Consider the following 56708-nt stretch of genomic DNA (forward strand, 5'->3'; position numbering starts at 1 on the left):
TTCCGCCGCGTGGTGACGGCGCGTCAGGCCCGGTACGGCTGCGCGTGGGGCTCGGTGGCGGTGGACGCGTCGTCGGTGAGCGCGTCGCCGGCGGGCGTGGGGATGCCCTGCGGCGCGGCGGTGTTCGGTCGGCCGCGTTCGCCGGCGCCGAAGGCCGCGAGGGCGGCGAGCAGCACGATCAGGGCCAGCGCGGTCGCGGTCGGGATGTACCAGCCCGCGTCCGACGCGGGTTCGGTGCGGGCGGCCAGGATCGCCACCGCGCTCGCGTACAGCAGGGTCGCGCCGAACGCCGGGATCCGGCGGCGCGCGACCCCGGACACGACCGCGGCGGCGATCAGGCCGAGGAGCAGCACCAGGCCCGCCAGACCGATCAGGGACGGACCGAAGTCGTCGCCGGTGCAGCCGCGTTGCCCGAAGTCGTCGCACGAGCCCTGCGCGGCCGCGCGGACCGCGTAGGTGCCGATCAACCACCCGGCCGCGGTCACGCCGACGAATGGCATGAGCCACCCGAGTGGGGTGGCCGGAAAGCGGGGGGACGCCGGTGCGTCGGTGCTCATGCCCGGAGGCTATGCGCCGGTGTGGTCGTTTCGATGAACGGCCGGGAAGCTCCCGATGAAGGGTGGGCGGACGCGCACCGCGACCGGGTCAGGGCTGGACGGTGGCTCCGTGCTCGGCGGCCAGCGCCGTGATGCGTTCGGCCATGTCCACGTCCTTGGCGGTGATCGCGCCACCGGCGTCGTGGGTGTTGAGGGCGAAGGAGAGCGTGCCGTACAGGATGGTGATCCGGGCGTGGTGGTCCGCGGCGTCCTCGGCGGCGGCGACCGCGGTGTAGAAGGCGACGACGTTCGGGCGGGGCGACTTGTACGTCGCGGCCAGGTCGCCGTCGGCGACCTGCCAGCCGGGGAGGTCGGCGAGGGCCTTGGTCAGCTCGGCGTCGGTGAGCGGCTGGGATGCCATGGTGGGTCCTTTCGCGGGGCGGGCGGTACGTCCGGCCAGTATGGCCTCGCCGACTCGCCGGGCGTGGTATTGAACGACGTTCTAACATGGGGCGAGGCGAGGTCCGCCGTCGAACGAACCAGGGGTGTTGAGCATGGCGGGGACACGGCGCAAGCGGCTGGAACAGCCCAGGGAAGTGGTCTTGCAGGCCGCGATGGAAGCGATAGCCGAGCACGGCCTCGCCCGGCTCACGATGGCCGGCCTCGGCAAGCGGATCGGGATCAGCGGCGGGCATGTCGCGTACTACTTCGGCTCCAAGGAACAACTGCTCGTCGAGACGCTCCGGTGGAGCGAACAGCGCCTGGGGGAGCGGCGGCGGGCGCTGCTGGCCGAGTCGGCCGGGCCGATCGCGGAGCGGCTGGCCGGGTACATCGACCTGTACCTGCCGGACGGGCGCGGGGACTCCCGCTGGACGCTGTGGCTGGAGGTCTGGACGCGCGCGCTCGGCGACCCGGAGGTGCTCGCGGCGAGCGCGGAGATCGAGGGGCCGTGGATCGAGGACCTGCGGGCGGTGATCGCGCCGCATCCGGATCCGGACGGGTACGTGCTGCGCCTGCACTCGCTCCTGGACGGGTTGGCGACGCGGATCGTGACGGGGGTGCCGGGGCCCGCGCGGGCGGAGATGGTGCGGCAGGCAACCGAGTTCGCGGTGCGGGAGGCGGCTCGGGAGGTGCGGCCGGACGCGTTTCCGGAATCGGGCGCAGACCACACGAAGAGGTGATCGGAGTGCCGATCGCTCCCGTTTCGGGGCCGGTGGACGCATCGTTGAGGGATGAAGTGGTGGCATGAACCGCAGCAACGACTCGGGGTGATCTGTGCGGCCGTCGCCGTTCTCGTGATCGTGGGGCTCATCAACAAGGCGAGCGGGGACGACACGAAGTCGGCGGCGGCCGAGGGCACTCCGACCGCCCAGCCCAACCCGCCGGCGGTGCCGTCGGCCCCGGCCGCAAAGGTGGGCGGGGCGACGACCACCCCGCCGGCGAAGCCCTCGCAGGTGCCCAAGAACGTGCTGCCGGACGTGGTCGGCGCCGACCTGCAGAAGGCGTGGGACGGCGCCCGCGCGGCCGGCTATCGGTTCGTCACCTCGCACGACGCGAGTGGGCGTGGGCGGCGGCAGTTCCTCTACAGCAGTTGGAAGGTGTGCGACCAGAAGCCCGCGGCGGGGCCGCTGGCCAAGGAGCTCCCGGTCGAACTGGGTGTGGTCCGGCACGACGAGAAGTGCCCGGGCGCGGTCCCGACCACCGAGCCCAAGGTCGTCGGCGGCCGGATGCCCGCCGTGGTGGGCCGCAGCGTCAACATCGTCCGCGCGGCGCTGCGCGGCGACGCGCACGTCAAGGCGACGGACCTGGGCGGGAATCGGGCCGTGTTCATCGAGACGCACTGGATGGTGTGCACCCAGCAACCGGCCGCGGGTGAGCCGCTGTCCGCCACGGTGGAGGTGGGTGTCGTGAAGTACGGCGAGCCCTGTCCGTAGGGCCCGGGGCGGGGTTTCGGCTCGAAGTTGGGCAGCTCGAAGTTGGGCGGCTCGAAGTTGGGCGGCTCGAAGTTGGGCGGCTCGGGGTTTGGCGGCTCGGGTTCGATGGCTCAGAGACCGAGGGCCTCGCGGGCCGGGTCCACGAGCTTGCGCACCGTGCGGCCGTCGGCGAAGCGGCCCAGGGCGGTCATCGTCCAGATCGGGCCCTCGCGGACCAGCTTGCACATCAACACGGCTGTCCGCGGCTCGGTGTTCGACAACTCGAAATGGACCAGCTCGGCGTCGGTGGTGTCGTCGACCAGGCGGCAGAAGGCACGGGAGACCTCGGTGAACTTCTGCCCGAGGAACGAGTTGACGGTGAAGACGAGGCCCGTGACGTTGTGCGGGAGCCTGTCGAGGCGGACCACGATCGACTCGTCGTCGCCGTCCCCCGCGCCGGTGAGGTTGTCGCCGGAGTGCTCGATCGCGCCGTCCAGGCCGGACAACTTCATGAACCACACGGTCGCGACCTTCTTGCCCTGCGCGTCGAACGCGATGCAGGACGCGTCGAGGTCGATGCTGCCGCCGGTCTTGGCCGGATCCCAGCCCAGGCCCATCCTGACCCGGGTCAGTGGAGCGGCGCCGGTCTTGACCAGGGACACCGACTGGTCCTTGCGGAGGCTGACCCGGCCCTTGTCGAGGTTGACGGGGGCGGTGCCGGTGTCGGCTCCGGCCGCGTTGAAGGCGGGCGTTGCCGCGACGGGGGTCGGTGGCGGAGTCGGGGTCGGGGCCGGCTGCGGGAGGGGTTGAGGGGTCACCGGGCGGCGGGGGACCGGCGGCGGGATCGAGGTGGTGGGCGGGGTCGGGGCCGGCGGCGGCTGCGGGGCGGCCGGGGTCGGCGGCGTGGGCGGCGGGCCGGCGTGGGTCGGGGCCGGTTGCGGGCGGGTCGGGGCGGGCGTGGGCGCGGGGTCGTCGTCGACCGAGACGCCGAAGTCGGTCGCTATGCCGGCGAGGCCGTTGGCGTAGCCCTGCCCGACCGCGCGCACCTTCCACGCGCCCCCGCGCCGGTACAGCTCGAGCAGTACGAGCGCGGTCTCGCGGCCGAGCCCGTGCGGCGTGAAGATCACCAGCGCCTCGCCGGACGCGTCGCGCACGGTCGCGGTGGGCGGTGTGGTGCCGCCGAACGTGGCCGGCGCTGCCGGGCCGTCGAGGCTCACGGCCACCACCACGGTCTGCACGTCGGCCGGCACCGCCGCGGTGTCCACGAGGACCGCCGCCGCACGGCCCGGGCCACCCGCCTGGAACCGGACGCCGGGGCCGGTCGGCTGGTTGTAGAACACGAAGTCGGCGTCCGAGCGCACCTTTCCGGACGCGGCGAGCAACAGCGCCGAAACGTCCACGGGCGCCGCGGAGGCCACCTCCACCACCACGGAAGCCACCGCCAAGGGGCAGTTGCCCCCCTTCGTGAGCGTCACCGACATCGATACTCCTCCGCTTCACGGATCCCCCGGGACCCCGGCCCAACCCGTTCCGAGGTTACCGAGCACAAGCCCCCACCGCGCCCCTTCACCCCCGCCACCCTGCACCGGCCCCACCCCAAACCCCACCCAACCAGCAACCGACCCCACCCACACCGCCCAACCCACGAGCCCAAACAGCCCGGCCGGCGCCTGAGCCCAAGCAGCCCGGGCGGCGTTTGAGCCCAAGTAGCCCGGGCGGCGCTTGAGCCCAAACAGCCCGGCCGGCGCTTGAGGCCAACAGAGCCCGCCCGGCGTTTGAGGGCAAACAGGCCGCGCCCCTGGACCCGGCGCCGCGGGGCCATCCTCACCCTTCCGACGCCAGTCGAGCCAGCACCAGCCCGCCCACGATCAGCACGAGCGCCGCGATCCGCCCCACGCTCACCGCATCATTCTGGACCGTGATCCCCAGCGTGATCGCCCCGACCGTGCCGATCCCGGTGAACGCCGCATATGCGGTGCCCACCGGCAGATCGCGCATCGCCACCGACAGCAGATACACAGCCGTGGCGCCGAGTACGAAGCAGATCACGGTCGGCAGCGGCCGGGTGAACCCCTCCGTCGGTTTGATGCTCTGGGACCACACGACCTCCACGAGGCCCGCCCCGAGCAGGATCAGCCAGGCCATCAGTACCCCTCCACAAGTGAGCGCCCCAGCTCCGCGGCGCGCGCGAGCGCCTCCGCGTGTGAGGTCCGGTGCAGGTCCAGGCGCTCGGCGAGCCCCGGATCCACGAGCGAATTGGTCAGTTCGGTACCGAGCACGATCGCGTCCGAGATCGCGTAGTGACCGGTGAAGAAGTCCACGAGGTAGCGCGTCTGGTGGTCGAAGGGCGCCCGCGGCGTGCCCGGCAGATACGAGCCGCCGCGCGCCGACGCGACCACGAACCGGCGCGGCGCGAGCGACATCTTCGGGAACGTGACCTGGTCGATCCAGCTCTTGAGCTGGGCCGGAACCCCGAAGTTGTACATCGGCGCGCCGATCAACACGACGTCGGCCGCGACCAGTTCGGCCAGCAGCGGCTCGACCACGTCCCACGCCTTGCGCTGCGCCGGCGTGCGCACCGCGCTCGGGTAGTCCTCGATCGCGGTGATGCCCTCGCGCAGCATCGTGTCGCAGATCTCCGTCCAGGCCTGGTCGATCGGCGGCACGGGGCGCGCGGTGAGGTCGCGGTGGGTGTACTCGGCGTCCGGCCGCGCGCGCCACGCGTCGGCGAAGCGGGCGCCGAGCGTGCGCGAGAACGAGTCGGCGCGGGCGCTGGAGTCGAGGTGCAGAAGGTGGGGCATGGCAACTCCCAACGATTAAGTGGACGGACTGTCCACTTGTTGGGCTCGAACGTAACAGCAAAGTGGACGCGGCGTCCACTTACTGGTTAGGGTAGGGATCATGACGAAACGCACCGACTTGATCACCGGTCTCCCGGTCGCCGAGGACGGTGCGGCGCCCCCGCGCGAACGTGCGGACGCCGCCCGCAATCGCGCCCGGGTCCTGGCCGCCGCCGAGGAGCTGTTCGCGGCCGGCGATCCGGCCGCGGTCACGATGGAGGACATCGCGAAGGCCGCCGGCATCGGCCGCGGCACGCTGTACCGCCGCTATCCCGACCGGGCATCCATCGCGCGGGCGCTACTGGACGAGCACGAACGCGCGCTGCAACACGAAATCCTGCGCGGCGCACCCCCGCTGGGCCCGGACGAGGTCGATCCGGCGGAGCGCCTCGCGGCGTTCTACGCGGCGATGGTCGACCTCCTCGAGCGGCACGTGCACCTGCTCCTGGGGGCCGAGACCGGCAGTGCCCGCTACGAGACCGGGGCGTACGCGTTCTGGCACGCCCACGTCCGGCTGCTGGCGAAGGCCACTCCCGACCCCGAGACGCTCGCCGACGTCCTGCTCGCCCCACTGGCCCCGGAGCTGTACCGCCGACAACGCGAACAGGGCATCCCACCCACCCGCATCAAGGCCGCCCTGGCCCACTTGGCCCGCACGACCCTGCCCGCCATCGCCTGACCCCGCCGCACCCGAAAACCCAGCGAACCCCGACCCGCCCCGCGGTTACGCTCCCGACCGTGACCGAACCCGGCGCACTGGCCGCCCTGTTCCGCCCCGACGAACTCGCCGCCGCACTGACCGAGGGCCTGGTCGCCCGCAGGCGACATCCCGAACTCCCGCTGTCCATCTACACATACACGCGAAGATGCGCCTTCGAGAACCTGTGGACGCCGGTGACCACGCGCTGTCGCGGTCTGATCGTGGACGACGCCACCGGCCGGATCGTCGCGCACTGCCTACCCAAGTTCTTCGCGGCGCCGCCCGGGGTCGCGGTACCGATCGCCGAGGCGCATGTGGGGTATCAGCGGGGGTTGTGTTTGTTGGTGGGGTGATGGGTGGGGTTACTTGTCTGTGGGGGTGCCGATTCTGAGGCGGTTGCCGTCGGGGTCGGTGAGGTGGAGTTCTCGGGCCCAGGGGGGATCTTGCACGGGGGTGGCGAATTCCTGGGCCACCTCGTCGACGTTGTGGACGCGGAGGTAGATCAGGGTGTTCGGGGTGGCGTCGCCGGTGTGTTCCGAGAGGAAGAGCCGGACGTCGCCTCGGGCCACCTCGACGAAGGCCGGGAAGTCGGGTTCGAAGCGGTGTTCCCACTGCTTCTCGAAGCCCAGGCGCTCGTACCACGTGACGGCCTTCGCGGCGTCGGCCACGCGCAGGATCGGGATGGCTTGTTCGTTCATTTCGGCATGATTACAGGTCGCTGTGTCATCCGGCGTGGGGTGGGTAACGGGTCGGCGTAGGACCCGCCGATCGATTTCGTCACCCTGGTTATCTGGAGGGCCCATGGCCATCGCGTCCGTCAATCCGGCGACCGGTGAGACGCTCAAGGAGTTCACGGAGCTCACCGAGCGTGAGATCGACGCGTGCGTCACTCGGTCCGCCGAGGTGTTCCGAGCGCACCGGCGGGACCCGTACGACGTGCGCGCAGCGGCAATGCGGCGGGCCGCCGACCTGCTGGACGCGGAGCGGGCGGAGGTCGCGGCGGTGATGACGGCCGAGATGGGCAAGACGCTCGTCGCCGCCGAGGCCGAGGTGGCCAAGTGCGCGAGGCTGTGTCGGTTCTACGCCGATCGGGCCGCCGGGTTCCTCGCCGACGAGCCGGCCGACGCCGACGCGGTCGGGGCGCGGCGGGCGTATGTGCGGTACGAGCCGCTCGGGCCGGTGCTGGCCGTGATGCCGTGGAACTTCCCGCTGTGGCAGGCCATGCGGTTCGCCGCGCCGGCGCTCATGGCGGGCAACACCGGGCTGCTCAAGCACGCCTCGAACGTGCCGCAGACCGCGCTGTACATGGGGGAGCTGTTCACCCGGGCCGGATTCCCCGAGGGCGCGTTCCAGACGCTGCTGATCGGGGCCCGGCTGGTCGAGCACGTGCTGTCCGACCCGCGCGTGGTGGCCGCGACGCTGACCGGCAGCGAGGCCGCCGGCCGCTCGATCGCGGCGATCGCCGGGCGCGAGCTCAAGAAGACCGTCCTGGAGCTCGGCGGCTCGGACCCGTTCCTGGTGCTGCCCTCCGCCGACATCGAGGCCGCCGCCAAGACCGCGACCACGGCCCGCACCCAGAACAACGGCCAGAGCTGCATCGCGGCCAAGCGGTTCATCGTGCACACCGACGTCTACGACGCGTTCGCGCGGGCGTTCACCGCGAACATGGCCGCGCTCAAGGTCGGCGACCCCACCGTCGAGGGCACCGACGTTGGCCCGCTCGCCCAGGAGCAGGGCGTCCGCGACGTCACCGAGCAGGTCGAGGACGCCAGGGCCAAGGGAGCCCGTGTGCTGTGCGGCGGCGAGCGGCCGGCCGGGCCCGGCTGGTACTACCCGCCCACGGTGGTCACCGACCTCACCCCGGACATGCGGATGTACGCCGAGGAGGTCTTCGGCCCGGTCGCGGGGCTGTACCGGGTCGCCGACCTCGACGAGGCGATCGGGCTCGCGAACGCGACGCCGTTCGGCCTCGGCGCCAACGCCTGGACCACCGACGAGGCCGAACAGGAGCGCTGCGCCGCCGAGTTGGACGCCGGCGCGGTGTTCGTCAACGGCATGGTCACCTCGCACCCCGAGCTGCCCTTCGGCGGGATCAAGACCAGCGGCTACGGCCGCGAGCTCGCGCAGCACGGGATCCGCGAGTTCTGCAACGCCAAGACGGTCTGGGTGGGCGGCGCCTGACGGGGCAGAAGCCTCACGTGGACACCTGGGTTCTCATCCTGCTCGGCATCGCGGCCGTCGCCGTCGTCGCGATGCTCGTGGTCGTCGTGGTGCTGGTCCGCAGGCTGCTGCGGACCTGGCGCCTCGTTCGCGGCCCGGAGGCGACCAGGCGCGACAGGTTGTTGTTCTACGGCGCGCTGATCTACGCGATCAGCCCGGTCGACCTGCTGCCCGACCCGATCCTGATCGACGACATCGCCGTCCTGATGTTCGCCCTGCGCGAGCTGGGCTCCCACGGCCCCCGCCCGGCCCTGCGCGCCGGCATGGAGGCACTCACCCCGCCGAAGGCCCGCTGACCCGACGCCGGGCCCGCGGCGCGCGGACGGCCCACCCGCTCAGGGGTTCGGATCCGGCTCTGCCCGCGCCTCGCCCCGACCGATGCGCACCTCGGAACGGGCCACGGTCCACGCGAAGTACGGCAGCGCGGCCGTGAGCGCGGCCCGGCGGGCGGCTCGCTCGGCCCGGCCCAGGCCGACGCGTTCGCGGAGCACGAGGGTCCCGATCCGCCCGTCGGTCCGCACGGACATGTAGCCGGCGGGCGAAGCGCCGGGCCGGGCGCCGCGTGGATAGGCCACCAGGTCGGGGGCGATGAACTCGACGTCGGTCAGTTCGCCCCACGGCAGGTGCGCGACCTTGCCCCGCACCGAGGTCCTGGTGATGCCGGTCGTGTCGATCCGTACCTCCGGCACGGTCAAGGGGATGAACGCGAACACGACCGCCAGGAGCCCGTACAGCATCGGAAGCATCCCGTAGCTCCAGGCGACCGAGGAACCGTCGCCGGCGACCCTGGTGAGGGCGCCGACGATCGCGAGCACCGCCAGCACGGCCAGGTTGTACACGATGATCCGGACCAGGCGCACACCCCGTCGCGCCGGCAGCACGAGCCCGGCCGGATCGACCCCGGCCGGCACCCCGGCGTGCGGATCGTGCCCGGCCCGGGCGGCGGTCAAGGCCCGACTCGGCAGGGCGTCCGGCGTGTACACGAAGGCGTGCGCGGCGCCCGGCAGCGCGATCACCGCGCCGGTCTCCGGATCACCCGCGCACCACAGCCGCGACACCGGCGACTCGCGTACCAGCTGCCGGAGTTCACTCGACCACGGCGTCCGCACGTCGATCAGGGTGCTGCCGTCCGCCCGGAACAACCGCAGGCCCTCCAGCGGGTATCCGTCCGGGTGTTCGAGCTCCTCGAAGCGGAAGCGCACCTGCACCCAGGGATACGTCCGCAGCAACTCGCGCACGCGCCTGCCCTCCTGCCGGTACAGCGAGAGCCGAGCCGGGATCACCACCAGGAAGACGATCACGAAGACGATGCCGACGGCCACCGCGAATCCTGCCGCCGGCCCGTCCGGCCTGCCGTAGCCGTACCCGAGCAGTGCGCCGGAGATCACCAGGCCGTAGAGCACCCCGCGGATCCGCTTGCGTCGTTCGCCGGCCCGCGCCCGTCGAATCTCCGCCGCCACCCCCGGCGACGCGAAGGCCGGTCCGGCCGCAGGCGTCTGATCGAACATCCCGGACATGACAGCCCCCCGAGCCTTGCATCCGAATTCGGGGAGCCTAGCCGCCCACGCTCGAACTGCCGAGCCCTGAAGCGGCAATTCCGGTTCCAGGAACGGAAGTTCAGCACATGCCGGGCGAGTCCGCAGAGCCTGTCGATGCTTCCCGACACCGCTCGCCGCTCGCCGCCCGACGCGGTTCAGCGCTGCCGGATCACGGCCTCCTGCACCACCGACGCCACCAGCACGCCGTCGTGGTTGTAGAACTCGCCCATCGCCAGACCGCGCGCGTCCTGCGCCGAGGGCGACGCCTGCGCGAACAGCAGCCACTCGTCCGCGCGGAACGGCCGCAGGAACCACACCGCGTGGTCCAACGACGCCATCTGAAGCTTCGCCGGGTTCGTGATGTACGGCCTCGCCGCGGTGCCGGCCAGCGTCAGGTCGGACATGTACGTCAGGCCGCACACGTGCAGCAGCGGGTCGTCCGGGAGCTGCTTCGCGGCCCGCATCCACACCCTCTGGTGCGGGATGCCGTCGACGATGTGGGTCTCCGGCGACTTGTCCGCCGGGACGAAACGCAGGTCCATGAGCAGCCGGGTCTGCGACTCCTCGTAGTGCGCGCGCTCTTCGGGGGTCAGCTTCTCGTACGGGTCCGGCAGTTCTTCCGGCAGCGGGACGTCGGGCATCGCGCGGCGGTGCTCCGGGGTCGCCTCCGGCACCTTGAACGACGCCGAAAGCGTGAAGATCACCGCGCCGTGCTGCACGCCGGTGACCCGCCGGGTCGCGAACGAGCGCCCGTCGCGGACTCGGTCGACCTGGTACACGATCGGCGCCGTGGTGCTGCCCGGGCGCAGGAAGTAGCTGTGCAGCGAGTGCACGTGGCGGTCGGGGACCACCGTGCGGCCCGCCGCCACCAGGGCCTGCGCGGCGACCTGGCCGCCGAAGGCGCGCAGCGGGGCGCCCGCGTGGCACCAGCCCCGGAAGATGTTCTCCTCGATCTGCTCCAAGCTCAGCAGGTCGAGGAAGGTCTCGGCCCGGCCAGGGCCCTCGTCGGCAAGATCGCGTTCCGTCACGCTGCCCATGATGGACTACCGCTCGTCAGCCTGCCGCGCCCAGGAACGACTTCACGATCGGACCGGCCGATTGGCCGCCGGTGATACCGCCCTCGACCCACACGGCGACCGCGATGTCACCGCGATAGGCGACCATCCAGCCGTTGTTGGGCTTGCCGCCGCCGACCTCGGCCGTACCGGTCTTCGCGCCGACGTCGCCGCTCAGCCCGGCGAGTGCGCCGCGCGCCGTGCCCTCGGTGACGACCGCCTTCATCAGCGTGCGCAGTTGGCCGCTCACGGTGGGTGACAGGGTGCGGGGGGCTCGCCACAGCCCGGCCTGGTCGGGGGCCAGGTGCGGTTGGCGGAAGGTGCCGGACTTCGCCGTCGCGACCACCGACGCCATCGTGAGGGGGTTCATCTGGACCTCCCCCTGGCCGATCATGTCCGCGGCCTTCATCGTGTCGGTCGACGCGCTCGGCACCCGGCCGTCGAACGAGACGATGCCGGTCTTCCAGTCGCCGCCGATGCCGAAGTAGTCGTGCGCGAAGGTGGACAGGTCGCCGCCGCCGAGCTTGGCCTGCAGGTTGGCCATCGTCGTGTTGCACGACTGGGCGAACGCGAGCTTGAACGTGCCGTCGGGGAACGAGCGGCCCTCGGAGTTGGTGAACGTCATTCCGCCCGCGTTCGCCGACTCGGGGCAGCCGACCTTGTCGTCCAGCCGGACCGCGCCCTTGTCGAGCAGCGTCGCGGCCGTGACGATCTTGAACGTCGAACCCGGCTGGGTCTTGCCCTGGAACGCGGTGTTGAACCCGCCCGCGGGGTTGTTCGCGACGGCGACGATCTCGCCCGTGCTGATCCGGACCGCCGCGAGCGCGGACGTCCGGGACTCGCCCTTGATCGCGCGCTCGGCCGCCGTCTGCAGGTCGGCGTCGAGCGTGGTCCGGATCCCCCCGTCCTCGGGGGCGGCCGTCTGCACCTCGCCGATCGTCGCGATCTCCTTGACCGGGGCGCCCGTGCCGGCGCTGACGAGGGTGATCACACCGCCGTCCTTGGCCGCCTCGCCGGGCTTGGCCTTGCTCAGCAGGCCCGCCTGGATCTCGCGCAGCGCCGGGTGCTCGGTCACGGACAGCTCCGTGCCGTCCTTCGCGCGCAACACCGAGCCGTCGGCGCCGCCCTGATTGGGCGTCAGCTTCAGCCGGGTGTCCGCGGCCAGCTCCGGATGCAGCACGGAGGGGGCCCAGGTGACGAGGTAGCCCTCGGTCAACTGTGCGCCGGCCTTGCCCTTCGCGACGAGGAGCGCGCCGGCGTAGCTCCACTCACCGGCCGAGCCGACCGTCATCCGCGCCTCGAACGGCACCGGTACGCCGCCGCCGCCGGGAAGTTCGGGTCCGGGTTGGCCCACGGTGAGTGCGCGCCTCGTGATGTGCAGGCCCTCGTTGAAGCTCACCAAAGCGTCGGACGCCCGGGTCGCGTCGTCGGTGAGCCCGCCCGCGCCCTTCCAGTTGCCCGCCGCCCACTCCTCCAGGAAGCGCCGCGCGGCGTTGCGCGGGGTCTGTTCGAGGGGCGTCCCCGTCGCGGAACCGCTGGGCTTCGCGGATGCGGTGGAGGACGGATCGTCCTCGTTCAGAAAGGAGTAGGCCCCATAGCCCACACCGCCGATCAGCGACAGCACAACCACCAGGGTGATCAGCCCGATTAACCTGCGGTTGTCGCGCCCGTACTCGTCGTCGTGCATTTCGACCCCCACCCTCGCGCCGAACCCCTCGGCGGGCCGCGAGCCTACGGGGCAGCCAAAGGGTCGGTGTGCTCGGGGGCCGCTGTTCCCCGGAGGGAAAGATCATTTGTTCGAGTGATTCCGCGCGGGATGGTTCGACGCCCGAGCGTCGCCCGAGCAACGTCCGAGCAACGCCGGACCGACTCTGGGTCAGCCGGCGAGCAACGCCACCAGGCGCGTGGTCAGATCGTCGGCCCGCGCGCCCATCACCCGGTACGACTCGATCGGCTCGCCCATCGGGTCGTCGAGCTCGTCGGCGGGCCGGGCCAGCCGGTTCGCCGGCCGCGACCGGTCGACCTCGGCCAGCCACGCGGCGAGCGACAGCTCGCCGCGCGGACCGAACTTCTCGCCCAGGCGCACGAGTTCGCCGAGCAGGAAGGTGTACGGCAGGGTGTCCGCGGCGAGCGTGTCGATGGCCCACTGGTGTTCGCGCGACATGCCGATGACCAGATCGGCCGAGCGCAGCAGGTCGGCCGTGAGCTTGCGGCTCCGGTGCACGGGCGGTTCGATGCCGTACTCGATCAGCACCTGCACGCTGTTGTCCGCCATCGGTTTGGCGTTCCAGTCGATCGTGCCCGCCGAGGAAACGTCGGCCGACAGCCCGGACCCGGCGAGCCGATGGCGCAGCATTGCCCCGACCAAGGGGGAACGGCAGGTGTTGCCACTGCAGACGACCAGCACCGAAACCGAAGCAGTCATGTCAGGGATCCTAGGCCCGCCCTTTACTCGGTCCCGAACGGGGGTGACGGGCCATCAGTAGGCTGGCCCGTCTGTGGTGGGGACCCAGATCAGCGCAGCGAAAGTGGGGCGAGGGGTTGTTCGGGATCATCCGGCCGTGCCGGCATCGACTGTCGGAGAAGCTGCAGAGCGAGTGGATGGCGCACCTGTGCGGCATGTGCCTCGCGCTGCGCGACGACCACGGACAGGCGGCCCGCGCCGCCACCAACTACGACGGGCTGATCATCTCGGTCCTGGTCGAGGCGCAGTCCGCGCGGCCCACGGCCGAGGGGCGGCGCAAGGCCGGCCCCTGTCCGCTGCGCGCGATGCGCAGGGCCGAGGTCGCGATGGGCGAGGGCGCGCGGCTGGCGGGCGCGGTGTCGCTCGTGCTCGCGTCGGCCAAGATGCGCGACCACATCGACGACGGTGACGGCGTGTACAAGCGCCGGGCGGTCGCCGGGGGCGCGCGCCGGGTCGCCGAGCGCTGGGCCAGGCAGGGCGCCGGCACCGCGCTCGACGTCGGCTTCGACACCGCTGTCATGGTCGAGGCCGTGGACCGTCAGGTCGAGGTCGAGGCGCTGGCCGGCCCCGGGGTGTCCGTGCTCACCGTGACCGAGCCGACCGAGACCGCGACCGGCGCGGCGTTCGCGCACACCGCGCTGCTCGCCGAGCGGCCCGAGAACGCCGAATCGCTCGCCGAGGCGGGTCGGCTGTTTGGCCGGCTCGCGCATCTGCTCGACGCGGTCGAGGACATCCACGCCGACCGCGCGGCCGGGGCCTGGAACCCGCTGCTCGCGACCGGGACCGGGCCGGACGAGGCGCACCGGCTGTGCCGCGACGCCGCGACCGGGATCCGGCTCGCGCTCGACGAGGTGGGCTTCGAGAACGGCGTGCTCGCGCACCGGCTGCTCGTGCACGAGGTCGACGAGGCGATCGGCCGGTCGTTCCGGCACGCCGGCTTCCCGCTCGAATCCCCGTCCTGTTCGACCGGTGCCAAGCACGGCAAGGGCTGCGCCAAGCACGCCGAACCCCGGCTCGCCGCGCGGCCGGACGGGTCGTGGCCCAACCAGCAGTCGCCGTACCAGCAACCCCCGTACCAGCAGCCGCCCCACCAGCAGCCGCCCGGCAACCCCTACGACCCGAACAGCCCGTGGGGTCCGCCCGGTGGCCCGACCCCGCCGCCTCCGCCGCCCGGCGGGCACAACGTGTTCGTGGCGTGTGCGATCTGGGCGGGACTGTGCTGCACCTGCCAGTGGTGCTTCCGCGAGTCGTTCGAGGACCCGTGCACCGGTCAGCAGCGGGAGGGCTGCTGCCACAAGTGCGACTGCGACTGCGGTGGCTGTGGGGACGTCTGCGAGGGGTGTGGCAGCTGTTGTGATTGTTGCGAATGTTGCTCGTGTGACTGCTGACGGGCTCGAAGACGACCGCGGAGAAGGGCTCGAAGAAAGCCCGGAAAAGGCCCGGAAAAAGCCCTGAAAAGCGAAGAAAGTCACCGAACTGGCATTCGACCGGAAAAACGCCCAACCGTAACGTCTTGGTAAAGCATCTTCGGTCCGATTGACCCTGCTTTCGCCGCCCAACCACGATCAGCGATGACCGGGTGTCGTCCCATCGATACCTGGTGTCACCGATCTCGGGCCGGTACCCCGGCCCGATACCGCACACCCCCCGGGGATCGCGGTAGACGGGAGGGGGCCGTTCATGCACGACACGACGCACACGGCACACGCGAAGATCCCACTGCCCCGGATCGCCGGGCCGGCCGGCACCGCTTCACTGCGGGCCGGCCAGCCCGTGCCGGACGCCGCGCCGCGCGACCGGGTCACCCTGGTCGTCCCGGCTCGCAACGAGGCCCGCAACCTGCCCTGGGTGCTTCAGCAGATACCCGAAGGCATCGACGAAGTCCTGCTGATCGACGGGGACTCCACCGACGCCACGTCGCTGATCACCAGCCGCTACCTGCCGGCGGCCCGGGTCATCCCGCAGTCGGGTCCCGGCAAGGGCAGCGCGTTGCGCACCGGATTCCGACACGCGACCGGCGACATCATCGTCACGATCGACGCCGACGGCAGCATGTCGCCGCAGGAGATCCCGCACTACGTGCACTTCCTGGAGAACGGCTACGACTTCGTCAAGGGCTCGCGCTTCGTCGGCGGCGGCGGATCGCTGGACCTCACCCGCCTGCGCAGCCTCGGCAACCACGCCCTGATGCGGCTGGTCAGCGGGCTGTACGGCTACCGGCTCACCGACCTGTGCTACGGATTCTGCGCGTTCCGGCGCTGCTTCCTCGAACACCTCGACCTGCGCTCGACCGGGTTCGAGATCGAGGCCGAGATGACCGTACGCGCGCTCCGCGCCGGCCTGCGGATCGCCGAGGTACCCAGCCTCGAACTCCCGCGCCGCAGCGGCCGATCGAACCTGAACGCGCTGCGCGACGGCCACCGCGTCCTGCGCACCGTGCTGCGCGAGCACGGCGGCGTCCGCCCACCGACCCGGGGTGAGGACGCTTGAGCGCCGACCCCACCGCCCTCGTCCACGTCCGCGTCCTCGATCTGTCCGCCGGCGCCGCCGCACCGCGCCTGACCACCCCCGACGGCGCCCCGACCGAGTGCCCCACCGGCGCCGTGCTCGCGCTCGTGCGGCACGACGCCACCCCCGTGGGCCTGCTCGACGTCGAGCCGGCCGACGCCGACCTCGACCGGCTCGTCGAAGCGGCCCGAACCCGATTCGGCCCGCCTCCCACACCCGATCCCGAGCCCGAACCGCCGAAGCACCGCCCACGCGTCAGCGTCATCGTCGCCACCCGCGAACGGCCCGAACTCCTCACCGCCTGCCTGCACACGCTGCTGTGGCAGACCTACCCCGACATCGAACTGATCGTCGTCGACAACGCCCCCACCACCGCCCGCACCGCGAGCGTGGTCCGCGGCGGCTGCGCGGGCCTGGTGCGCTACGTCCGCGAACCACGACCCGGCCTGGCCGTCGCGCACAACCGCGGCATCGCCGCCGCCACCGGCGAACTGCTCGCCTTCACCGACGACGACGTGCTGGCCGACCCCGGCTGGGTGGCGTCCCTGGTCGCCGGCTTCGCCCGCGCCGATCGGCCCGCGTGCGTCACCGGGCTGATCCTGCCCGCCGAACTGCGCACACCCGCGCAGCTGATGCTGCATCACCACGGCGGCTACGCCAAGGGTTTCGAACCCGTCGTGTACGGCGCCGACGCGCCCCCCGACGACCCGCTGTTCCCGTTCACCGCCGGCCGGTTCGGCTCGGGCGCCAACATGGCCTTCCGGGCCGACGTGCTGCGCGACATGGGCGGCTTCGACCCCGCGACCGGCGTCGGCACCCCCGCGCGCGGCGGCGACGACCTGCTCGCGTTCTTCCGCACCATCGTGCGCGGGCACCGGATCGCCTACCGCCCCGACGCGCTCGTCTGGCACCGGCACCGCGCCGACCACGACGCCGTGGCCCGGCAGGTCCGCGGGTACGGCACCGGTCTGGGCGCCTATCTGACCGCCGCCGTGCTGCGCGAACCCCGCGCGCTGGGCCCGCTGGTGCGCCGCGTGCCGGGCGGGATCCGGTACGCGCTGGCCCGGACCCGGGCCCCGGGCCGGCCCGAAGTGCCCTGGCCCGCCCGGCTCGCCGGGCTCGAACGCCGCGCGATCGCCGCCGGACCGCTGGCCTACCTGCGCTCGCGTGTACGCATGCACGGCGTGCACACGCCCTGGGAGCACGCCCGGTGACGCAGGATCAGCTCCGCCGGCCGGTCGCCCGGCGCGCCGACCCGCTGCTGCGCAACGGCCATGTGCTGACCGTCGGTTCGCTGGTGACCTCGGCCCTCGGCGCGGGCTACTGGGCGTTGGCCACGCGCTGGTACGGCGACGCGACGGTCGGCCGCACCTACGCGGCCGTGTCCGCGATGATGCTGCTCTCCGGGCTCGGCCAACTCGGGCTCGCCAACGTGCTCGTGCGCTTCCTGCCGCAGCCGGGGGCGGACCGGCGCGCGCTGGTGCGGGCCGGGTACGCGGCCGCGTTCGGCGCCACGCTCGTCGCCTCGCTCGGCTTCGTCGCGCTCGTTCCGCTGCTCGCGCCCGGCCTGGGGTTCCTGTACGAACCCGCCACCGGCTGCTGCTTCGTGGCGACCACCGTCGCGTACGCGCTGTTCGCGCTCCAGGACGGCGCGCTCACCGGCCTGCGCCGACCCGGCCTGGTCGTGGCCAAGAACAGCTGCTTCGCACTCGCCAAGATCGGCTTCGTCGCGGCACTCGCCGTCGCGCTGCCCACCATCGGCATCCTGCTGTCCTGGACGCTCGCGCTGCTGCTGACCCTGGCCGGGGTCGACGGCTTTCTGTTCGCCCGCATGCTGCCCCGCCGGCCCGCACCCGCCGGCACGACCCGCAGCACGGCCCGCTCGATCGCGCGCTACGCGGGCGCCGACTACCTCGGCACGCTGTGCTGGCTGGCCGCCACCACGCTGCCGCCGATCATCGTCCTCGAGTCCGCCGGTCCCGCCGAGAGCGCCTACTTCTCGCTCGCGTGGGTGGTCGCCAACACGCTGTACCTGATCAGCCTCAACATGGGCGCGTCCCTCCTGGTCGAGGCGGCGGGGGAGAGCGCGGGGCTCGCCTCGCACTGTCGCCGCGTGCTGCTGCACACCGGCGCACTGCTCGCGCTCGCCATCGCCGTGCTCGTCGTCGGCGCGCCGCTGGTCCTACGGGTCTTCGGCCCCGACTACGCCCGCAACGGCTCGACCCTGCTGCAACTCCTGGCGCTGTCCGCGCTGCCGCACCTGGTCGTGACGACCGCGCTCAGCGCGTGCCGCGTGCTCGGCCGGATGCGCGTCGTGGTCGCGATCCAGGCCGGGCTCGCGACGGCCGTGCTGACCCTGACCACCGTTCTGCTGCCCGTCCTCGGCGTGCTCGGCGCCGGCGTCGCGTGGCTCGGCGCCCAGACCGGAGCCGCCCTCGCCCTCGTCGCGGCCCGCCGGGTCTGGCTGCCCACCACCCTCGGGAGGTCCGCGTGACGGAGACCCCACCCCGCACCAGACGCCTGGCCTGGGTCGCCCTCAAGACCGACGCGATCAACGAGGGCCGGCCGTACGGCGCCGCCGGAGCGACCCCGACCGTGCCCGCCCGACGCGCCGCCCCACCCGTCGCCCGCACCCCGCCCAGACCCACCCTCACGGTGATCGTCTGCGCCTACACGATGGACCGCTGGGACGACCTCACCGCCGCCCTCGCGTCGGTCCGCGCACAGGACGAGCCGCCCACCGAGACCATCCTGGTCGCCGACCACTGCCACGAACTCGCCGCCCGCGCGGCCCGCGAGTTCACCGGCGTCACCGTGCTGCGCAACCGCGGCCGGCGCGGGCTCTCCGGCGCCCGCAACACCGGCGTCGAGGGCGCCCGCGGCGACATCGTCGCGTTCCTGGACGACGACGCGGTCGCCGAACCCGACTGGACCATGCGCCTGCTCGACGGCTACGCCGATCCGAACGTGCTCGGTGTCGGCGGCCGGATCCGGCCGAACTGGGACACCGCGCGCCCCGCGTGGTTCCCGGCCGAGTTCGACTGGGTGGTCGGCTGCACCTACCGGGGGATGCCCGAACACGCCGCCCCGGTGCGCAACCTGATCGGCGCGAACATGTCCTTCCGACGCAGCGTGCTGGTCGAGATCGGCGGCTTCCGCACCGACCTCGGCCGGGTCGGCACCCGCCCGCTCGGCTGCGAGGAGACCGAGCTGTGCATCCGCGCGGCGGCCCGCTACCGCGGCGGCACGCTCGCCTACGAACCGGCCGCCGCGGTCGGGCACCGAGTCCCCGCCGCCCGCACCACCCGGCGCTACTTCCGGGCCCGCTGCTGGGCCGAGGGCCTGTCCAAGGCCGCGGTCAGCCGGCACGCCGGCACCGACAGCGCGCTCGCGTCCGAGCGTTCCTACCTGGCCTCGACCATCCCGCGCGCCCTCGTGCGGCCGTTCGCACCCGGTGGCACCCAACCCAAGGCCACCGTCCCCACCCTCGTCCTGGGCGTGCTCACGACCGCCCTCGGATACGCGGCCGGCCGCGCGCGCGGACTCGGCCGCGACCCGCTGCCGACGCCGCCGGCCATCGCGTTCCGCGCGTTCGGCGTGCTCGCGCTGCCGATCGCGGCCCTGCTGTGGATCCTCGCGGTCCGCATGCCGGTCGCGGTCGACCGAATGCGCGGACTCGGCCTGCTCGACGTGCTCCCCACCCTGTACTGGTGCGCGCTCGGTCTGCTCGTCGCCGGATTCGCCGCGACCCTGCTCGACCGCACCGCCCGCACGTGGCGCCACGCGCTGTACACCGTCGCACTGGTGACGATGCTGCACGCGACGCCCGCCGTGCTCTACGAGCACCTGCGCTACGCGTGGGCGTGGAAGCACGTCGAGGTCGTCGACCAGTTCCTGCGCAACGGCCGAACCCTGAGCGACGCGGGCGAGTTGACGCCCTATCACGAATGGCCCGGCTTCTTCTCGGCGGCCGCGACCCTGGTCCGCGCCTGCGGCGTACCCGACGCGCTCGCGATCGCCGCGTGGTCGCCGCTCGCCTTCGACCTGGTGCTGATCGGCCCGCTCGTCCTGCTCTACCGCACTCTCACCCGCAACCGGCGGATCGTCTGGGCCGCGGTGTGGATCTACTTCTGCACCGCCTGGGTCGGCCAGGACTACTTCGCGCCGCAGACCTTCGCGTTCGTGCTCTACGTGAGCATTCTCGCGCTCGCCCTCGACCGGACCCGCCGCCCGCTCGCCACCCTCGGCCTGTGCACACCGCTCGTGCTCGCGGTGGTGACGTCGCATCAGCTCACCCCGGTCATGGTCGCCGTCGCCGCGCTGGCCCTGACCTGTTCGCGCGCGCATCGACGGGTCGCGCTGCCGCTGCTCGCACTCACCGCGGCGGCCGCGGTGGGCTGGGACCTCACCGTCGCCAGGCCCTTCGTGTTCGATCAACTCGGGCTCGCCGTACGCCAGTTCGGCGACTTCGAGGCGAACGCCAACGCCGGCATGGTCGACCTCGGCGCGGCCGAACCCGGCCAGGTGCTGGTCGCGCGGGTGGACCGCGCGCTCACCGCCGCCGTGGTGGTGCTCGCCGCCGCCGCGCTCGTGCGGCGCCCACGCCTGCGCCGCTCGCCCGCGACACTCCTGGCGATCGCGCCGCTTCCGCTGCTCGCGGCCGGCGCGTACGGCGGCGAGATCATCTTCCGGGTCTACCTGTTCGCGCTCCCGGCGGTCGCGTTCCTGATCGCCTCGTGGCTCGCGCCGCTGCTCGCGAGCCGCGGCCGGCCGCATCCGCGCGCGCTCGCCCTGCCCGTCGTGTTCGCGCTCCTGCTCACCGGGCTCGTGTTCGGCTACTACGGCAAGGAGCGGCAGAACCACTTCGGCGACGCCGAGATCGCCGCCCGGCAGCGGCTCGCCGCCGTGTCCGGACCCGGCGACCTGATCGTCGCGGCCACCAACAACTTCCCCGGCGCCTACGCCGAGTACGAGACGCAGCGACACCGCTGGTTCGCGATGGAGACGCCGGCCCTGCGCGAGCGCGTCCTGCGCGACCCCGCCACGAGCCTGACCACGCTCGCCGACGAATACGACGGTGCCACCGCCTACCTGTTCCTGACCGCCGGTCAGCGGGCCGAGTGCGACCAGACCGGGCTGCTCCCCGCCGGCGCACTGGACCGGATGGACCGGGCACTGGTCGGCGCGCGCCGGTTCACGCTCGTGCTGCGCGATCGGGGCGCGGTGATCTACCGGATCGAGCCGGCCCGATGAACGCCCCGACGAGGGCCCCGACGAACGACCCGGTCCGATACCTTCTCCCCGCCGCGACCGGCTGGCTCGCCTTCGCCGCGCTCGAACTGCCCGCGGGGCACCCGCTGCGCGTGCTCGTGGTCGTCGCGTTCCTGGCCGTCGGGCCCGGATTCGCGGTCGCGGGGGCGGGCCCGAACCGGCTGTCCACCGCCGTGACCGCGGTCGTCACCAGCGCCGCCCTGGGCGCGCTGACCGCCGAGGCGTACCTGCTCGCCGGCACCTTCTCGGGCCCCCGCGTGCTCGGCACGCTCGCGGGGCTCACCACCACCGCGGCGCTGATCCGAACCGCCGCGCACAGTCTCGCCACCCGAGGGGAAATTCGATGAGATCCGAACACGCCGTCCCGATCCTGCTGTACCACTCGGTGCGGGACGACCCGCCGTCGTGGATCGCGCCCTACACGATCGACCCGACCATGTTCGGCCGACACCTCGACCGGATCCTGGCCAGCGGCCGAGTCCCGATCGGCCCCGACCGGCTCGCCGAGGCCCTGCACGGCGGTCGCGACCTGCCGCGCGAGAGCGTGCTGATCACCTTCGACGACGGCTACGCCGACTTCGCCCGGTACGCGCTGCCCCAACTGGTCGAGCGCGGCCTGCCCGCGACCCTCTACGTGACCACCGACGCGCTCTCGCCCACCACCCGCCCACCGCTGCCGCCCGCCGCGATGCTCACCTGGCGCGGCCTGCGTTCGATCGCCGACGCGCCGGGACTGAGCATCGGCGCGCACGGCTGTACACACCGCGAACTCGACACCCTGCCCATCGAGGCGATGCACCGCGAGATCACCGACTCACGACAGCGCTTGGAGGACGAACTCGACCGCGCGATCACCTCGTTCGCCTATCCGTACGGCTACAACAACGGCGCCGTTCGGGAAGCGGTCCGCAACGCCGGCTACACCACCGCGATGGCCGTCCGCGACGCGCACAGCTCCCGCGCGGACGACCCCTGGCGGATCTCGCGGCTGATGGTCCGCGCGGACACCGGCGTCGAGCGGCTGGACGGCTGGCTCGCCGGCGACGGTCCACGCGTCGCGCCGTTCCGCGACCGGCCGCAGACGTTCGGCTGGCGGGCCTGGCGGCAGACCCGGGCCCGGCTGCGCGGCCACCGGCTGCTCGGCGACCCGGAGCCGATCGCCACGCGGGCCGGCTGACCCGATGCGGTACGCACCCGGGGGCGGGCCGTTCGGATCAGCGTGCCCACACGCGCACCGAGCGGATCCGCAGCTCGGCGCCGAGCACGTGCTCCGGGACCGGCCCCGGGTAGCCCATCGCGAGCGTGAACAGCACCTCCATCGGCTCGTGCGGGATCAGCGCGCGGTCGGTCACGGCGAACACCTCCTCGCCGTCGATCGACCACGCCACCCGGTCGGGCTCCCAGTCGAGCGCGAAGCGGTGGAACCGGGCGGACCAGTCGCGCGGCGGCGACGCGTGCGTCCACGCCCGCGGGGCGCCGTCGGGCCCGCGCCAGTGCACCGTGGCCTCCGCCTCGCCGTCCGGGCCGATCAGTTCGACCACGTCCAGCTCGGGCGGCGTGTACCGGGAGACCGGCATCAACCAGAACGCCGGGAACGAGTGCGGCTCGCTCGGCAGCAGCAACTCCGCCTCGACCCGCCCGTACCGGAACGTGAAGCGTGGCCGGCCCGACCAGCTCGCCCGCCCCGTCGAGAGCATCCCCGAGACCCACGGGTACAGCACGCCGTCCGAACCGCGCGTCGGCCGGCGGGCCGCGGTCAGGATCGCCTGACCGTCCGCCACCCGCACCTGCTCCGGCCGGTACCACTGCTGTTCGCGGTTGCCCGCGTTGGTACAACCGTCGACGTTCCAGTCGTAGCAGGTCACCCACCGCCCGTCGGCGGGCGCCGAACCGGTGAAGTCCTCGCGCAGGACCAGGCGCCGTCCGCCGCGCCGCCCCTCGGTCGTACAGGCCGCGAGCAGCGCGACCACGACCAGCAGCACCGTCCACCGCCGCACCCGGCCCCCTCAGCGCCCGAGTCGACGCGCGGCCAGGCCGAACGCCCGCACGGCCGTCACCGCGGCGGGCAGCGGATCGTCGAACGCCAGCCACGCGGGCTCGACCCCGCCGCGCCCGGGCGCGTGCCCGGCCGGTGGGCGGCGCCCGCCCGGCCGCGGTAGGCCGCGAACGCCGCGACGTCGAGGTGCTCGGCGACGTAGCGCCGACCCTCGCGCTGCGCCCCCGCCGGGATCGGCCGGCCGGTCAGGTCCAGGTGCAGCGCGCGGACCACGTCGAGCCCGCACCCGGTCTCGAACATGCGGAACTGCGCGCCGAGGCGCGGATTGAAGTCGACCAGCTTGTACCGCCCGTCGCGCAGATCGAGTCGCCAGTCCAGATCGGCCGGGCCGCGGTAGCCGATCGCCCGGCACAGGCGGGCCGACTCACGTGCGAGACCGGGGTTGGCCAGCGCCCGGGCGTACGTGGTCACGCCCGCATGCGGCGGCCACGAGCGGAGCTTGAGCCCGGTGAACACGGGCGCGCACCGGCCGTCCGGGGCGGCGTACAGGTGCACGATCCAGTCCTGGGCCCACTCGCGCGGGACGTACGCCTGCAACAGCACGCCGTGCGGTGCGCCGACCAGGTCGACCAGCCGCCGCTCGTCGCGCACGAGCGTGGTGCCCGCGACCACCGGTGCCCGCAGCCGATCCCACGGATCCAGGTTCTTGACCACGACCGGATAGCCCAACTCACGAGCGAACAACACGAGTTGCTCCCGATCGACGGGGAACCGGGTGGCCGGCGTCGGGACGTCGTGCGCGACGCAGTGCCGGTACAGGCCGCGCTTGCCGGCCAGCCCGGCCGGCAGGTCCGGCTCGATCTTCGGCAACAGGAAGCACGCCGCGAGCCGGTCCTGGTTCGCGGCGACGAGCACCGCGGCCTCGTCGTCGGTGGGCACCAGGACCGCGCGGGCGGGCAGCCGGCCGCCGATCCGCAACAGTCCGGCGACGAGCGTGGCGGGGTTCTCCAGGCCGCTCGTGGGCCACACGTGCCGTCGGCGCAGGTGCCGCGACAGCGCGGTCGGCGTGAACGCGTCCTCGACCACCGCGTGCACCGCGACCCCGGCGCGTCCGAGCGAGCGCACCGCGCCGACCGCGCCCTGGTGCAGCGGATAGCGGCCGACCTTGAACAACAGCGCCGGCACCGATCGATCCAGCTCGACTCGTCGCACGCCCATGCGGCCGCCTCCCCATCCGGACCTTTCTAGCAGCGCATAGCGATCTTTCACCAGATAAGCCAACAATCCATGACAAAGGAAGAGTCAATGACCGTTGCCATCGTCGGAGCCGGCCCCTACGGGCTCTCGCTCGCCGCGCACCTGCGCCAATTGGGAGTCACCACCCGGGTGTTCGGTGAACCCATGGAGAGCTGGCGGCGCAACATGCCCGCCGGGATGCTGCTGAAATCGCGGCCCGACGCCTCCTCGATCAGCGCGCCGCGGCCGGGATTCACCCTGGCCGCGTTCCAACGCGAAAGGGGCGACGCGGTGCTGACGGGGGATCAGCCGGTGCCGCGCGAGACCTTCCTGGAGTACGGCCGCTGGTTCGCCGACCGGCTCGTGCCGGACGTCGAGCGGACCCGGATCACCGACATCCGGCCCGAGGGCCACGGCTTCGTGCTGGCCCGGGAGGACGGCGCGGACCTCGTGGTCGACTCGGTCGTGCTCGCCACCGGGCTGGCCGCGCACCGGTACATCCCGCCCGTGCTGGAGCGGCTGGGCGGCGATCTGGTCTCACACTCGGCCGAGCACGCGGATCTGGCCGAACTCGGCGCGGACCGCGACGTCGTGGTGATCGGGTCGGGGCAATCGGCGCTGGAGAGCGCGGCCCTGCTGCACGAGGGCGGGGCCGCGCGGGTGCGGGTGTTCGGTCGGGCCGACCGGGTGCGGTTCGCCGCGGCGCCGACGGTGGGGCGGGCGCGGCGGCTCACCCCGGACTCGCCGCTCGGGGCCGGGTGGTCGGTGGCCGCAGCGGCGCGGGGGCCGGCGGCGTTCCGGCTGCTGCCGGCGTGCGTGCGGGTCGATCTGGCTCGGCGGATCCTCGGGCCGTCCGCCGCGTGGTGGTTGCGGGATCGGCTCGACGGGCGGGTCGCGGTGCGGGACGCGCAGACGATCACCCGGGCGCATCGGGAGGGGGACGGGCGCGTGCGGATGCTGGTGCGGGACGGGCACGGGTATCAGCGCGAGGTGCGGACCGACCACGTGCTTGCCGCCACCGGGTATCGGGTCGATCTCGGGGCGCTGGGGTTCCTGGGGGCGGACGTGCGGGGGCGGATCGCGACGGTGGGCGGGTTGCCGGGGCTGGACGCGTCGTTCGGGACGACGGTGCCGGGGCTGTATGTGACCGGGCCGCCGGCCGCGGCGACTTTTGGGCCGGTGGTTCGGTTCGTGCATGGCACTGCGTTTGCCTCTCGGCGGCTGGCGGCGGTGCTTGCGGTGCGGTTCCAGGGGTAGGCGGTTTTGGCGGCCTGATGCCGTTGTCCTCAAGCGCCGGACGGGCTGGGTGTGGCCTCGTCACGTTGTCCTCAAACGCCGGACGGGCTGGGGTTGGCCTGGTCGCGTTGTCCTCAAGCGCCGGACGGGCTGGATTTGGTGGGCTTGTTGAGCCCGTCCGGCGTTTGAGGACGGCTGGTTAGTGGGTGTGGGGGTGGAGGCGGATGGTGATCGACTTGGAGGTGGGGGTGTTGCTTTCGTCTGCGGTGCTGTCCAAGGGGATCAGGACGTTGGTTTCCGGGAAGTAGGCTGCGCAGCAGCCTTTCGCGGTGTCGTAGGAGACGACGCGGAACGCGTCCGCGCGGCGTTCCGTGCCGTCGTGCCATTCGCTGATCAGGTCGACGAGCGAGCCGTCGGCGATGCCGAGTTCGGCGAGGTCGGTCGGGTTGACGAAGATCACGCGGCGGCCCTGCTTTATGCCGCGGTAGCGGTCGTCCAGGCCGTAGATCGTGGTGTTGTACTGGTCGTGGGACCGCACCGTCTGCAGGATCAGCCGACCCGCCGGCACCCGCAGCACCGCGAGGTCGTTGCGGGAGAAGTTGGCTTTGCCGGTCGTGGTCGGGAACCGGCGTTCGTCGCGCGGCCCGTGCGGCAGCACGAACCCGCCGGGCTCGCGCACGCGCCGGTTGAAGTCGGTGAACCCCGGGATCACCCGCTCGATCCGGTCCCGGATCAGGTCGTAATCGCGCGCGAACTCGCCCCACGGCACCGAGACCCGCTCGCCCAGCACGCGCTCGGCGAGGCCGCACACGATCGCGACCTCGGACCGCAGCCGCGGCGACGCCGGCGGCAGCTTGCCGCGCGACATGTGGACCGCGCTCATCGAGTCCTCGACCGTGACGAACTGGTCCTTCTCGGTCCGGCCGAGCGTCGGCAGGATCAGCGCGCGCCGACCGGTGACCGCATGCGAGCGGTTGAGCTTGGTGGACACCTGCACCGTCAACCGGGTGGCCCGCATGGCCGCCTCGGTCGCGGCCGTGTCCGGCGTCGCGGACACGAAGTTGCCGCCCATCGCGACGAACACCTTGACCGCGTCGTCGCGCATCGCCCGGATCGCGTCCACCACGTCGTGCCCGTGCTCCCGCGGCGGCGCGAAGCCGAACTCCTGTTCCAGCGCGTCCAGGAACTCCTTGGAGGGCTTCTCGTAGATGCCCATCGTCCGGTCGCCCTGCACGTTGCTGTGCCCGCGCACCGGACACACGCCGGCTCCGGGCCGGCCCACGTTGCCGCGCAGGAGCAGGAAGTTGACCACCTCGCGGATGGTCGGCACCGAGTTCTTGTGCTGGGTCAGGCCCATCGCCCAGCACACGACGATCCGCTTCGCGCCGAGCACGCGCCCGTGGATCCGCTCGATCTGCTCGCGCGCCAGACCGGTCGCCTCCAGCACGTCGTCCCACGACGTGGTCCGCACGTCCGCGGCGAACTCGTCGAAGCCGTGCGCGTGTTCGTCGATGAACGCGCGATCGAGCACCGTGCCCGGTGCCGCGTCCTCGGCTTCGAGCAGCAGCCGGTTGAGCGCCCGGAACAGGGCCAGGTCGCCATTGACCCGGATCTGCGCGAACTCGTCGGTCAGCTCCGTCCCGGCGCCGAGCATGCCCGACACCTTCTGCGGATTCTTGAACCGCAGCAGCCCGGCCTCCGGCAGCGGGTTGACCGACACGATCGCCGCACCGGCCTGCTTGGCCTTCTCCAGCGCGGACAACATGCGCGGGTGGTTCGTGCCCGGGTTCTGACCCACCACGAAGATCAGGTCGGCCTTGTACAGGTCCTGCAGCGACACGCTGCCCTTGCCCACCCCGAGGGTTTGGGTCAGTGCCGAACCGCTCGACTCGTGGCACATGTTGGAGCAGTCCGGCAGGTTGTTCGTACCGAACGCCCGGACGAACAGCTGGTACACGAACGCGGCCTCGTTGCTGGTCCGGCCGGACGTGTAGAACGCCGCCTCGTCCGGCGAGTCCAGCGCCGCCAACTCCTCGGCGACCACGTCGAACGCGTCCTCCCACGAGATCGGCGCGTAGTGCGAGGCGCCCTCGGCGAGGTACATCGGCTCGGTCAACCGGCCCTGCTGGCCCAACCAGTAGTCGGACTTGTCGGCCAGCTCGGCGACCGGGTGCGCCGCGAAGAAGTCGGCGCCCACCCGGCGGACCGTGGCCTCCTCGGCGACCGCCTTCGCGCCGTTCTCGCAGAACTCGGCCGCACTGCGGTGGTCCGGCTCGGGCCACGCGCAGCCGGGGCAGTCGAAGCCCTTCTTCTGGTTCACCTGCACGAGCGTCAGCAGGCTGCGCCGCACGCCCATCTGGCGGCCGGCGTGCCGAAGCGACCACGCCACCGCCGGGAGCCCGGCCGCGTACTCCTTGGGCGGCCCGACCACGAGTGCCTCGTCGCCTACGTCGTCCACGGGCGCCTTGCTGACCATGCGGGTGCTCCTGCTGCTCGAACCGGTCGTCCGACACGACCCTGTTGGTCCGTACGTTACGCCCCCGCCATCAGCCGGCCGCAGGTCAGCAGCCCTGGAGCAGCCCCGGGGAACCCTGTGCGATCGCGTCCGGACTCTCGGTGTGCAGCCGCTGCGGGGCAACACCCAGCTCGCCGGTGAGCCGGTGCGTGGTCGCCCGGACCATCGCGGCCGAGCCGCTGACGAAGACGTCGTGGTCGTGCCAGAAGCCGTATCTCGCCAGCACATCCGGTAACGCGCCCTGATCGCCCGCGAACGAGCGGTCGTGGGTCACCGCCGGTATGACCTTCAACCACGGGTACACGTCGGCCATCGCCGACAGCGCGTGCAGGTCGTACAGGTCCGCCCCGTACTTGGCACCGATGAAGACGTAGGCCCGGTTGGCCAGCTGACGCTGCGCCATGTGCTGGACCAGCGCCTTGATCGGCGCGAGCCCGGTACCCGAGGCCACGCACAGGGCGCGGCGCAGCGTCTCGCCGCGCAGCACCAGGCCGCCGCGCGCGGGACCGAGCCGGATGTGGTCGCCGACCCGGGCCCGGTACACGAGCGCGTTGCTCACCCAGCCCGCCGGCACCGCCCGGACGTGCAGTTCGAGCCTGCCGTCCACGCGCGGGGCGTTCGCGATCGAGTACTGCCGCCAGACCCGCGGCCACCACGGCGTCTCGATCGTGACGTGTTGGCCCGGGTGATAGGGCAGCGGCCGGTCCGGTTCGACGGTGAGCACCGCGATGTTCTGGGCGCGCCGCTCGTGCCCGGTGATCACCGCGTCCCACCAGGGTGGCGCCTCCTCGGCGTCGTCGGCGGCGGCCTCGATCATCACGTCCGAGGCCCACGTGTACACCTCCACCCAGGCGGCCTGCAGCTCGGCTGTCCAGCGCGGGCCGAGGTAGCGGGCGAGCGCGCCGATCAGTGCGGTGCCCACGGCCGGGTAGTGGTCGTCCAGGACGCCGTACTTGCGGTGGTCGCGGCCCAGCTGACGGAGGAATCGGCGCAGCTCGTGCGGCTCGTCGCTGCCGGTGCCGAGCCGCAGCAGCGCGGTCAGCAGCCGGTCGCGCTGCAGGTCCATCGCCGGCGGAAACAGCGCGCGCAGATCGGGCCGTTGGAGGAACAGCAGGGCGTAGAAGTGCGAGACCAGATCGTTCGCGGCGCCGGCGACGGCCGTGAGGCTGTCGCGGAGCAGATCGGCCCGCGAGGGATCGGGACTTCCGGACATGGCGGACCGCATCCTCGTGTGCTCGGAGCGAGGGACACGGCACCGACCGGCACGGGGACATTCGGGGCAGAGTCGTCTGCCGACATGTACCGCCATCGCCGGAAACCGCCGGTCACCCGAAGGGGGAGGGGTTAGACGGTAAGCGGCGGCCCGAACGCGGAGGGTGGGGAATGCGTGAAGCCCGCCACGGCGAACCGCGGCGGGCTTACGCTTGAGGATTTCTTGGCCCGTGTGGGTGACATGGGCGTTACGTGCGGGTCTGCGACGGACGGTCGGTCAGCGCGGGATCTCTCTGTCGAAGTTGCCCGCGATCAGGGCGTCCGCGCGCCGCCCGGCGCTGCTCGGATCGATGCCCTTCGCCAGCACGTTCACGGCGAACTCCTTGAGCGGGTTCGACGTCCAACCGGGCGCCTGTGGGTAGGGCCGGCCCTGCTTGAGGGCCTCCAGCGTGGCGGCAAGCATCGCGTTGCCACTGCCGGTGACGGTGGTGACGCCGGTCAGCGCCGGCACCGTCTCGTTCTCGTCCGCCCAGCGCTGCTGCCACGTCGCCGAGCCCAGCACGCGGAGCAGGTTCACCGCCCCCGCCGGATGCGCGGTCTTCGCCGACACCGCGACCACCGAGCTCCACACGGCGACGGCCGACGGCTTGTCCGCGGACCGCCCCGGGATCGGGAAGGCCGCCGTGTTGCGCGCCGTCTCCGGCGACGTGCGGACCAAGTCCGGGAACATCCAGGCCGGCTGGATCACCATCGCCGCCTTGCCGCCCGCGAGCACCTTGGCGATCGAACCGGCCGGGTCCATGCCCTCGTCCACGTCCTTCGGTGCGGCGGAGTACGCCTGGAGCCGTTGGAAGAAGGAGATGCCGGCCTTGCCCTGCGCGGTGCCCAGCCGCCCGACCCAGCGCCCGTTCTCCCGCTCGGCTATCGCGCAGTCGTCCTCGTACAGGCAGGACGTGATCTGCGTCCACGCCTTGCCGGTCATGTGCAGGGCCTCGAACTTCGGGTCGCTCGCGTAGTGCTTCTTGAGGTTGTCGAGCTGGGCGATCCACTCGTCCCGGGTGCGCGGTACGACGAATCCGGCCGGGTCGCAGAGCCGCTTGTCGTACAGCACGACCGGCGCGTACACGTCCATCGGCAGCGCGTACAGCTTGCCGTCCACCGTGCACGCGGCCCGGGCCGCCGGATGCCACGCGTCGATGTTCAGCCGGCTCGCGTACGGCGTCAGGTCGAGCAGTTCCTCGCGCAGCACGTGCCGGGCCAGGCTGAAGGTCTGGGTCTGGAACAGGTCGGGACCCTGGCCCGCGGCGAACACGGCGTCCAGCTTCTGGTTGTCGGCGAACTCCTGGACCTCCGGCTTGAGGGTGCCGTACGGATCCGCCTTGAGCAGCGCGGCGGTCAGATCCGTGTTCGACTTTGTCTGGTCGATTCCCGGGGTGATCTGCGCGTCGAGCCACATCGTGAGGGTGTACGGGCCACTCTCGGCCGTGGGCACATCCGGCACGGGCGGCGGTGGTGACGCCGTGTTCGTCGTGGGACCCGGCCCGGGCTTGCCGGCCGCCTTGTCGTCGCCGCGGGTGAGCAGCCACGCGGCGACCCCACCACCGGCCGCCACGACGGCCGCGACCGAGCCGGCCGCGATCACCTTGCGCCGGGAAGAGCCTGCGGCCGATGCTGCCGGAGGCGGTTGCGGGGCCCACCCGGGGGGCGGCGGGGCCCACCCGGGCGGCGGCGGCATGTTCGGGTGTTGTGGATGCTGCGGGTACTGCTGCTGTGGCGGTGGCGGGGCGGCCGTCGGCGCGTACGTCGGGGGCGGCGGCGGAGGCGGATAGGACTGCCCGTACGGCAGACCGGAGGCCGGTCCGCCGGGCGGTGCGGTCGGCGGCTGGGGCGGGTGGACCGGCGAGTCGTCCGACGACGGCTCCGGGTCGTCGTTCCACGACGGCACTGTGTTGCTCCTCCGGGGCAAAACTACGAATACGAGGGACTGCGGGTGAGGGGCGGTGTCGCCGGGTCAGGTCGCGACGGCACCGAACTCGCGAGCCACGATGGCATTCGCCGCCGCGGCCGCCGCGAGCGGGTCGGCTCCGGCCAGGGTCTGCCGGGACAGTTCGGCCAGCGGACGGTCCGACCAGCCCGGGGCGACGGGGTAGGCCCGCCCGCCCACCGGCAGCGCGGCCATCGCGGCCGGGATCATCGGGTTGTCCGACGGCACGGCCCGATCGAGCCCGGTGCGGATCGGCACGAGCCGGCCGTCGGCGGCGATCCGGGACCGCCAGCGATCGGTGGCCACCAGCGCGAGCAGGTCGATCGCGGCCTCCTTGAACAGGCTGGCCGCCGACACCGCCAGCACGGTGCCGCGCACGCCGACCGCCGACGGCTTGCCCGCGGTCCGGCCCGGGATCGGGAACGCGCCCAGGACGGCCCGCATCGCCGGGTTGGCCGCGACCACCCTGTCGTACAGCGACGAGTCGGCGATCACCGACGCGACGCCGCCCCGGGTGACCCGGGTGACGATCGCGGGGTCGTCGGTGCCGACGGCGGCGGCGTCCGGGGCGTACGACTGAAGGTGCCGGAAGAACCTGGCGCCCTCGACCGAGCCGGGCAGGTCGAGGGTGCCGCGCCACGCGTCGCCCTCCTGCACCGCGATCGTGCCGTCGTCCTCCCACACGCACGATGCCAGGATCGGCCACGCGCCGCCGGGCACGTACACCGCGCGGTGATCGGGATTGGCCGCGTTGGCCAGCCGCAGCTTCTCCAGGTCGGCGACCCAGGTCGGCCGGTCGATGGGCACGCCCACCTGCGCGGTCTGGAACAGGCCCTTGTCGTAGAGCACCACCGGCACGTTCGCGGACAGCGGCAGCGCCATGATCCGGCTGCCGGACGTGCACGCGGCGCGCACGGCGGGGAACCACGTGTCGCCGTCGAAGCGCTCCTGATACGGGGTCAGGTCCATGACCAGGTCGGCCGCCTTGAACCGGGCCAGGGTCAGCAGGTCGAGTTCGAACACGTCCGGGCCGCGGCCCGCGCGCAACGCCTGCTCCAGGGCCCGGGTGTAGCCGGACTTCGGCTGCACCCGGCTGCCGAGCCGGAGACCGGGCGAACTCCCACCCTTGCCGAACTCCAGGCCCAGGTCGCCGAGCAGGCCGGCGGGTACCAGGCCCTCGGTCGTCCAGACGGTCAGTTCCTGGACGGTGGCGGGGGCGACCGGGCCGCTCACGCCGGTCTTGCCCGCCGGCGGTGCGGACTTCGTCGAGGCGGCCTTGGACGAGCCGTCGTTGCCCCGGGTCAGGGCCCAGGCCGCGGCGCCGCCGCCGACCACGGCCGCGCCGGCCGCGACCGCGAGGAAGCCGCGGCGGGACTTGACGCGGGACCTGCGGGAGGCGGCCCGGGGCTCGGCGCGGCGTGCGCGTGGGGGGGTTCGTCGGGGGTGGGCGCCGTGGTCGGTGCGGGTGTGGGTGTGGGCGCGGTCTTCGGGGCGGGCGCCTCGGGTGCGGGCTCGGCTCCCGGCGGCGGGGCCGGGACGGTGCCGGCCGCGTACGGCTCGCTGCCCGGCATCGGCTGCGGCGGCTCCCACGGGTTGGCCACCCGTGCGGCCACCCACTCGGCGAAGGGAGAGGGGAGCCAGCCCGGGCCCGGGGTGCCGGCCGCGACGCGGACGATCTCGTCGGGGGCGGGCCGCCGGGCCGGGTCCTTGATCAGGCAGGCCGCGATCAGGTTGCGCAAGGAAGCCGGCACATCGCCGAGTTCGGGCTCGCCGTCGCTGACCCGGTCGGCGGCGGAGCCCTCACCGCCGCGGTCGAACGGGCCGACGCCGGTCGCGGCGAACGCGAGCACGGATCCGAGCGAGAACACGTCGGTCTCCGGACCGACCGTCAGATCCCGTATCTGCTCCGGCGACCGGAACCCGGGGGAGTCCAGCACGGTGCCGATCACGACGCCGTCGGCGGTCACGGAGGAGCCGGCCGACACGTGTGCGATCCCGAGCTGCGGCAGGTGCGGGCCGTCCGGGCCGAGCAGGATCGCGCCGGGGTCGAGCCGGCCGTGCCACAGTCCGGACGCGTGCAATTGCCCCAGTATGTGTGCGAGTTCGGCGGCGAGTACGCGCAGCGTGTGGCCGGGCAGGGGGCCGAGCCGGCGCACGGTCTCGTCCAGCGTCGGGCCGGGGACGTGCGTGGTCGCGTACCAGAGCGATGGGCCCGTCGTATCCGCGTCCACCAGGATCGCCGTGCCCGGTCCGGACAGCCGCCGGGCGGCGTCGACCTCTTCGGCGAACCGCGCGCGGAACGCGGGGTCGCGACCGAGGTCGGCCCGGATCACCCGCACCACGACGGGTTCGTCGTCGGGCGCGGCGGCGAGGTAGGTCCGAGCCGTGGTCCCTTCACCGAGCCGGCCCACCAGTCGGTAGGGGCCTACGCCCGAAGGGTCCTCGTCGTGCAGGGGCCGCATGGCAGAAACTCCGTTCGCTCACCGGTGTGAACGGTGCCGAAGTCTGCCATGAAGCAGGCTGCTGCCCGGCCACGCGTTCGGTGGGCCATGCGGATGGTGTCCTGTTTGTCCTCAAACGCCGGACGGGCTGGGGTGGCCGGCCTGCGGCCCGCTTTGGCCTCAAACGCCGGCCGGGCTGGATGTGTCGGGTGGTTTTGGGGTCGGGCTGCGGTTGGTTGGCCTCAAGCGCCGGCCGGGGTGGATGTGTGGGGTGGTTTTGGGGTCGGGCTGCGGTTGGTTGGCCTCAAGCGCCGGCCGGGGTGGATGTGTCGGGTGGTTTTGGGGTCGGGCTGCGGTTGGTTGGCCTCAAGCGCCGGTCGGGGTGAAATCAGCCCGTCCGGCGTTTGAGGACACAGCCTGGCCGGCGATTGAGGCCGCCGGGGGGTGGGTCAGCGTGCGCGGGGGAGGCCGAGTCTGTGTTCGGCGATGTTGTTGCGTTGGATTTCGCTGGTACCGCCGTAGATGGTGGTGACCGGGGCGTCCCGCGCGGCGTGGTCGACGAACCAGGCGTCGCCCGGTTCGGCGAGCAGGCCCTCGGGGCCGGCCATGTCCAGGCAGGCCTCCGCGGCGCGGTTGTAGGACTCGCTGGCGTACAGCTTCGCGATCGAGCCCTCCGTCGTCGGGAGCCCGCCGCCGCTGGCGATCAGCGCCGGTCGCAGGGCCAGCAGGCCGGTGATCTCGTTGTCGATCGCGATCCTGGCCAGCCGCTTGCGGACCGAGGCGTCGTCCAGGCTGCCGGTCTCGGCCGCCCACCGGGTGAACCGGCGCAGCAGCGACACGCCCTGGTTCATGTTGCCGAACACGCCGCGCTCGTACGCCAGGGCCACCTTCATCACGCCCCACCCGCCGTCGACCTCACCGAGTCGCCAGCGGTCGGGCACCTCCACGTCGGTGAAGTAGGTGATGTTGGTGCGGTCCCCGCCCATCGTCTCGACCGGCTGGAACGAGATGCCCGGCAGGTCCATCGGCACCAGGAACATGGTCAGGCCGCGATGTTTGGGCAGGTCCGTGTCGGTGCGGGTCAGCAGGATCACGTAGCCGGCCTCGTGCACGAGCGTGGTGAACATCTTCTGCCCGTTCACCAGCCACACCGGCTCGTCCTCCGGATGGCCCAGTATCCGCTCCGCGCGGGTGGCCGCCGCCGCGACGTCCGACCCGGAGCCCGGTTCGCTGTACCCGAGCGCCGCGATCGCCTCGCCCCGGTGGAACCTCGGCAGCACCTCCGCCAAGTGGAACGCGCTGCCGATCTGCTCGACGATCCCGGCCACCAGCATCGTGTTGGCGAGCCCGAAGAACGGCGCGTCGGCCAGACCGAGTTCGTCGAAGAGGACGTACAGCTCCAACGGGTCGCGCCCGGCGGTCCGGCCCGGTCCCGCCATGCCCTCGGCGATCACCCCGGTCGCGGCCAGCGCGCGGTGGAAGTCCCAGTCGTGGAACGTGCCGGTGCGGCGGGCCCGTTCGACCATGTCCTCGGTCAGGTGCTCCGCGACGAACGCCCGGATCCAGCGGCGAAACTCCTCGACCGATTCCTTCGGCTCGAAGTCCATCAGATGCTCCCCACGGGTCCGAAGAGGTCGTTTGCCAAGCGCTGGTACTCCTCGTCCGGGTCACCGAGCACGAGGGGCCACCCCCGCGCGCGCCGGAAGTAGAGCTGGATGTCGTATTCGAGGGTCACGCCGTAACCCCCGTGAAAGTGCACCGCGCGATACGTCGCCGTCCGCGCGACGTCGGTCGCGGCCAGGAACGCCATCACCGCGAGCCGCGCGGCCTCGGCCGGATCGCCCTCGTCACCGCACCACGCGGCGCGCGCCGCGAGCAGCCTGATCCCGTCCAACGGCCCGACCAGGTCGGCCAGCCCCTGCTGTACCGCCTGGAACGCCCCGATCGGCTTGCCGAACTGCTCCCGCTCCAGCGTGTACGCGACGGCGATCTCCAACGCGCGCTCGGCCAGTCCCGCGAGCGTGGCCGCCGTATACAACTGCCACTCGCGCCGCAGCGCCGCGTACCGCCGCGCGGCGTCGTCGCCCCGGGCCAGCACCACCCGCTCCGCGTCGGGGTCGCGCACGTCCCGATCGGCCAGCGGCGCCGCCGCGTGGTTGGCCGGCCCCGTCATCGGCGGTTCGCTCCGGACCGCCACCAACTCGTCCTCGTCCAGGGCCACCACGACGTGCGCGACCGCGCCGCCGGGGACCAGCCGGGCCAGACCGTCCAGGGCCGGGCGCAGCGCCGGCGCCGCGATCAGCGTGCCCTCGGCCGCGTCCGCGCACCACGGCGTGTCGAGCAGCAGCCGCGACGCGGCCAGATGCCCGCTCAGCGGCACCGGCGCGAGCACCCGGCCCGCCTCGTGCAGCAGCAGCCCCAGATCCAGGCGGGTCGCGCCGCCGCCGCCGGCCTTCTCGGGCAGCGCCATGCCGGGCGCGCCCATCGCGGCGAGGCGGTGCCACAGATCCGGATCGAATCCGAGCGGCTCGGCGGCGCGCACCACGGAAATCGGGCACCTGTCCGCGAAGAACTCCGAAAAGGCGTCTTGCACCGCCTTTTGATCCGCCGTCAGTTCAAGATCCACGGGCGACCTCCGTTCGCGATCAAGCTCGACCGAGCCTGCCGGCGCACGCTAGCGCCTGGTGCGACACCCCTCCATGGCGGAAGCGACCGATGTGCCGGAGATCTCGATCCCATGACATTACTTGCCAGTAGCTGACTGGCGGGTTGCTCTTTGCGAAGATCGGCTGCCCGAGTGACAAACAACGAGAACAGGTGCTTTCCGTCGACCGGATCCACGGCGATCGGCACGATCACCCATACGATCCGAGAGATAACGGAAAGCGAAGGGAGAACCCGCTGTGCGTGCATACCGCCACGTGGCGCTGGTGCTGATCGCCCTGCTGGGTGCGGCCCTGATCATCTTCCCGCTGGCCGCCGGCCTGCCGAAGAAGACGCAGGCTGTGGACGATCTGACCAATGACTTCCGCCCGGCCTTCACGAAGACGGCGCTCGCGGAGAGCAAGACCGACCTCGTCACGATGAACGAGATGCTGGCGCAGCTGCAGAAGGAGACGCTGCCCGGCCTCGCCCAGCAGGCCAACCTCACCACGCCGCAGCTGATCAGCCTGATGGGTGCGACGGCCCCCGAGGTCGGCAAGGGGCTCGCGCAGGTCAACGAGATCATGCCGCGCTTCAACAAGCTCGCGGGAACGATGGACGCGCAGGCCGAGAACTTCCGGCAGGCCGACGAGATCCCGACGGCCGACGACCCGAACACGGTGGTCACCTATCTCTACCTGGTCCCGGGCATCATCCTGCTCGTGGTCGGTGTGGGCGGTCTGCTGTTCTCCTTCGTCGGCACCAAGGCGGTGCTGAGCACGGTGTGCCTGACGCTCGCGGCGGTGGTCGGCCTCGGCATGGTGGTGGGCGTGTTCGCCACGGGTGTGATCGGCAAGACCAAGGCATCCGAGAAGATGTTCACCGCGTTCCAGCCCACTTTTACCGACGCCGGATACAAGCAGGCGCGCACCGACCTCGACACCCTGGGCGCGATGGCCACCGGGATGAAGACCAAGTCGATTCCGTCGATGGCCGCGTTGTTGAGGAAGCCCGCTCCGCAGTTCACCGCGGAACTCGCCACGCAGTACCCGAAGGTCGGCAAGGGCCTCCTGGAAACCGACCGCATCCTCGCGAAGTTCAGCGCACTGGTGGACAACATCGGCGCGAACATCGACACCTTCAAGGACGCGGACAGCATCCCGGACGAGAAGACCGAGGTGTCGGTCATGCCGTGGCTGCTCTTCGGCCCCGGTCTCGCCGTGTTCCTGCTTTCGGGTGTCGCGCTGGTGCTCCAGTACACCGGCCGCGCCGCCGGCTCGCCGGAGCCGGTCGCGACGCCCACCCCCTCGGACGTGTCGGTCTGACGCTCTCGCCGGTCGGGAGTCGGCGGATGCTCGAATTGTCCGGACTCTTCCCGATGTAAAGCCAAAAGAAAGAAATGACCGGTTCCCGGATTTGTCCGGGAACCGGTCGTAAAGCGGCCTCTGTTCGATCGTAATGCACGTGCATCGGCGTGGTGCAGACGCAGAAATCGTCGATGCACGTGCATCCGGTCTTGCAGTTGGGGTCGGCATCCTCATAATGAAGTGTGTGCATGTGCACGCGCATGTGCATGGACGCTCTGTGAGGCGAGTCCTCTGGCGGCGTTCCCAACAGGCCGGGGACCAGTACCCGCTCGGAGGCACGGATGACCGTCGCGAGTCCCGCAGGGTTCCGGACGTCGACGTTTCAGTGGATGGAGCCTCTGGCCGGGGATATGGGACCAACCTCCGATATCGCGATCCAAGCCCTCGCCGCACGGCGGGAGTCGGTCAAGGCCGCTCGTGACTTCACGCAGACGGTGCTCGCCGGCTGGGGCGCCGCAGGGCTGGAGGACGACCTCGCCCTGGTCGTCTCCGAGCTCGTCACCAACGCGCTGTGCCACGGACTCGGGGCCGGCCGCGACGACGCGACGGATGTCGCGCACAACATCCAACTCGCGCTCCTGCGCAAGGGTGAGCGCGTCATGTGCGCGGTCCAGGATCCCGGCGAGAGTCTGCCGGAGACCCAGGCGGGCGGCGACGACGAGGAATCCGGCCGCGGTCTCTATCTCGTCGGCTGTTTCAGTGATTCATGGGGCTGGTTCCCCCTGAACGGGATGGGCCGACGTACCGGAAAGGTCGTCTGGGCGATGTTCGAGATACCCGCCTGACGAAACACGGTCCGCAGCCCGCGGATCGCATTGCGTTGCACCTTTGTGAGGAGTCTTAATTCACATCGGGAACAGGCAACCGAATTAAGGCGCCAAGCGTTTACCCGTCGATCCTTCGACGGGTTTTCTGCATTCTTGCGTCCGTTTCGTCCCCCGGTTCTTAAGGAGCTTTTACGCTTCCTTTGAAACCCTGAGGAATGCCTGAGCCCTCCCGTGTGAGTGAAGTCGGGCTGCGCTATCATCGCCGTTGTACGCTGCATATGCATGGTCAGATGCACGTGCACGCGTAAGTCGAACCGGTGCTGGAATAAATTGCGACGGACCGGGACGAAGGAACGACACGTGCCGCAACCGGGGGCGGGCGACCGCCGCTCCGTCGGGTTGCTCGGCGAGAGGTCCAGGAGAAGCGTCATGCAGGCAACGCACAACGGGGTATCGGCCACCGCGCTCGACGGGGTCACGTGGCAGAAGAGTCGCCGCAGCAACTCGCAGGGCAATTGCGTCGAAATGGCGGCGCTGCCGGGCGGCGACGTCGCGGTCCGCAATTCGCGGCACCCCGACGGGCCGGCGCTGATCTATACCCGCGCCGAGATAGAGGCGCTCATCCTCGGGGTCAAGGACGGGGATTTCGACAACCTGCTCGCGTGAGCGCCCACCCGGGGCGCTCCGCCCGGGTGGTCGCGCTCACCGGCCGGCTCAGTTCTCCTTGAGGATGCGCTGCAGCAGGTCCACGCTCTTGTCGGGCGGCATGCCGTCCACGCTCAACCGGTCCATGACCTCGGTGTACGCGTCGACCTCGTCGCGTTTGTCCAGGTAGAGCGCGCTGGTGAGCTGTTCGAGGTACACCACGTCGGGTAGGTCGCTCTCGGGGAAGCGCAGCAGCAGGAACGGCCCGCCCTCGGCCGCGTGCGCGCCGAAGCGGAACGGCATGATCTGGATGGTGACGTTCGGCAGGGCCGCCATCTCGATCAGGTGCCGGACCTGGTCCCGCATCACGTCCCGGCCGCCGATCGGTCGGCGCAGGGCCGCCTCGTCCAGCACGACCCACAGGCGCGGCGGCTTGTCGCGGTACAGGATCGACTGGCGCTGCATGCGCAGGCCCACTCGTCGGTCGACCTCGGCCACCGACGCGGAGGGCTGACCGGCGACGACCACCGCACGCGCGTACTCGGGGGTCTGCAGCAGCCCGGGCACGAACTGCACCTCGTAGGTGCGGATGACCGAGGCGGCCTCCTCCAGGCCCACGTAGACCTGGAACCAACTCGGCAGGATGTCGTTGTAGTTGTGCCACCAGCCCTGGGCGTTCGCCTCCGCGGCGAGGCCCAACAGGGCGGCTCGCTCGGTCTCGTCGCCCACTCCGTACATCGTCAGCAGATCAGCCACGTCGCGCTCCTTGAAGCTGACGCGCCCCAGTTCCATTCTGCTGATCTTCGATTCGGAGGCTCGGATCTCGTAACCGGCCTCCTCCCGCGAAATCCCCTTCGCTTCGCGCAGACGGCGAAGCTGGGAACCGAGGAGAATACGGCGAACCGTCGAGCCGCTCCCCGGCTGCGTTGCGGGCATCTGCTACCTCCGGCTGAATGGACCAGCGCATAGTATGCCGGCGCGTTGCCACGCGTCCTCGGATCATGGTTACAACGACACTCTCTTGACGATGTGCCACCACCCACCCGGACGAGCACGTGAAGCCAACCGGCTTCTCGCGAGCGGGCCCGGGCCCCAGCCGCCCATGCTCGCACAGGTGATACCACCTAATCGATGCCGTGGCACGGCGAATCCCCCTCTACCAGCGGGTAATCCGGATGTTTCCGGCGAACATACAAGCGATTGAACACGCTGCGCTCGCAATGGGTGACACGTGACGCATCGGCGGGTTCGCGGCCGCCTGCGATCGGGGTTCGCGGCGGACCACGCCGCCGGTGCGGAAGCGGTGTCGATGCGATGTCGATGCGATGTCGAAGCGGTGTCGAAGCCGCCGTGCGGAGCACGAGCGGAAGTCGCCGTCGCGGCCGGCGCCGACCCGATCAGGAGCCGAAGTTCCGCTGTCGGACGGGCTGTCTACGGTTTTCCACATGTCCTCCTCGGTGCAGTCCTTCACCTATCTGCGGTCGTCCGCGCTCGATGCCGTCGACGGCAAACAGTCCCTGGGCCTCCAGACCTGCGGTGGTTTGAGTTCGCACGGCCTGACCCCCTTCCCGCGCTTCTTCGCCGGCTTCCTGACCGCGCCCGAGGCGGCGGCGGGCGGACTGCTCGCGGTCGCCGACGTCGCGGCGGCCCGCTACTACCAGCCGCTGCGGCCCGGTTCGCTCGATCCGGTGGTCACCGGCAACGGGGATCGGCTGCGCTTCGAGTCCTTCTCGGCCTGTTGCGGCGTGCACGCGCGGCTCGACGTGCTCCCGGCCGGCATCGACGGCGAGATGTTCGGCACCGGCACCACCAACGTGGACGTCAACGCGCCGCTGCGCGAGGCGCTCGCGAAGGTCGGCGGCGCCGACCCGCTGCACCTGGCGGTGGGACCCGACGACGTGACGGTCACCACCTTCGACGGGCCGGTCGTGGAGAAGAAGGTCCCGCTGCCCGAGCGGTGGCTGCGCGGCTTCGCCGAAGTCCAGGTGATCTCGGGCGCGTTCGACCTGCGCGCGGAGCTCGCGGCGGCGGAGGCGGTCCGCTTCCTGCGCACGCTGCCGCGCGGCGCCAGGCAGGCGCTGTGGGCGGTCCCGGCCGGGCGCTCGCTCCGACTGACCGCGCGCCCGCTGCCGGGGGCGGTGTGCCTGCCCGGGCCGGACCGGTTGCAGGCGATGACCCGGCTGCTTCGGCACGCGGTCGCGCTGCGCGTGTACGGCCCGGCGGTGAACGCCCGCAGCACGGCGGTGTCCTCCGCGTGGGAGATCGAACTGCCGGGCATGCGGCTCACCCTGACGCTGTCCCCGGACCCGGCCCGCGGCTTCTCCGGCGAGGGCGCCGTGCTCACCGGACTCGCCGGCGACACCGGCGCCGAGGACGCCGACCTGATCTCGGCCCTGCTCGCGTGGGAACCCCGGGTCGAGATCGGCGAGTTGGTCGCCCAGTCCGGACTGACCGCCGAGCGGGTGCGGGCCGCCCTGGTGCGACTGGGCACCGGCGGGCGGATCGGATACGACGTCGCGGAGGCGGCCTACTACCACCGCGAACTCCCCTACGACACCGGCAGCGTCGAGCGGATGAACCCGCGCCTGCGGGACGCGCACAAGCTCGTGGCGGCGGACGCGGTGACGCTCTCCGGCGAGACCGCGACCGTGCGCAGCGGCGACCGTACCTACGGCCTGCGCCTCGTCGGGGACGGCAGCTGCACGTGCCAGTGGTGGGCCGAGTACCGCGGCGGGCGCGGGCCCTGCAAGCATCTGCTGGCGACCCAGATCGTGCGCGGCCGGGCGACCGCCGGGGCGACCGCGACCGCGACGGCGGAGCAGGAGGCGAACCGATGACGGCGACCGAGCTGACCTGGGAGCGGGTCCGGGCGGCGATGCCGACGCACGGGAATCCGGCGCCGATCATCGCCCTGTTCAAGGGCCGCACCGAGCCCGAGCGTCGGGCGGTGCTGCCGGAGTTCAAGGCGGTTGCCAAGGCGTTGGGGGAGCGGCACGGCCGCAGATCCCTGCGCTATGTAGGGGTCGCGTGCCTGGGCGGACCGGCCGCGGTCGCGCAGTGGTTGCTGCGCGGCGACATGACCTGGCCGTCCAAGTTCGACGAGAAGGCCATCCACACGCTGCTCGCCGACCGCAATCCGGCCTGGATCCCGGATGTCGCCCGACGGATGGCCGCGAAGATCCCGCTCGACGGCTGGGGCAACCAATGGGACGTCGTGGACGCGCTGGTGCGCGGGAGCGCCCTGCCCACGCCCACCACGCCCGGCTTCGTCCTGGGCTGGGTGGGACGGGTCACCGGCGGCGCACGCCCGACCGAATCGACGTTGACCGAACGGCTGGCCGCCGACCCCTACTTCATCGACCTCCTGCCGGCCCTGTTCGAGGTCGCGGGCGTCGGGCAGCTCCTGGCCGACCACGACCGTTGGAAAGGCCCCGGCCAGGCCGGCTGGGGCGAGGCGCTCGCCGAGCTCGCCGAGGCGAAGCGGATCGAACGCGACGCCGTCCTCGACGGCTGCGTCTCGCGCCTGCTGCGCGGCGAACGCCCCGCGGCCCTGGGCGCCTTCGTGGTCGTGCACGACGCGATGGCCCCCACCGACGACGAACTCGCCGTCCGCGCCGACTCCTACCTGCGGCTGCTCCCCGACGCCCCCTCGCCCGTCGCCGGCATGGCCCAGGACGTGCTGCGCCGCCTGGACACCGCCGGCCGCCTCAGCGCCGAGCAGGTCGCCGAGGCGAGCCGGGCCGTGCTGTTCCGGACCGAGAAGAAGCTCGTCCGGACCCAGTTCACCTGGTTGACCCAGGCGCTCAAGCGACACCCGGAGCACGCGGGCGACCTGCTCGCCGGCGCCTGCACCGCGTTCGGCTCGACGGCCCTGGACCTCCAGGAGCGCGCGATCGCGCTGATCGCCAAGCACCTCCCCAAGCTGGGCGCCGATCAGGCCGCCCTCGTGCGCGACGAGATGCGGGCGCAGCTGCCGCTCCTGGGCGACGCGGTGCGCCCCGAGGCGGCGGCGCTCCTGGGCGAGCGCGTCGAGCCGGAAGAGCACCTCGACCTCCCGCTCGTGCCGCCGCCCGCGCGCGAGCTGCCGCCGCCGATCGCATCCCTCGACGAACTGGTCGAGGAGATCGCGGTGTTGTTCGCGGGCACCGCCAACCCGTGGGCGAGCACGCGCGGCCGGGTCACCGATCCGATCGCGGTCGAGCGGATCGTCTCCGCGTTCCTGCGCGAGCACGTCCGCGACCGCGAGGCGCTGCGCGCCGCGCTCACGCCGCTCACCGAACGGCACGGGCACGTCATCGAGCAGAACTGGTTCCAACACCAGGTGCAGGGCGCGGTCGGCGCGATGGTCGCCGCGTCCACCGGCCTGGCCGGTGGCAGCCGGACGGGCTGGTTCCGCAGCTTGTTCGGCAAGGGCGACGCGGCCGGCGATCACGACCTGATCCCCGGCTCCGACGTCGAGGTCGACCGGATCGACGCTCCGCAGCGGTTCCTGCTCGCCCGGCTGTACGAGGTCGCCCAGCGGCTGCGCGTGCCGCAGACGGGGCCCTACCTCGCCGAGATCGCCACCGCGACCGGCTTCGTGGACCCCGCGGCCCTGGTGGCGGGCCTAGAGGAGTGGGAGCGATCCGGACGCACCCCGTGGCGCCGCGACGTCCACCAGGCGCTGCTGCGGCTGCCGGCCGACCTCGAACCGGAGCTGGTCGCGCGCGCCGGCCGGCTCACCTCGCCCGCCGGACTCCTGGCCGCGCGCACGTTCGCGGCGGGCGGGCCGGCGGCCGGGATCGTCGAGCGCGGTCGCCACGCGCGCGTGCACCGCGAGTACGTCTACAAGACGCGGGACTGGGTGTACTTCGACGCGCCGCTCGCGTCGGTCGCCCCGGGCGACGCGGACACCCTGCCCGAGAGCGCGCGGCTCCTGTACGGCCTGTCCGACCCGGGCGCGGTCGCGCGGGTCCCGGGCTGGTCGCAGAACACCGAACCGGACATGCACTGCTGGCCGCTCATCCTGCCGCGGGACCGGGACGTGCTCGCCGCGCACGTCGTGATCCGCGGCGAGCGGGGGATCGACGGGAACTGCCGCGGCGCCGAGATCCTCCCGGCCCTGGCCGAGTCGCACGGCCCGCTCGGCCCCGGCACCTCGCTCGCGCTCGCGTACGCCCTCGGCGCGCAAACGCCCGAGGACCGCACCGCCGCGGTGGACGCGATCGTGACCCTGTCCGCCCGCTCCGACCCGTGGGACCCCACCGCGCTGGGCCGCGACGTCGGCGAGGCGGTACGGACGCGTGGCCTCAAGACGACCCGGGTCGCCACCACCCTGCACGACGCCGCCCGCGCGGGCGCGCACGAGGCCGTGTGGGGCGTCCTGAGCGGCTTCCTGCCCGACCTGCTCTCCGGGACCAAGGCGACCGGTCTCGCCGACATCCTGGCGCTCGCCGCCGAGACCGCCGCGAAGGCGGGCGCGCGGGACGTCCCCATCCGCGGCCTGGACGACCTCGCCGACAAGAAGGGCGCCTCTCGCGCGGTCACCGAGGCCAAGCGGCTCAGGAAGGTGCTCGGCGGCCTTTAGGCCGCGGTCGGGGTCGGGGTCGGGGTTGAAAGACTCGGCCGCAAGCCCGGCCGGGCCGATTTCGGCCCGGCCGGCGCTGCGGCCGAGGGCGTCGGCCGAGGGCGTCGGCCGAGGGCGTCGGCCGAGGGCGTCGGCCGAGGGCGTCGGCCGAGGGTGTGCGGCGGAGGACCGCGTCAGCGTTCGTCGAGCGACTTGACGCGGGCCAGCGTGATGCCGTCCGCGACCGGGAGCACGACCTGCTCGATCCTCCGGTCCGCCTTGACGTGTTCGTTGAACGCGTGGACCGCCTCGGGGGTCGGCTCGCCCTGCGGCTTCACGACGCGGCCGTCGTAGAGCACGTTGTCGGCGATCAGCAGTCCGTTCGGGCGCATCCGCGGGACCAGGGCCTCCCAGTAGGAGATGTAGCCGACCTTGTCGGCGTCGATGAACGCGAGGTCGATGTGCGGCTGCGAGGGAAGCGCGTCCAGCGTCTCCAGGGCCGGCGCGATCCGCAGGTCGATCCGGTCCGCCACGCCCGCCTCGCGCCACGCCTCGACCGCGATCTCGGTCCACTCCTCCGAGATGTCGCAGCACAGCAGCCGGCCGCCCTCGGCCAGGCCCTTGGCGATGCACAACGCCGAGTAGCCGGTGAACGTGCCGACCTCGACCGCGACCTTCGGCCGCACCACGCCGGCCAGCAGGGTCAGCAGCGCGCCCTGTTCGGCCGGCACCTGCAACTGCGCGAACCGGCCCATCGCGCGGGTCCGTTCGATCACCCCGCGCTGGACCGGGTCCGGCGCGAGCGAGTGGTCGAGCATGTAGTCGTACAGCTCCCGGGTGACCTGTACCTGCTTGTCGAACGACATCCGTCAGCTCTCCTCGGGGCGCGCGGGCGGTTCGGGAAATGCGGTGTCCCACGGGAGCAGCAACCCGAAGTCGCGCACCAGGAGCCGCAACACCTCGTGGTCGTCCTTCAGTTCACGCTCCTCTCGGGACCCGTCGCAGCGCACCACCGTCAGCAGCCGGTCCTCGACGAAGGCGCGCTCGTGCGGGCCGCTGCGCTGGACGCGCAGGGTGTTCCGGAAGGGAGACCGCGGATGCGTCGCGACGAACCAGTTCGCGACCTCGTAGTCGACCGGTTCCCGGCGCTCCAGGGTGAACGCGTACACCGTGAACCAGCCGTCGCCGCCGTACACGGTCTGGAGCAGCCACAGGTCGCCCTCGCGCACGAGCCGGTACCGCCACGCACCCTGCGGGCTCGCGACGCCGGGCAGCAGCGGCAGCGGTTCGATCAGCCCGCCGCTGCCGAAGCCGACGTCGGCGATGTACGGATGCTTCTCGCCGGGCACATCCACCGCGAGCAGTATGTGGGTCAGCGGGCGGACCGCGTCGCTCCCCATGCGCACCCGCGCCGACAGCCGGGTGACGCCGAAGCCCAGGGACTCCAGGACGGCGGCGAAGAGCAGGTTGTGCTCGAAGCAGTAACCGCCGCGCCCCTGCCGGACGAGCTTGTCCTCCAGATCGGCCGGTTCGAGCGAGGGCACCCCGCCCAGCAGCACCTCGATGTTCTCGAACGGGATGGTCACCACGTGTGCCAGATGCAGCGAGCGCAGCGTCGCCCACGTCGGCGCGCGCTCGCCCGTCCAGCCGACACGCGCGAAGTAGGCGTCGAGGTCCAGATGGTGCTGATGGCGCAAGAGCCGTCTCCTTCGGATCCGGGGCCGCAACTGCACCGATTCTCACACGCACGCCCGCACGGACGGGTCCGCTGCCGCGGCGCGCCACCCGATAGGTTCTGATCCGGTCGAACAGACCCGTATACAGCTCCATCCACAGCTACATCCGTACGTCGTCGCGTTGTCGGAGGTCGGTCATGAGCGAGCAGCAGCCGGAGCGGTCGGGGCAGTCGGAACAGCCGTCCGAGCAGGACGAGCAGGCGATCCGGGAGTTGGCCGGGCGCGTGTTCGAGGCCGCGCGCACGGGCGACGCCGAGACGCTCGGCGGCTACGTCGACGCCGGCCTGTCGGCGAACCTGGCCAACGACCGCGGCGACACCCTGCTCATGCTCGCGGCGTACCACGGGCACGCCGACGCGGTGCGCGCGCTGCTCGCCCGCGGCGCCGACCCGGACCGGGCCAACGACCGCGGCCAGACCCCGCTCGCGGGCGCGATCTTCAAGAACGAGCGGGACGTCGTCGCGGCCCTGGTGGCGGCCGGCGCGGACGCCGACGCGGGCACCCCCAGCGCGCGCGAGACGGCCGCGATGTTCGGCAAAGCGGACATGCTTTCGTGAACCGGTGGGTAACACCGGAATGACCCTCCGTCAGTTCCCGCTTGCGCCAGGGACAACCAAGCGTGAGGGCACTGGGGGAGGCGCAAACCATGTTCGGCCACAGTGCGATCTCGCGGCTCGATCTCGACGGCTTTCCCACGGGTGCCGGGTTGCTGCACCTGCGGTCGGACGTGCCCGAAGCCCTCGACGGATCGTTCTCCCCGTGGTGCGACCGACACCACGACGACCTGCTGCGGGTGCCCGGGATTCGGCGCGCACGGCGCTTCGTGCTGAGTGGGGCGTACGCGAACGGTGAGGCCGAGCCGGGGCCGCCGGCCTCGCGCTACCTGACCGTGTACGACCTCAAGCACATCGGCGTGCTCAGCGGCGAGCGCGGCGACGTGCACGACAACGCCGGCACGCCGCTGCCGCCCGAACTGATCGGCGCGGTCACGTCCTCGCGCCTGGACTGCCGGGAGATCCGGCGCTGGCCCAACGTGTCCGCGGGCCGGCTGTTCCCGGCCGGCGACAAGGTGCTGCACCTGACCGCGCACGGCTCGGGCACGGCGATGGGGCGCTGGCTGCACGAGGAGGCCGTCGCCGACCTGTTGCGCACCCCGGGCGCGCTGGGGCTGCGCTGGTTCGACGCCGGCGAGGGGCTGCACGTCCTGCTGTGCGAGGTGAGCGGGCCGATGTGGCCGCTCCCACCGCACGTGCCCCAGGATCTGGGGCCGGCGGTGTGGAGCGGCTACCGGCAGGTGTACCTGTCCGACACCCCGGGCTGACCCCTCGTCAGAGCGGCGACGACACCACGTCGAAGCCCGCCGCGCGCAGGTCCGGGACGATCCGCTCGGCGTCGCCCTCGACCACCACCGCGAGCTCGTCGGGCCGCAGGTGGGTCGCCGCCGCGCGGTTGACCGCGGCGAGGTCGGTGCCCAGTATCTCCGCGTACTCGTGCGTGACGTGATCGGTCGGCAACCCGTGCACGATCGCCTCGATCAGGCGGCCGCCGATGCCGCCCGGAGTCTGCAACTGGATCGGCATGCTGCCCAGCGAGTGCGCGCGGGTCGCGGCCAGTTCGTCCGCCGTGACGCCGTCGGCGCGCATCCGGCGCACCTCGGCGATCGCGTCGGTGATCGCGGCGGCGGTCACCTCGGTGTGCACCGACGCGGACACCGTGAACGAGCCGCTGCGCCGCCCGTGTCCGAAGCTCGCGTGCGCGCCGTACGTGTAGCCCTTGACCTCGCGCAGCAGGTGGTTGAGCCGCGAACCGAAGCTGCCGCCGAGCACGTCGGCGAACAGCTCGATCGCGATCAGGTCCGGCGTCGAGCGCGGCGGCGCGGTGTGCCCGATCCGCAGCACCGACTGGACCGCGCCCGGCCGGTCCACGACGATCGCGCGCTCGGTCGAGGGCGCGGTGTCGACCACGGTCGTCTCCGCTCGTGGGGCCGTACCGCCGGCGCCGGCGAACGCGACCCGGCCCAGCTCGGCGAGATCGATGGTGTCGAGATCGCCGACCACCGCCAGCGTGCCGGGCGCGGTCATCCGACTCGCGTGGAACGCCCGGATCGCGTCCGCGTCCAGCCGCGCCGCGGTCTCCGGCGTGCCGCCGAGCAGGCCGCCCAGGCGGCTGTCCGCGCCGAACAGGGCCTGCCGGAAGGCGAGTCCGGCCCGGGTGCCGGGCTGCGCCCAGGAGGTCTTGAGCGAGCGCGCGTGGTCGGCGAGGAAGCGCTCGACATCGGCGTCGGTGAACGCGGGCCGCCGAACGGCCTCCGCGATCAGGTCGAGGCCGGCGCCGAGCCGGTCGGCCGGCAGGTCGAGGCCGACCTCCTGGGTCTCCCATCCGCACGCGAGCCGCCAGTTGGCGCCCAGGCTCTCGATCGCGAGCCCGAACGCGTCCGCGTCGCGGTCCAGGCTGCCCTCGTCGAGCAGCGAGCAGGTGATCCGGGCGAGCCCGTCCAGGCCCGCCGGTTCGTGCAGCGCGCCGCTCTCCATGACCAGCTTGGTCCAGACGAGGGCGGGCCCCGGCAGGTGGGCGCCGATCACCTCGCCGCCGGCCACCGGGATCCGGCGGACCTCGGGGAAGCGGTAGGGGCGCGGGTCGGCGCCGGTGGGCCGCTCGGCGATCAGGGTGTGCGGGTGCGCGACGTGCTCGCTCATGCGGCGGCCTCCGGCTCGTTCGTGTCGAGCGACTCGGTCGTCTCGGCGGCCTCGGCGACCGCGGGCAGGTATTCCAGGACGATGCGGTTGTCGGCGTGCAGGATGTCGACCGCGACCCGCTGCACGTCCTCGGCGGTGACCGCGAGCAGTTCGTCGAGGTGGCCCCGGATCGACTCGGCGTCGCCGAAGCGGGTGGTGAAGCGGCCGATCGCGTCGGCCCGGCCGCCGGCGGTGGCCACCTCGCGCAGCCAGTCGCCGGACAGCATGGCCCGGACCCGGTCCAACTCGGCCTCGGTCACCCCGCCGCGCACGACGTCGTCGCACACCGCCACGTACGCGTCGAGCAGTTCGCCCGGTTCGACCCCCTCGCTCGGCGCGCACGAGCCCATCAGGACCGAGTCGAAGTGCAGGAAGCCCCACGCCGACAGGAACGCGCCGGACGCCTGGGCGAGTTGGCGCGCGCTCACCAGCTCGCGGTACAGCCGGCTGCCGCGACCGCGGCCGACGATCGCCGCGAGCACGGCCGCCGCGGGCGCGTCCGCGCTGCCGAACCGGGGCGCGCGGTGGCACAGGAACAGGCGCGGCGTCGGCACGTCCTGACGCAGGGTCACGTGCCGGCCGGCGCCGAACCGGCGCGGCAGCGGGGCGGGGGAGGGTTGCGGGAACGAGCCGCGCGGCGCGATCCCGCCGAAGTACTTCTCGGCCAGCGCGACGACGTGCTCGGGCTCGACGTCGCCGACCACGGTCAGCACCGCGTTGTCCGGCGCGTAGTAGGTCTCGTGGAACGCGGTGAAGTCGGCCAGTACCGCGCTGTCCAGCTCGGCCATCGAGCCGATCGTGGAGCTCGCGTACGGATGGCCCGCCGGGTAGGCGAGGGCCATCATCTCCTCGGTCCAGCTCCCGTACGGCACGTTGTCGTAGCGCTGGCGGCGCTCGTTCTTGACCACCTCGCGCTGGTTGTCCAGGGTCTCCTGGGTCAGCGCGAGCGAGCCCATCCGGTCGGCCTCCAGCCACAGCGCGAGTTCGAGCTGCCCGGAAGGGACCGTCTGGTAGTAGTTCGTGCGGTCGGCGCTCGTCGAGGCGTTGATGCCGTCGCCGCCGCAGCCCTCGATCGCCGCGAAGTGACCGCCCTTGTCGACGTGCGCCGAGCCCTCGAACATCAGGTGCTCGAAGAGGTGGGCGAAGCCGTGCTTGCCCTCGACCTCGTGCCGCGAGCCCACGTCGTACCAGAGGTTGACCGCGGCCAGCGGCACGGTGGAGTCGGGACAGACCACCACGCGCAGGCCGTTGTCCAGACTCGTCCGGTGCAGGGTCCACGGGAAGTGGGCGGAAGTTGACGGCACGTCAGATCCCTCCAGGGGGTCGCGGCGCTCGACGATGGATCACCATTCTTCCAGTCGACCGGCGCGGGCGGGTGGGCCCGAACGCGAAACGACCATCCACACGGGTGCGGACACCGTGTGGATGGTCGAAGCGAACGTGCCGCGACGCCGCCGGAGGGGCTACTTGACCAGCTCGGCGAACTTCGCCAGCGACTCGATCAGCGCTTCCTGGGTGGCCTTGGTGACCTTGCCGGCCATCATCTGCACCGCGCCGCCCTTGACCTCGGACTCGATCCGCAGGACCGAACCCTCGCCCGCGGCCTCGACGATGAACTGCTCGGTCATGATGACGCCCATCGGGCCCTTGCCGTCCAGCGCGAACGACTTGCCCGCCTCGACGTCCTTGATGGTCCACTTGATGTCCGCCGGGAAGCCCATGAGCTTCATCTTCTCGTCGTACGCGACGCCGGCCTCGAGCTTCTCCGGGGCGCCGTTCGGGAACTCGACGTGGGGCACCATCCAGGAACCGAAGACGCTGAAGTCGGTCAGCTTCGCCCACACGGCCTCGGGGCTGGCGGCGACCTCGACCTGCTCGTTGATGACGGGCATGCGTGTGTCCTAACGGTTTTTGAGCTGCGAAGAGCTTGCGGCTCGGAGCATGAAGTCCCCGGAACGTACCGCCGATATGTGACACAGTCAATGGTGTCGTCGTGCAAAATGAGAACATGTTCTAGTTATCGTGTCACCCCCGTTGACTACGCTCGGGCGGCATGACAGGCACGCTGCCGGGGATGCCGCCCGGCGCCGAAACCGGGGCCGGGGGAGGCGCCGTTCTGGACGCCGTCCTGGAACGGATCACCTACCAGAACGACGAGAACGGCTGGACCGTCGCGCGCGTGGACACCGGCCGCCACGGCACCGAACTGCTCACCGTCGTGGGCGCGCTGCTCGGCGCGCAGCCCGGCGAGTCGATCCGGATGCGTGGCAAGTGGGGCAGCCACCCGCAGTTCGGGAAGCAGTTCATGGTCGAGGCGTTCACGACCGTGCTGCCCGCCACCGTGCAGGGCATCCGGCGCTATCTCGGCTCGGGATTGATCAAGGGCATCGGACCCAAGACCGCCGACCGGATCGTGGAGCACTTCGGCGTCCGCTCGCTCGACGTCATCGACGAGGACGCGACCCGACTGATCCAGGTCCCCGGCCTCGGTCCCAAGCGGACGAAGCTGATCGCCGCCGCGTGGGAGGAGCAGAAGGCGATCAAGGAGGTGATGGTCTTCCTCCAGGGCATCGGCATCTCGACCTCCCCGGCGGTGCGGATCTTCAAGGAGTACGGCGACGCGTCGATCACCGTCGTGCGCACCGAGCCCTACCGGCTCGCCGCCGACGTGTGGGGGATCGGCTTCAAGACCGCCGACGCGATCGCCAAGGCGGTGGGGATACCGCACGACGCGCCGCAGCGGGTCAAGGCCGGGATCCAGTACACGCTGTCCGAGGGCACCGAAAGCGGGCACTGCTACCTCCCGGCCGATGTCCTGGTCGCCGAGGCGGTCAAGATCCTGGACGTGTCGTCCGACCTCGTCGTGCGCTGCCTGAACGACCTGGTCGGCGAGGAGGGCGTGGTGTGCGAGGAGCTGCCGGGCCCGGTGACCGTGTCGGGCACCCAGGGCGACCCCGTACAGGCCGTCTACCTCGTCCCCTTCCACCGCGCCGAGATCTCCTTGGCGAGCAGGCTGCGTACACTCCTGGGCGCCCGTGAGGACCGCCTGGCGGCCTTCGCCGACCTCGACTGGGAGCCCGCGCTGGGTTGGCTGCGCGCGCGGACCGGCACCGCGCTGGCACCCGAGCAGGAACAGGCCGTACGGCTGGCGCTGACCGCCAAGGTCGCGGTGCTCACCGGCGGGCCCGGGTGCGGCAAGAGCTTCACCGTGCGTTCGGTGGTGGAACTGGCCCGCGCTCGCGGCGCGACGGTGGTCCTGGCCGCGCCGACCGGGCGCGCCGCCAAGCGGCTCGCGGAGTTGACGGGGTGTGAGGCGGCCACCGTGCACCGCCTGTTGCAGCTCCAGCCGGGCGGGCAGGCCGCGTACGACCAGGACCGGCCGCTGGACGCGGACCTGGTGGTGGTGGACGAGGCGTCGATGCTCGACCTGCTGCTCGCCAACAAGCTGGTGAAGGCGGTGCCGCCCGGCGCGCACGTGTTGTTCGTCGGCGACGTCGACCAGCTGCCCAGCGTCGGCGCGGGCGAGGTGCTGCGCGACCTGCTCGCGGCCGAGCGGCTGCCCCGGGTGCGGCTGACCCGGATCTTCCGCCAGGCCCAGCAGTCCGGCGTGGTGACCAACGCGCACCGGATCAACGCGGGCCGCCCGCCGATCACCGACGGCCTGACCGACTTCTTCCTGTTCCCCGCCGAGGAGACCGAGGACGCGGCGGCCCTGACCGTCGACGTGGTCGCGCGCCGGATCCCGCGCAAGTTCGGCCTCGACCCGCGTCGCGACATCCAGGTGCTCGCCCCGATGCACCGCGGCCCCGCCGGCGCCGGCGCGCTCAACCTGCTGCTCCAGCAGGCGCTGACGCCGTCCCGCGAGGGCCTGCCGGAGAAGCGCTTCGGCGGCCGGACCTTCCGGGTCGGCGACAAGGTCACCCAGATCCGGAACAACTACGACAAGGGCGCGAACGGCGTCTTCAACGGCACCGGCGGCGTGGTGATCGCGCTGTCCCCGGAGGAGCAGAAGCTCGTGGTGCGCACGGAGGAGGACGAGGAGGTCGACTACGACTTCGCCGAACTCGACGAGCTGTCGCACGCGTACGCCGTCACGATCCACCGCTCGCAGGGCAGCGAGTATCCGGCCGTGGTCGTCCCGGTCACCGCGAGTGCGTGGATGATGCTCCAGCGCAACCTGTTGTACACGGCGATCACGCGGGCGAAGCAGCTCGTGGTCCTGGTCGGTTCGCGGCGGGCGCTGGCTCAGGCGGTGCGGACGGTCTCGGCGGGGAAGCGGTTCACGGGGTTGGCGCACCGGCTCGCGTAGGGGCGTGGGAGGGGCGTGCGGGCGTGCGGGCGACCCGGTCCGGGGATATGGCACCGGAAAACGCGGAACGCCGCCACCCTGGTGGGTGACGGCGTTCCGGAGTGCTCGCGGTGCCAGGTGCTCGGTGCTCGCGGCGCGTGTGGTGCGTGCGGCGCGTCGCCTGCGACTAGCGGATCATCCGAAGACCGATGCGCTCGACGCCCTTGCGGGCCATCGCCATCGCGGGGACGAGCAGCGCCAGGGTGACCTGGACGGTGGCGCCCATGTCGAGCATCCAGTCGCTGCCGGGCGCGTCGGCGGCCCAGGCGATCAGGCAGCTCATGCTCAGGCCGATCCCGGCCATGACCAGGATCGCCATGTTGCCCTGCGGCTTGGGGTATTCGACCCGGCTCACCATGAGTGCGGCGACGGCCACGATCAGCACGGCGGCCGGCGTGAACGGCAGGTCGAGCAACACGATCGACACGACCGTCATCGCGCCCATCGGAATCGGCATTCCCTGGAAGACCCCTGGTCGTCCCGGTGTGGTCGCGAATCTCGCGAGGCGCAGGACGCCGGCGATCAGGATCGCCAGCGCGACCACGACGGCCGCGGAGGCCTGGCCGGTCCCCATCGGGATGGCCGCCCAGGTGACCACGAAGAACGCCGGTGCGACGCCGAACGTGATCACGTCCGCGAGGTTGTCCAGCTGCGCGCCGAGCGAGGACATCCGCAGCTTGCGCGCGACCATGCCGTCACACAGGTCGCACAGCGCGCCGATCAGCATCAGCACCACGGCGGCGGCCGCGCTGCGGCGGTCGGCCGGTACCCCGTTGTTGCCGTTGACCTCCACCGCCGCGCAGGCGAGGAAGTAGATCGAGAGGAAGCCGCACGCCGCGTTGCCGAGCGTGAGGACGTCCGCGACGGAGATCCGCGAGGACAGGCAGGCCTGCGGATCATCCTCGACCGGGGTGCCCAGGATGTTCAGTTCCGGGCCTTCCAGGTCGGTCGTATCGTCGTAATCAGTCCCGGTCAAGACGCGTCTCTCCCGCCGTTGTCCGTTGTCCCACGGTAACCGCGGGCTCGATGCCCGGCGGCAGGTACACGTCCACGCGCGAGCCGAAACGAATCAGCCCGATCCGGTCGCCGCAGGCGACCTCGGTGCCGGGCTCGATGTACGGCACGATACGCCGTGCGACCGTGCCGGCGATCTGGATCAACTCGACATCGCCGATCGCGGTGTCGAAGATCCACACAACGCGCTCGTTGTGCTCGCTCTCCTTGTTGAACGCCGGGACGAACCCGCCGGCCTTGTGCTCCACGGACTTCACGACGCCGTCGAGCGGCGCGCGGTTCACGTGCACATTGAGCGGGCTCATGAAGGTGGCGATCCGGGTGCGGCCGTCCGGCCAGGCGTCGATGCTCTGCACCACGCCGTCGGCCGAGGCGATCACGCCCTCGGTGCCGATCGTGCGCTCCGGGTCACGGAAGAACCACAACATGCCACCGGTCAGCGCCAGCGTCGGCACGGCCGCGAAGGCCCAGCGCCGGTTGCGCAGTGCTGCCAGACCGGTCAACGCGCCGGTCAGAGCCGTCGGCACCAGCCAGGGAGAGGCTCCCTTGGCGAGGCGCGGCTTCTGCGTCAGCGCGGACCCCGCCGATGCCGGCGAGGGGAAATCGTCACTCATCGAGAACCTTTGTCGGGGGGCGTGCCCGTCGGTAACGGGCGGCACTCGGCGGATGCTACCTAGGTGGAGGGCACTCGCGCTTCCGGCGGTGATTGCTCACGACCTGCCAGTCTCGCCCAAATCGGCGCATTCCGGACGCTACTTGGGTGTTTCTTGGCCTCGGAACCGGTTGCCCGTGTCCACAAGGTTGCCCTCCGCACATGCCTGCTGTGAAGGGGCCGCAGGTCCGCTCCCCGTACGCGGTCCGTGGCGTCGATCACGTTGGCCGTAGCGTCCCGTCGGCCCGTACCGGTTGGCACGGCCTATGGCGGATCGTCACAAAAACGTGACACGGCGGCGGACTGGGATCCACCGCCGTACCCACAAGGGTAATCGCGCTTATGTGACGTTCCGTCAGTTGTGCGACGAAACAAGTCCCACCATCGTGCCCGGACGCTCCCCGGTCGGCTCGGTGTCCAGCACCGTGGGCACGCCGCGCACGATCGTGGCCCGGACGCCGGCGGGTCCGCGGGTGAAGCGCCACGAGCCGTCCGGGTTGTCGTAGCGCTTCTCCTCGGGCCGCACCTCGATCTCGTCGAGCGCGAACACCACCAGGTCGCCGGCCCGGCCCGGGGCGATCACGCCGCGGTCGTTCAGGCCGAAGAAGCCGGCGAGCTTGCCGGTGAGGTTGTGCACCGCCTCCTCGACCTTCATCAGGCCGGTGTCGCGCACGTAGCGGGTCAGCAGGTACACGTTCTCGCCCGAGCCGCAGAACAGCTGCAGGTGCGCGCCGGAGTCGTTGATGTTGGTCAGCGTGTGCGGCTCGTTGAACAGGCCGGCCACGACCGGCTCGTCGAACTCGTCCGGGATGCCGCGCAGGCAGGACAGGATCCCGTTGTTGCCGATCCAGGTCGCCAGCGCGTCGGAGATGTGCAGCCCCTCGCGGTCCGCGTAGGCCTTGAGCGAGATGTCCAGTGGGCCGTGGCCGGTCTCGGAGATGGCGAGGATCAACGACTCGGGGCGATCGAGTCGAGATGTCGACGACGAGACCCGGTTGTCCCAGTCCTCGCGGGCCTGCGCCCGCCACGCGGGGTCGGCGAGGGTGGCGAGCTTGGTGTCGGCCGGACCGTTGATCCAGTGGTTCCAGGCGGCGACCCGCTGAAAGGTCAGCGCGCGCTCGAAGTTGAAGAACGGTTCGAGCGGCTTATGCGGCACGTTCGGCCAGAAGTCGACGCCGTCCGCGCGCAGGCGACGGTGCAGCGCGATGGTCTGTTCGCGCAGGTAGTCCTCGCGCACGGTGGAGGGGATGGCGGTCCACTGGGCGCGGATCCCGCGCGGCTTGCAGATCCGGGCGAAGCGCTCGACGTCGGCGTCGATGCTCTCCGGCTCGTTGAAGCGGGTGATCATCTGGAGGGTCGCGCCCGGGTGCCGAGCGAGCACGTCGGCGAGCGCCTCGAACTCGGCGTCCTCGGCGAGCCGGGTCGGCACGGGCTTGAGGTAGCGGTCCTTGTCGAACACATTGGTCGACAAACCGATTGCTCCATGAGTCAACGACTCGTTGAGCAGCGCGGCCATCTCGGCGATCTCCTCGGCTGTCGCCGCGCGCGACCACGACGCCTCGGCGCCCATCACGGTGGTGCGCAGGGTCAG

The 56708-nt window shown here is 72.0% G+C and carries 50 protein-coding genes (1 of these 50 running past the window's edge); 22 read left to right on the forward strand and 28 right to left on the reverse strand.

Annotated elements, in window-relative coordinates; all coding sequences use genetic code 11:
- Positions 1-23: 23 nt before the first annotated feature.
- A complete protein-coding gene (locus tag OG928_RS26475; protein ID WP_406288098.1) occupies positions 24-557 on the reverse strand; it encodes a hypothetical protein in 534 nt (177 codons plus the stop codon).
- 88 nt (positions 558-645) lie between these two features.
- Positions 646-957, reverse strand: a complete 312-nt coding sequence (locus tag OG928_RS26480; protein ID WP_406288100.1) for a 4a-hydroxytetrahydrobiopterin dehydratase — start codon at positions 955-957, stop codon at positions 646-648.
- 133 nt (positions 958-1090) lie between these two features.
- Between OG928_RS26480 and OG928_RS26485 the strand changes: the two genes are divergently transcribed.
- On the forward strand, positions 1091-1717 hold the full coding sequence (locus tag OG928_RS26485) for a TetR/AcrR family transcriptional regulator (protein WP_406288101.1): 627 nt from the start codon (positions 1091-1093) through the stop codon (positions 1715-1717).
- A gap of 51 nt (positions 1718-1768) precedes the next feature.
- Positions 1769-2470 (forward strand): hypothetical protein, encoded by a 702-nt coding sequence (locus OG928_RS26490; RefSeq protein WP_406288103.1) that lies wholly within the window; start codon positions 1769-1771, stop codon positions 2468-2470.
- A 110-nt stretch (positions 2471-2580) separates the two neighbouring features.
- Here OG928_RS26490 and OG928_RS26495 read toward each other — a convergent pair whose 3' ends face one another.
- The 3 genes from OG928_RS26495 to OG928_RS26505 all read right to left on the reverse strand — a co-directional run bounded on the left by OG928_RS26495 (position 2581) and on the right by OG928_RS26505 (position 5250).
- The gene (locus OG928_RS26495; RefSeq protein ID WP_406288106.1) at positions 2581-3930 is read right to left on the reverse strand and encodes a TerD family protein; all 1350 of its coding nucleotides are present in this window, start codon (positions 3928-3930) and stop codon (positions 2581-2583) included.
- 343 nt (positions 3931-4273) lie between these two features.
- Positions 4274-4594: a DMT family transporter gene (locus OG928_RS26500; RefSeq protein WP_406288109.1), complete on the reverse strand. Its 321-nt coding sequence runs from the start codon at positions 4592-4594 to the stop codon at positions 4274-4276.
- Positions 4594-5250, reverse strand: coding sequence for an FMN-dependent NADH-azoreductase (locus OG928_RS26505; RefSeq protein ID WP_406288111.1), 657 nt, complete (start codon positions 5248-5250; stop codon positions 4594-4596). Before OG928_RS26505 ends, OG928_RS26500 begins: the two co-directional genes overlap by 1 nt.
- 100 nt (positions 5251-5350) lie before the next feature.
- Between OG928_RS26505 and OG928_RS26510 the strand changes: the two genes are divergently transcribed.
- On the forward strand, positions 5351-5968 hold the full coding sequence (locus OG928_RS26510) for a TetR/AcrR family transcriptional regulator (RefSeq protein ID WP_406288113.1): 618 nt from the start codon (positions 5351-5353) through the stop codon (positions 5966-5968).
- Between the two features lie 59 nt (positions 5969-6027).
- Entirely contained in the window at positions 6028-6342 is a 315-nt protein-coding gene (locus OG928_RS26515) for a hypothetical protein (protein ID WP_406288115.1), read from the forward strand.
- A 9-nt stretch (positions 6343-6351) separates the two neighbouring features.
- On the opposite strand, the gene OG928_RS26520 is transcribed toward OG928_RS26515, so the two are convergent.
- Positions 6352-6687 (reverse strand): glyoxalase superfamily protein, encoded by a 336-nt coding sequence (locus OG928_RS26520; protein ID WP_406288118.1) that lies wholly within the window; start codon positions 6685-6687, stop codon positions 6352-6354.
- A gap of 103 nt (positions 6688-6790) precedes the next feature.
- On the opposite strand from OG928_RS26520, the gene OG928_RS26525 reads away from it, so the two are divergent.
- Together OG928_RS26525 and OG928_RS26530 are read left to right on the forward strand one after the other, a co-directional pair.
- Positions 6791-8170, forward strand: coding sequence for an NADP-dependent succinic semialdehyde dehydrogenase (locus OG928_RS26525; protein ID WP_406288120.1), 1380 nt, complete (start codon positions 6791-6793; stop codon positions 8168-8170).
- 17 nt (positions 8171-8187) lie between these two features.
- The gene (locus OG928_RS26530; protein WP_406288123.1) at positions 8188-8505 is read left to right on the forward strand and encodes a YkvA family protein; all 318 of its coding nucleotides are present in this window, start codon (positions 8188-8190) and stop codon (positions 8503-8505) included.
- A gap of 39 nt (positions 8506-8544) precedes the next feature.
- Here OG928_RS26530 and OG928_RS26535 read toward each other — a convergent pair whose 3' ends face one another.
- The 4 genes from OG928_RS26535 to OG928_RS26550 all read right to left on the reverse strand — a co-directional run bounded on the left by OG928_RS26535 (position 8545) and on the right by OG928_RS26550 (position 13227).
- Positions 8545-9717 carry a hypothetical protein gene (locus OG928_RS26535; RefSeq protein ID WP_406288125.1) on the reverse strand — a complete coding sequence of 391 codons (1173 nt, stop codon included), beginning with the start codon at positions 9715-9717 and terminating at the stop codon, positions 8545-8547.
- A 185-nt stretch (positions 9718-9902) separates the two neighbouring features.
- The gene (locus tag OG928_RS26540) at positions 9903-10784 is read right to left on the reverse strand and encodes an acyl-CoA thioesterase (protein WP_406288127.1); all 882 of its coding nucleotides are present in this window, start codon (positions 10782-10784) and stop codon (positions 9903-9905) included.
- Between the two features lie 16 nt (positions 10785-10800).
- The gene (locus OG928_RS26545) at positions 10801-12489 is read right to left on the reverse strand and encodes a penicillin-binding transpeptidase domain-containing protein (protein ID WP_406288129.1); all 1689 of its coding nucleotides are present in this window, start codon (positions 12487-12489) and stop codon (positions 10801-10803) included.
- A 189-nt stretch (positions 12490-12678) separates the two neighbouring features.
- Complete coding sequence (locus OG928_RS26550) at positions 12679-13227, reverse strand: hypothetical protein (RefSeq protein ID WP_406288131.1); 549 nt, start codon at positions 13225-13227, stop codon at positions 12679-12681.
- 116 nt (positions 13228-13343) lie between these two features.
- Here OG928_RS26550 and OG928_RS26555 point away from each other — a divergent pair, with 116 nt between their 5' ends.
- The 7 genes from OG928_RS26555 (at position 13344) to OG928_RS26585 (ending at position 22222) form a co-directional block, all read left to right on the forward strand.
- A complete protein-coding gene (locus OG928_RS26555; RefSeq protein ID WP_406288132.1) occupies positions 13344-14654 on the forward strand; it encodes a DUF5685 family protein in 1311 nt (436 codons plus the stop codon).
- A gap of 292 nt (positions 14655-14946) precedes the next feature.
- A complete protein-coding gene (locus OG928_RS26560; protein ID WP_406288135.1) occupies positions 14947-15756 on the forward strand; it encodes a glycosyltransferase family 2 protein in 810 nt (269 codons plus the stop codon).
- A complete protein-coding gene (locus tag OG928_RS26565; RefSeq protein WP_406288137.1) occupies positions 15753-16988 on the forward strand; it encodes a glycosyltransferase family 2 protein in 1236 nt (411 codons plus the stop codon). The genes OG928_RS26560 and OG928_RS26565 overlap by 4 nt, the downstream gene beginning before the upstream one ends.
- On the forward strand, positions 16985-18268 hold the full coding sequence (locus OG928_RS26570; RefSeq protein ID WP_406288139.1) for a lipopolysaccharide biosynthesis protein: 1284 nt from the start codon (positions 16985-16987) through the stop codon (positions 18266-18268). Before OG928_RS26565 ends, OG928_RS26570 begins: the two co-directional genes overlap by 4 nt.
- Positions 18265-21027, forward strand: coding sequence for a glycosyltransferase family 2 protein (locus tag OG928_RS26575; protein WP_406288141.1), 2763 nt, complete (start codon positions 18265-18267; stop codon positions 21025-21027). Before OG928_RS26570 ends, OG928_RS26575 begins: the two co-directional genes overlap by 4 nt.
- Positions 21024-21392, forward strand: coding sequence for a hypothetical protein (locus OG928_RS26580; protein ID WP_406288143.1), 369 nt, complete (start codon positions 21024-21026; stop codon positions 21390-21392). Before OG928_RS26575 ends, OG928_RS26580 begins: the two co-directional genes overlap by 4 nt.
- Entirely contained in the window at positions 21389-22222 is an 834-nt protein-coding gene (locus OG928_RS26585) for a polysaccharide deacetylase family protein (protein WP_406288146.1), read from the forward strand. The genes OG928_RS26580 and OG928_RS26585 overlap by 4 nt, the downstream gene beginning before the upstream one ends.
- 37 nt (positions 22223-22259) lie before the next feature.
- Here the strand turns inward: OG928_RS26585 and OG928_RS26590 are convergent, their stop codons facing one another.
- Together OG928_RS26590 and OG928_RS26595 are read right to left on the reverse strand one after the other, a co-directional pair.
- Positions 22260-23042 carry a family 16 glycosylhydrolase gene (locus OG928_RS26590; protein ID WP_406288148.1) on the reverse strand — a complete coding sequence of 261 codons (783 nt, stop codon included), beginning with the start codon at positions 23040-23042 and terminating at the stop codon, positions 22260-22262.
- A 56-nt stretch (positions 23043-23098) separates the two neighbouring features.
- Positions 23099-24259 (reverse strand): ATP-grasp domain-containing protein, encoded by a 1161-nt coding sequence (locus OG928_RS26595; RefSeq protein WP_406288150.1) that lies wholly within the window; start codon positions 24257-24259, stop codon positions 23099-23101.
- Between the two features lie 87 nt (positions 24260-24346).
- Between OG928_RS26595 and OG928_RS26600 the strand changes: the two genes are divergently transcribed.
- Entirely contained in the window at positions 24347-25534 is a 1188-nt protein-coding gene (locus OG928_RS26600; RefSeq protein ID WP_406288153.1) for an FAD-dependent oxidoreductase, read from the forward strand.
- 178 nt (positions 25535-25712) lie between these two features.
- Here OG928_RS26600 and OG928_RS26605 read toward each other — a convergent pair whose 3' ends face one another.
- The 7 genes from OG928_RS26605 to OG928_RS26635 form a co-directional block, all read right to left on the reverse strand.
- Positions 25713-27989 carry an FdhF/YdeP family oxidoreductase gene (locus tag OG928_RS26605; protein ID WP_406288155.1) on the reverse strand — a complete coding sequence of 759 codons (2277 nt, stop codon included), beginning with the start codon at positions 27987-27989 and terminating at the stop codon, positions 25713-25715.
- Positions 27990-28074: 85 nt separating this feature from the next.
- Positions 28075-29241, reverse strand: a complete 1167-nt coding sequence (locus tag OG928_RS26610) for a globin domain-containing protein (RefSeq protein ID WP_406288157.1) — start codon at positions 29239-29241, stop codon at positions 28075-28077.
- Positions 29242-29517: 276 nt separating this feature from the next.
- Positions 29518-31185, reverse strand: coding sequence for an extracellular solute-binding protein (locus OG928_RS26615; RefSeq protein WP_406288159.1), 1668 nt, complete (start codon positions 31183-31185; stop codon positions 29518-29520).
- Positions 31186-31251: 66 nt separating this feature from the next.
- Complete coding sequence (locus OG928_RS26620) at positions 31252-32559, reverse strand: extracellular solute-binding protein (RefSeq protein WP_406288162.1); 1308 nt, start codon at positions 32557-32559, stop codon at positions 31252-31254.
- Complete coding sequence (locus OG928_RS26625) at positions 32526-33686, reverse strand: serine/threonine-protein kinase (protein ID WP_406288164.1); 1161 nt, start codon at positions 33684-33686, stop codon at positions 32526-32528. Before OG928_RS26625 ends, OG928_RS26620 begins: the two co-directional genes overlap by 34 nt.
- Before the next feature lie 428 nt (positions 33687-34114).
- Positions 34115-35272 (reverse strand): acyl-CoA dehydrogenase family protein, encoded by a 1158-nt coding sequence (locus OG928_RS26630; protein WP_406288165.1) that lies wholly within the window; start codon positions 35270-35272, stop codon positions 34115-34117.
- The gene (locus tag OG928_RS26635; RefSeq protein ID WP_406288167.1) at positions 35272-36291 is read right to left on the reverse strand and encodes an acyl-CoA dehydrogenase family protein; all 1020 of its coding nucleotides are present in this window, start codon (positions 36289-36291) and stop codon (positions 35272-35274) included. The genes OG928_RS26630 and OG928_RS26635 overlap by 1 nt, the downstream gene beginning before the upstream one ends.
- A 277-nt stretch (positions 36292-36568) precedes the next feature.
- On the opposite strand from OG928_RS26635, the gene OG928_RS26640 reads away from it, so the two are divergent.
- The 3 genes from OG928_RS26640 (at position 36569) to OG928_RS26650 (ending at position 39108) form a co-directional block, all read left to right on the forward strand.
- A complete protein-coding gene (locus OG928_RS26640) occupies positions 36569-37633 on the forward strand; it encodes a hypothetical protein (protein ID WP_406288170.1) in 1065 nt (354 codons plus the stop codon).
- Between the two features lie 392 nt (positions 37634-38025).
- A complete protein-coding gene (locus OG928_RS26645; RefSeq protein ID WP_406288173.1) occupies positions 38026-38460 on the forward strand; it encodes an ATP-binding protein in 435 nt (144 codons plus the stop codon).
- Between the two features lie 411 nt (positions 38461-38871).
- On the forward strand, positions 38872-39108 hold the full coding sequence (locus OG928_RS26650) for a DUF397 domain-containing protein (protein WP_406288175.1): 237 nt from the start codon (positions 38872-38874) through the stop codon (positions 39106-39108).
- 48 nt (positions 39109-39156) lie between these two features.
- Here the strand turns inward: OG928_RS26650 and OG928_RS26655 are convergent, their stop codons facing one another.
- Positions 39157-40023 carry a helix-turn-helix domain-containing protein gene (locus OG928_RS26655; RefSeq protein WP_406288178.1) on the reverse strand — a complete coding sequence of 289 codons (867 nt, stop codon included), beginning with the start codon at positions 40021-40023 and terminating at the stop codon, positions 39157-39159.
- 509 nt (positions 40024-40532) lie between these two features.
- Here OG928_RS26655 and OG928_RS26660 point away from each other — a divergent pair.
- Together OG928_RS26660 and OG928_RS26665 are read left to right on the forward strand one after the other, a co-directional pair.
- Positions 40533-41924: an SWIM zinc finger family protein gene (locus OG928_RS26660; RefSeq protein ID WP_406288181.1), complete on the forward strand. Its 1392-nt coding sequence runs from the start codon at positions 40533-40535 to the stop codon at positions 41922-41924.
- Complete coding sequence (locus tag OG928_RS26665; RefSeq protein ID WP_406288183.1) at positions 41921-44653, forward strand: DUF6493 family protein; 2733 nt, start codon at positions 41921-41923, stop codon at positions 44651-44653. Before OG928_RS26660 ends, OG928_RS26665 begins: the two co-directional genes overlap by 4 nt.
- A 173-nt stretch (positions 44654-44826) precedes the next feature.
- On the opposite strand, the gene OG928_RS26670 is transcribed toward OG928_RS26665, so the two are convergent.
- Both OG928_RS26670 and OG928_RS26675 read right to left on the reverse strand, forming a co-directional pair.
- Positions 44827-45498, reverse strand: coding sequence for an O-methyltransferase (locus OG928_RS26670; RefSeq protein ID WP_406288186.1), 672 nt, complete (start codon positions 45496-45498; stop codon positions 44827-44829).
- A 3-nt stretch (positions 45499-45501) separates the two neighbouring features.
- The gene (locus OG928_RS26675) at positions 45502-46329 is read right to left on the reverse strand and encodes an arylamine N-acetyltransferase (protein WP_406288188.1); all 828 of its coding nucleotides are present in this window, start codon (positions 46327-46329) and stop codon (positions 45502-45504) included.
- Between the two features lie 176 nt (positions 46330-46505).
- Here OG928_RS26675 and OG928_RS26680 point away from each other — a divergent pair, with 176 nt between their 5' ends.
- Entirely contained in the window at positions 46506-46925 is a 420-nt protein-coding gene (locus OG928_RS26680; protein ID WP_406288191.1) for an ankyrin repeat domain-containing protein, read from the forward strand.
- Between the two features lie 89 nt (positions 46926-47014).
- Positions 47015-47689 (forward strand): hypothetical protein, encoded by a 675-nt coding sequence (locus OG928_RS26685; RefSeq protein ID WP_406288192.1) that lies wholly within the window; start codon positions 47015-47017, stop codon positions 47687-47689.
- 7 nt (positions 47690-47696) lie between these two features.
- Here the strand turns inward: OG928_RS26685 and OG928_RS26690 are convergent, their stop codons facing one another.
- The 3 genes from OG928_RS26690 to OG928_RS26700 all read right to left on the reverse strand — a co-directional run bounded on the left by OG928_RS26690 (position 47697) and on the right by OG928_RS26700 (position 50995).
- Positions 47697-49064, reverse strand: coding sequence for a M16 family metallopeptidase (locus OG928_RS26690; RefSeq protein ID WP_406288195.1), 1368 nt, complete (start codon positions 49062-49064; stop codon positions 47697-47699).
- Positions 49061-50407, reverse strand: a complete 1347-nt coding sequence (locus tag OG928_RS26695; protein WP_406288197.1) for a M16 family metallopeptidase — start codon at positions 50405-50407, stop codon at positions 49061-49063. Before OG928_RS26695 ends, OG928_RS26690 begins: the two co-directional genes overlap by 4 nt.
- A 159-nt stretch (positions 50408-50566) precedes the next feature.
- Positions 50567-50995, reverse strand: a complete 429-nt coding sequence (locus OG928_RS26700; protein WP_406288199.1) for an SRPBCC family protein — start codon at positions 50993-50995, stop codon at positions 50567-50569.
- 161 nt (positions 50996-51156) lie between these two features.
- Between OG928_RS26700 and OG928_RS26705 the strand changes: the two genes are divergently transcribed.
- Positions 51157-53412 carry an ATP-dependent RecD-like DNA helicase gene (locus OG928_RS26705; protein ID WP_406288201.1) on the forward strand — a complete coding sequence of 752 codons (2256 nt, stop codon included), beginning with the start codon at positions 51157-51159 and terminating at the stop codon, positions 53410-53412.
- Positions 53413-53578: 166 nt separating this feature from the next.
- Here OG928_RS26705 and pssA read toward each other — a convergent pair whose 3' ends face one another.
- The 3 genes from pssA to OG928_RS26720 all read right to left on the reverse strand — a co-directional run.
- On the reverse strand, positions 53579-54427 hold the full coding sequence (gene pssA / locus OG928_RS26710) for a CDP-diacylglycerol--serine O-phosphatidyltransferase (protein WP_406288202.1): 849 nt from the start codon (positions 54425-54427) through the stop codon (positions 53579-53581).
- Positions 54414-55079, reverse strand: coding sequence for a phosphatidylserine decarboxylase (locus tag OG928_RS26715; protein ID WP_406288204.1), 666 nt, complete (start codon positions 55077-55079; stop codon positions 54414-54416). The genes pssA and OG928_RS26715 overlap by 14 nt, the downstream gene beginning before the upstream one ends.
- A gap of 393 nt (positions 55080-55472) precedes the next feature.
- Positions 55473-56708 carry the 3' portion of an amidohydrolase family protein gene (locus tag OG928_RS26720; protein WP_406288206.1) on the reverse strand. Its footprint extends 480 nt past the window's final position, so the window shows 1236 of its 1716 coding nt (coding positions 481-1716); the start codon falls outside the window, past its right edge; the stop codon is at positions 55473-55475.

The organism is Embleya sp. NBC_00896, assembly GCF_045207785.1.
Lineage (GTDB): Bacteria > Actinomycetota > Actinomycetes > Streptomycetales > Streptomycetaceae > Embleya.

Excerpts from the sequence above, each read along its gene's own strand:
- OG928_RS26630 (WP_406288165.1), bottom strand. The coding sequence starts at position 35,272 with ATGGACTTCGAGCCGAAGGAATCGGTCGAGGAGTTTCGCCGCTGGATC.
- OG928_RS26655 (WP_406288178.1), bottom strand. The coding sequence starts at position 40,023 with ATGCCCGCAACGCAGCCGGGGAGCGGCTCGACGGTTCGCCGTATTCTC.
- OG928_RS26510 (WP_406288113.1), top strand. The coding sequence starts at position 5,351 with ATGACGAAACGCACCGACTTGATCACCGGTCTCCCGGTCGCCGAGGAC.
- OG928_RS26600 (WP_406288153.1), top strand. The coding sequence starts at position 24,347 with ATGACCGTTGCCATCGTCGGAGCCGGCCCCTACGGGCTCTCGCTCGCC.
- OG928_RS26680 (WP_406288191.1), top strand. The coding sequence starts at position 46,506 with ATGAGCGAGCAGCAGCCGGAGCGGTCGGGGCAGTCGGAACAGCCGTCC.
- OG928_RS26705 (WP_406288201.1), top strand. The coding sequence starts at position 51,157 with ATGACAGGCACGCTGCCGGGGATGCCGCCCGGCGCCGAAACCGGGGCC.
- OG928_RS26685 (WP_406288192.1), top strand. The coding sequence starts at position 47,015 with ATGTTCGGCCACAGTGCGATCTCGCGGCTCGATCTCGACGGCTTTCCC.
- OG928_RS26650 (WP_406288175.1), top strand. The coding sequence starts at position 38,872 with ATGCAGGCAACGCACAACGGGGTATCGGCCACCGCGCTCGACGGGGTC.
- OG928_RS26480 (WP_406288100.1), bottom strand. The coding sequence starts at position 957 with ATGGCATCCCAGCCGCTCACCGACGCCGAGCTGACCAAGGCCCTCGCC.
- OG928_RS26535 (WP_406288125.1), bottom strand. The coding sequence starts at position 9,717 with ATGTTCGATCAGACGCCTGCGGCCGGACCGGCCTTCGCGTCGCCGGGG.
- OG928_RS26670 (WP_406288186.1), bottom strand. The coding sequence starts at position 45,498 with ATGTCGTTCGACAAGCAGGTACAGGTCACCCGGGAGCTGTACGACTAC.
- OG928_RS26540 (WP_406288127.1), bottom strand. The coding sequence starts at position 10,784 with ATGGGCAGCGTGACGGAACGCGATCTTGCCGACGAGGGCCCTGGCCGG.
- OG928_RS26495 (WP_406288106.1), bottom strand. The coding sequence starts at position 3,930 with ATGTCGGTGACGCTCACGAAGGGGGGCAACTGCCCCTTGGCGGTGGCT.
- OG928_RS26585 (WP_406288146.1), top strand. The coding sequence starts at position 21,389 with ATGAGATCCGAACACGCCGTCCCGATCCTGCTGTACCACTCGGTGCGG.
- OG928_RS26520 (WP_406288118.1), bottom strand. The coding sequence starts at position 6,687 with ATGAACGAACAAGCCATCCCGATCCTGCGCGTGGCCGACGCCGCGAAG.
- OG928_RS26525 (WP_406288120.1), top strand. The coding sequence starts at position 6,791 with ATGGCCATCGCGTCCGTCAATCCGGCGACCGGTGAGACGCTCAAGGAG.
- OG928_RS26545 (WP_406288129.1), bottom strand. The coding sequence starts at position 12,489 with ATGCACGACGACGAGTACGGGCGCGACAACCGCAGGTTAATCGGGCTG.
- OG928_RS26475 (WP_406288098.1), bottom strand. The coding sequence starts at position 557 with ATGAGCACCGACGCACCGGCGTCCCCCCGCTTTCCGGCCACCCCACTC.
- OG928_RS26505 (WP_406288111.1), bottom strand. The coding sequence starts at position 5,250 with ATGCCCCACCTTCTGCACCTCGACTCCAGCGCCCGCGCCGACTCGTTC.
- OG928_RS26560 (WP_406288135.1), top strand. The coding sequence starts at position 14,947 with ATGCACGACACGACGCACACGGCACACGCGAAGATCCCACTGCCCCGG.
- OG928_RS26580 (WP_406288143.1), top strand. The coding sequence starts at position 21,024 with ATGAACGCCCCGACGAGGGCCCCGACGAACGACCCGGTCCGATACCTT.
- OG928_RS26485 (WP_406288101.1), top strand. The coding sequence starts at position 1,091 with ATGGCGGGGACACGGCGCAAGCGGCTGGAACAGCCCAGGGAAGTGGTC.
- OG928_RS26490 (WP_406288103.1), top strand. The coding sequence starts at position 1,769 with ATGAAGTGGTGGCATGAACCGCAGCAACGACTCGGGGTGATCTGTGCG.
- OG928_RS26665 (WP_406288183.1), top strand. The coding sequence starts at position 41,921 with ATGACGGCGACCGAGCTGACCTGGGAGCGGGTCCGGGCGGCGATGCCG.
- OG928_RS26660 (WP_406288181.1), top strand. The coding sequence starts at position 40,533 with ATGTCCTCCTCGGTGCAGTCCTTCACCTATCTGCGGTCGTCCGCGCTC.
- OG928_RS26595 (WP_406288150.1), bottom strand. The coding sequence starts at position 24,259 with ATGGGCGTGCGACGAGTCGAGCTGGATCGATCGGTGCCGGCGCTGTTG.
- OG928_RS26715 (WP_406288204.1), bottom strand. The coding sequence starts at position 55,079 with ATGAGTGACGATTTCCCCTCGCCGGCATCGGCGGGGTCCGCGCTGACG.
- OG928_RS26550 (WP_406288131.1), bottom strand. The coding sequence starts at position 13,227 with ATGACTGCTTCGGTTTCGGTGCTGGTCGTCTGCAGTGGCAACACCTGC.
- OG928_RS26605 (WP_406288155.1), bottom strand. The coding sequence starts at position 27,989 with ATGGTCAGCAAGGCGCCCGTGGACGACGTAGGCGACGAGGCACTCGTG.
- OG928_RS26610 (WP_406288157.1), bottom strand. The coding sequence starts at position 29,241 with ATGTCCGGAAGTCCCGATCCCTCGCGGGCCGATCTGCTCCGCGACAGC.
- OG928_RS26625 (WP_406288164.1), bottom strand. The coding sequence starts at position 33,686 with ATGCGGCCCCTGCACGACGAGGACCCTTCGGGCGTAGGCCCCTACCGA.
- OG928_RS26700 (WP_406288199.1), bottom strand. The coding sequence starts at position 50,995 with ATGCCCGTCATCAACGAGCAGGTCGAGGTCGCCGCCAGCCCCGAGGCC.
- OG928_RS26645 (WP_406288173.1), top strand. The coding sequence starts at position 38,026 with ATGGGACCAACCTCCGATATCGCGATCCAAGCCCTCGCCGCACGGCGG.
- OG928_RS26500 (WP_406288109.1), bottom strand. The coding sequence starts at position 4,594 with ATGGCCTGGCTGATCCTGCTCGGGGCGGGCCTCGTGGAGGTCGTGTGG.
- OG928_RS26690 (WP_406288195.1), bottom strand. The coding sequence starts at position 49,064 with ATGAGCGAGCACGTCGCGCACCCGCACACCCTGATCGCCGAGCGGCCC.